This window comes from Streptococcus didelphis DSM 15616 (genome assembly GCF_000380005.1).
Lineage (GTDB): Bacteria > Bacillota > Bacilli > Lactobacillales > Streptococcaceae > Streptococcus > Streptococcus didelphis.
In genome coordinates, this window is sequence record NZ_KB904195.1 from 1 (window position 1) to 46366 (window position 46366).

The window sequence follows — 46366 nt, forward strand, 5'->3', positions numbered from 1 at the left end:
TAATTGATGAAATATTGGAAGCCTTTGGAATCACACGTTCGCTTAGTCAGGCTGGTTGTCCTTATGACAATGCCGTAGCTGAAAGTACGTATCGTGCTTTCAAAATTGAATTTGTTTATCAAGAAACTTTTCAATCGCTGGAAGAACTAGCTCTTAAGACTAAAGACTATGTTCATTGGTGGAATTACCACCGCATTCATGGTAGTCTCAACTATCAAACACCAATGACTAAAAGATTAATTGCCTAGAAAACACTTTATAAATGTTGTACAGAAAAGTGTTGCCTTTTCATTAATGACATTTGAGATATTAGAGTAGACAAGTTTATCAGAAATAAAGGGAAAGAAGACCTGTAGTAAACTTTCTTCCGAGAAGTCTAAATGGAAAATTTCAGAAAAATCTTGCTGGATACTCTTATTGTCCATGCTAATTAAGAAATCAATGATATGCCTATGGCTATCAAATTCTGTTGGACTAATACTATAGCCTTGTTGATACCTAATCCAGTTAATTAAACTCAGAGTGGTCAATTGGAAGGATTCAATCTGGTCTTCATAACCTGTCAGATAAAGGTAAAACTGATTAATGTAATTAAAAATGGTCTTTCGAACACAATAATCACCAAAGTCCCAAGTCTCCTTAGGAGAACTATCATAAAACAGCCTAAGAAAGAAGAGTCTGATTTGTTTTTCAGATCCAGTAAAATTGAGCTGTTGTTTATCAATGGTAATGTGGTAGTTTTCTTTGAGGACAAGGTTTATCTGCTCAATTAACATCCCCAATGCACTACGTGAGATAAACAATTTACTGCACAAATCTTCTCGATTTGTAAAGTTTTGAAAAAAGAGGACTTTTAATAATCTAAAAGCAAGTGATTCCGAAATGAAATAATAGTAGATAGCCTCCATGCTAGCATCCTTTTTAAATTCTAGCTTAACTCCGGCGTTATTACTTGAAATCAAAAATACTTTTTCGAGATCTTTAAATTTTTGAAAATCTTCATGAATAATTCTAGTTGAACATCCAATCGCACAAGCAATCTTACTGATAGGAATGTTATCATTTTGTTGCTTTAAGTATTCAATAATTTCAATTTGTCGTTGATGCTGTTTTGACAAAAGTTTTCTCATAACATTCTCCAAAATTATTTATTGCTTAATTATATAATATAATATAATTAAAAATAGTAAAAAGGCAAGAGTACTTAATTTTACAGTCTATAAGAAAAAATAGAGCAACATCATTGTTAGATTAATGATATATTTGACAATGTAACCTGATATAAAGGATTCACAAATTCTAATAATTTTTTAACCAAAATTTCTAGACCATATGAAAAGTTTCCTATCTCTCCACACAATAAATACGATTGTATGATCACAATTTTAGTTTGTAAGAAATTATTAGTTAAGTTTGTTAAGAATCTGATATGAGGTTATAAGTCTAAACGTACGTCAATAGACGAGGAAACACTAATCCTTAGGGTTAGTGTTTTTTGATGAAAAGTCATAAGTGACAGCATAAGCTTAGACTAAAAAGTATTGTCTACTTTTGTGCATAGAGTATGCATAAATAAATAGTATGACACTATCAGTATGAGTTTATTTCCTCATCTAGCAAGAGAACCACAAGCTTTTCTAGCATTGACAAAATACGTCTACGGATGTAAACTATAATTAAGAACTTAGCTTGTAGATAAAGGCTAAGAAACTAAGTAAGCTATTTTAAAAATACTCTTTATGTCTTATTATAGTGGAAGGAATTTACTATGGAAAAAATAGGCGTTGCACTTCTTGGTTTGGGGCTTATTGCCTTTATTGTTTGGTGGTTTTTTGTCAATCATCATAAAGTAAGTGAAAAGTCAGTCATCAGAGGTAAGGTACAAGAAATAGAAATAGAAGTAAATGGTGGTTATAGCCCTGAAACTATCATCTTGAAGAAGGGTCTGCCTGCCAAGCTCACTTTTTATCGCAAGGATCCATCAAGCTGTCTGGATCAGATTGTCTTGGCTGATTTTGGTATCCACAAGGATCTTCCTCTAAAAGAAAAGACACTTGTTACTATCCATCCTGATAAGGAAGGTGAATATGGCTTTGCCTGTGGCATGAATATGTTTAAGGGAAAACTTATCGTAGAATAGTAGAATACTATAATAGTAGACTAATCACAAAACTAAGGAGAAGCATATGTCCTTAAAAAGACGCTTTTGGATATCATTTGTTTTAGCACTTCCCATGCTCTATTTTATGATAGAGATGCTCTTTACTGGTATGAAAGCATATCATAGTTGGCTAAGCTTTATATTAACCACTATTATCATGTCCCTAAGTGCCTGGCCTTTTATTAAGAGTGCCTGGGCTTCCTTTAAGAAGCACCACTCCAATATGGATACCTTAATTGCGGTAGGAACTTCTCTTGCCTATTTTTACAGTGTTTTTGCCCTTATCAAAGGTCAAGCTGTCTATTTTGAGAGTGCGGCCTACATTATTGTTTTTGTCTTGTTGGGTCAGGTGTTTGAAGAAAAGATGCGCAAAAAGGCCTCGAGTGCTGTTGAAAAATTATTAGATTTGCAGGCCAAAGATGCAGAAGTCATCAGAGATGGTAAACCTATAAAGATTCCTATTGCTAGTGTTCAAGTTGGAGACTTAGTGCGGGTTAAACCAGGAGAGAAAATAGCAGTGGACGGGCAAATTGTAGAGGGTCATTCAAGTATTGATGAGTCGATGGTTACGGGTGAAAGCATGCCTCTAAGCAAATCAGTGGGAGACAAGGTCATTGGTTCTACTATTAATACCAATGGAAGTCTTATTTTTCGAGCTGAAAAAGTGGGTAGTGATACTATGCTAGCTCAAATTGTGGACTTTGTTAAAAAGGCACAGACAAGTCATGCTCCCATCCAAAAGCTTACAGATAGAATATCTGATATCTTTGTCCCACTTATTTTAATAGTCTCCATTCTGACCTTTATGGTCTGGTATCTCTTTTTAGATGCTAGCTTGGTTTCAGCTCTTTTGTATGCTGTATCAGTAATGGTTATTGCTTGTCCTTGTGCTCTAGGTTTGGCAACTCCGACAGCTTTAATGGTGGGGACAGCCAGAAGTGCCAGATTAGGAATATTGATTAAAAATGCTGGCGTTTTAGAAGAAGTTGAAAAGATAAGCACCATTGTATTTGATAAAACAGGAACGATCACTGAAGGAAAGCCTAGGGTAACAGATTTAGTGGGCCAAAAAGATAAGGTTTTAGAAATTGCAGCTGCCCTAGAAGCGTCTTCTGAGCATCCCCTAGCTAGTGCTGTACTTGATTTTGCCAAGGAAAAAGGAGCGGTTACAGAGGCTATTTCTGACTTTAAGGCTATTGAGGGAAAAGGAATTAGTGGCTTTTATAAGGGAAAGCAGGTTCTTGCTGGTAATGTGAAACTGATGGCAGAAATGACCCTTTCTAAGAATTTAGAAAGGCAAATGGTAGAGCTGCAAGAACAAGCCAAAACAGCTCTCCTAGTAGCTGAAGGCCAGGAAGTTTTAGGGCTGATAGCTATTCAGGATCAGGCTAAACAAGAGGCTCAAGCAGCCATCACAGCCTTGAAAAAGCGTGGTTTACAGACCATTATGTTGACGGGTGATAATCAAAAAGTGGCCAAGGTCATAGCTGATCAAGTTGGCATTGATCACGTGATTGCAGAGGTCTTACCAGAAGAAAAGGCCCACAAAATACAAGAATTACAGTCTCAACATAAGGTTGCCTTTGTAGGAGATGGGATTAATGACGCGCCAGCCTTATCGGTAGCTGATGTCGGGATTGCAATGGGATCCGCAACAGATATTGCTATCGAGTCTGGAGAAATTGTCCTCATTAAAAATGATTTAAGGGATGTAGTTAAGGCTATCCAAATCAGTACAAAAACCTTTAGACGGATCAAAACCAATCTCTTTTGGGCCTTGATTTATAATCTTATTGGGATTCCGGTTGCAGCTGGTTGTTTTATAGGCTTGGGCGTTAGAATGACTCCTGAACTAGCAGGTCTAGCAATGGCTTTTAGTTCTTTATCAGTAGTTTTTAACTCCTTATTATTAAACTATGTTAGTCTATCAGATTAAAAATGTAGTAAGAACAATCTTTTACTTACTTGTTTATACTTTTCGTGTTGCTTTATCTCTGTTTCAAGTAAGAAATGGCTGGGAACTGTTTAAAGCAAGATAAGGGATTAAAAGTCTAATAGATGTAAGAAACGATAAAAGCCTTCATTAGATAAGCATAAATAAAGAATAGTAAAAAAGCCTCCCTTGTAATAGGGTGGCTTTAAGGTTGTTAGGGTAAGGCTATATTAGTTTAACTTGATTTTTTTCTTAACTAAGGCAATAGTTAAAAGAATAAATACTAAAGCACAGATAATAGATGCTTCAATCCCATAACCTCCTCCTGTTAAAAGAGTTGATTTTGAAGTCATTATATAGTTAAATGGCACTTGGTAATCCTTTGCATGTAAACTAACTGGGAAAACGGATGTATCAATCGTATTCCAAACGCAGTGAATAAGCACCCCAGTCCAAATGCTATTAGTATTTTGAGCAACTAGAGCAAAGAAAACTCCGGAACACATAATACCTATAATAGCTAGAACTGTATCTAATAGTGGGAGCCCAGCAGTAAGTACATGTACTGCTCCAAAAGCAAATGCAGAAATTATTGCAGCTGTTATCTTACTTGAATAATTTTCCAATGTACGTAAGATTAGACCACGAAATAATATTTCTTCTACAATAGCTGCTACAATACCGGTTTCAAGAAAACCTGTAAATAAAGTTATCCAGCCATTGCCGTTGATTTTTTCCACCACTAAGTTTCCAGGAACTAATAAAGTAAAAAGTAATATAACAACAATTGGTAAGAGAAAGGCTAGAAAGACTCCTTCTTTTCTTATTTTAAAGTTACTTATACGATATTCAGAAAGGTTACTTTTTAAGATTTTATTGCAGATAAACCACACACTGGTAATGGTAACAAGAGCATATAGGATAGGGATTAACACATCTGCGATATTTTGAGGTGTTCTATATCCTAATTGGGCTAAGCCAATAAAAGGTAGGGATGCTATTAATTGAGCTACAATTAGAAGAAGTATTGCAGCAATTACTATTACAATAGTTTTTAATAAGCTTTGTTTTTTGACTAAAGAGTCGTTGTTCATATTTAGAACTCCTTCATAAATTTAATTTTACTTTTTGATTATACCAGACACTAAGGTCCCTGTCACTATTATTTTTTTATGTTATTAAAAAAATAGGAAAGAAATTTAAGAAAAAAGATTGACATAGCAGTTTTTTAGGCATATAATTAACCAGTAAATTAAACGGTTAAGGAGTTTGTGAGTGAAAGTAAACAAATGGTTAAAGAGTGTAGTTTTATTGCTACTGCCTTTAGTATTCTTGTCGGCATGCCAAGCCAAACCCCAGCAAGCTAAGGGTCTAAAAATTGTTACCAGTTTTTATCCTATCTATGCTATGGTTAAGGAAGTATCTGGCGATATTAATGATGTTCGTATGATTCAATCAGGTTCAGGGATTCATTCCTTTGAACCATCAGTATCTGATGTTAAGGCTATTCATGATGCTGATGTCTTTGTTTATCATTCTCATACGTTAGAAAGCTGGGCTGGGGATTTAGATGCTAATCTAAAAAAATCTAAGGTTAAGGTCATTGAAGCCTCAAAAGGAATGGACTTAGACAGAGTAAGAGGTTTAGAAGATGTTGAAGTGACTCAAGGTGTTGATGAAGCAACTCTTTATGATCCTCATACCTGGAATGATCCTGTTAAGGTTGCTGAAGAAGCTCAATTAATTGCCAAGGCCTTGTCAAAAGTAGATCAAAAAAATGCAGATAGCTATCAAAAAAATGCAGACAAGCTCAGCAAAGAAGCTAATACCTTGGTTGAAAAATATAAACCTAAATTTAAGAAGGTCCCTTCTAAATATTTTGTAACCCAACATACAGCCTTTTCATATCTAGCTAAGCGTTTTGGTCTTCAGCAATTAGGAATAGCAGGTATCTCTCCTGATCAAGAACCAACATCACGTCAGCTAGCTGAAATTCAAAAATTTGTTAAACAATATAAGGTGAAGACGATTTTTATTGAAAAAAATACCTCTTCAAAAATTGCAGAGACAGTAGCTAAAAGTACAGGAGCTAAGGTTAAAACCTTAAGCCCATTAGAAGCTGATCCTAATAATAATTTAAGCTACTTGGAAAATGTAGAAGAAAACTTAAAAATTCTACTCAAATCACTAAAATAAGGAGAAAGAATGAAACAGAAAAAAGTAATCCTTGGTATTGGTGGTGCGGCAGCAGCTGCGCTAGCCATTGGTGTCTCTGGTTACCAACTTGGCATGCATCAAGCTAAGTCAGCCAAAGACAATAACCGTATCGCTTATGTTGATAGCAAAAAATCAAAACATGTTGATACTAAAAAAGAAAACTTAACACCAGATGAAATCAGCGCAAAAGAAGGTATCTCAGCTGAACAGATTGTTATTAAAATAACAGATGATGGCTATGTAACCTCTCATGGAGACCATTACCATTACTATAATGGGAAAATTCCTTTTGACGCTATTATCAGTGAAGAACTTGTCATGAAGGATCCTAATTATAAGCTAAACAAAGCAGATATCATTAGTGATCACCGTGATGGTTATATTATTAAAGTAAATGGTAACTATTACCTCTATCTCAAAGACCCAGCCCACGCTAAGAATGTTCGTACTAAAGCAGAAGTTGAAGAACAAAGAAAATCCAATGGTAAAGCTGGACATCATGGCTCTTCAAATGGTGCAACAACAGTTTCTCGTGATAGATCTGGTCGTTATACAACAGATGATGGTTATGTTTTCACTGTTGAAAGTATCATTCAAGATACAGGGGATGCCTTTATTGTTTCACATGGTAATCACTTCCATTATGTGCCTAAGGCTGATTTAGCTCCTTGGGAATTGCAAGCTGCTAATGAGTATCTCCATGGAAAGAGTCCAAGTAAGCAAATCGCAGAACCTATTGTTCACTCAAGAGACAACAAGCCATTTATTTTCCCAACTGTTCATCATCAGCCTTTAGGAAATAGCCATTATCAACCAGGCAATGGTCCTATTCCAGGGGGAACATCTCATAATGGTGGGCATGCTGCTGATGCTTTAGCAGCATGGGATAGAATGCCAGAAAATCAACGTCATAGAGAAGCTGATGGACTTGTATTTAATCCTCGACAAGTAACTAAACGTAATAGCTTTGGCTACGTTATTCCTCATGGTGATCATTTCCATATCATTCCCTTTAATCAGTTGAATAGTATTGAAATTGAAGCAGCAGAAGCCTTCCTAAATGGAGGGAATATTCCTAGTGTAACACCAAGTAAGCCAAGTCAAACTGAAAAACCAATTATCATTAATGGTGTAGAAATTAAACAATCTGGCCTAGGTAAAGATGGTAAACCTTATACTACAGATGATGGCTATGTCTTTAGCCCAGAATCTATCCGTAAGGTAGATGGTGACGGTGTGGTAGCAGAGCATGTGGTAAATGGACATTCACACATGCATTATCTTCCACTTGTTGACTTAGAACGTAGTGAACTAGAGGCAGTGCAAGAATTCCTTAATAAACAAGCTAATAACAAGGATAAAAAAGACATTTCTAAAGATAATTCCTTTGCTAACATTAAAGCTGAAGTAAGGGTTAAGCCAGAAGAAATGCCTAAGTCGCTTGTTCCACTTCTATATGCTTCTAAAATAGCAAATGGAAGCTTTGTTGTTCCTCACCATAATCACTTCCATTATTATGATTATAAATGGTTAACAGAATGGGCATCAGATAGGGGGAAAAATTTTACTAAATATAGTACGGAAGACTTTATAGCAACAGCACTTTACTATATGGAGCATAAAGAAGAACGTAACAACTTGCCATTTGATTGGCTTAATAAGCAAGATAATGAAGTTGATACTACAGAGCCTTATTTAAAAGTTATTAAGGAAGCAGCCAAGCAATATAAAATTGATAGTCAAGAACTATTAGGAGAGGCTGTTCGTTATGCGAAACAATATAAGATACCTACATCAACTATTTCATTTTTACCAAATAGAAAAATTAGTTTTAAGGATTCAAATGGAAATAGTATAGTAAAGGATATTGAAACTATTGAAACAATAGATATCTATAGAGTTAATGATAAAGAGTATAAAGATTGGTTTTATAAGAAGTATCATTTCAATATGGATACAAAATATTTAATCGGAAATGACGGAGATGATTATCTATTCAGGGTAAATGGAGAGGATGAGATTGTTTTATCTAAAGACCTGACACTATTAACGATGGTTGAGTTTGATGAATATTTAGAGAATAATAAAAATAATTTAGCAGCAAAAGAGGTTCTTGCTAGCACTCCCGTTAAAGTTAGCTTCTTTGATAAATACAAATTTGAATTTGATGCCTTAAAAGTTACAGAAAAAACAGGAAAAGGCTATATACAATTAGTTAATGATAAAAAGATTGAGGTCTTAAGTTCAGATTTAACTGCTGATCAAGTTGCTGCAGCTGAGCAACAAGTAGCAAAACTAAGTGCTGCTTCTGACAAAGTAAAAGTCCAAGAGCAAGCAGAACCTGTAACTCCAAAAGCAAACCCAGTCGTTCCAAGTGAACCAGCAAGAGCCTCTAGTGCTCCTGCAGCGGATAAAGCAAGTTCTCAAGAAGCACCAAGTGCGACTCTTCCAGCAAATACTTCAAGTGACAAGGATGTAAAACCTGCAGCTAGTAGCGTAGCTAGTGCGTCTCCAAAAAGTGATAACACTGAAGACTAAAGAGAACATTTAATACTGCCCCTGTTCATAGGCGTCAGTATGTAACAAACAAACACCCCAGAAGTTAGTTTTTATCTGACTTCTGGGGTGTTTGTCATATGTTAAATTATAAAGATAAAGTAATAATAAGCTACGAAGGATTATCTGTTTTCTAATCGAGTCTCACTTATATTATAAGAAAATTACTTAAACTCTTGTTAAGAAGTTCAAAGGGAAACTCCCTAAGGTAGAAGGATATGAGCTAAAAAGAATAATTAAAGGAGGATCTCAGCTAGTTTTATTACTTGAAATAGTATTTTATACAAGGGATTTGTAGTATTTAGAAATAATAAAATTAATAATTTAAGAGCTTAATAACTTAAGAAGTTTATAATTTGTAAATATAGGTTATTAATTTATTGAGGAACCTTTTACTTACAAGATAAATAGCATAATATTTTAATTGAATAATAGTAATTGACTAGTTTATTCTTTAAGTTTTAGAATTCTTTGAATTGTTCAGTAACATATTGTGAGTAAATAGGGTGGCTTGCAAGTAATTGCCTATGTGTCCCTGTACCGGTAATTTCACCTTTTTCAATAAAATAAATACAGTTGCTGTTAATAATAGTGGATAAACGATGGGCAATAACCAAAGTTGTTCTATTTACCATTAATTTTTCCAAAGCTTTTTGAACTTTCATTTCAGATTCAGAGTCAAGGCTAGCCGTAGCTTCATCTAACATTAAAATTTTTGGGTTTCTTAAGAATGCACGTGCAATAGCAAGTCTTTGACGTTGCCCCCCAGAAATTTTGGTTCCTCGTTCTCCCACTTCAGTATCTAATTGTTTTGCCATATTTTTGACAAATTCCTTGGCATAAGCTAATTCTAAAACTTCCCATAGTTGCTCATCTGTAAAGTGTTCTTCTAAACCGTAGGTTAAATTATATCTAATGGTTCCTGATAAAATAGCCGAATCTTGCGACACAAACCCAATTTGACTACGATAATTAGTTAGTTGAATATCTTGTATTTTAACATTCTCAAAGGAAATACTACCTGATTGAGGTTGGTAGAAGCGTTCAATCAAGCTAAAGATAGTTGATTTCCCTCCACCTGAAGGGCCAGCAAAAGCAATAATTTGGTTTGGTTTAGCTTCAAAAGAAATATCTTTTAAGATCTTTTCTTCAGGTTTATCTTCATAAGCAAAGTTAATATGATCAACATCCAAGACCTTACCTGCTAAATCAAGAGTCTGGCCTGATGTAAAGTCTTCGATATCTTCTTTTAAAAGTTCGTCAACTCTCCTAGTTGCCCCTGCTGCCTTAGCTAATTCTGTCATTAGATTACCGATAATAGGTAGAGCACCTACTAGATTGAAGAGGTACATTAAAAAGCTCATCAAAGTGCTAATAGCCATTTCACCGATAGCAATACGGTGAATCCCGTAAGCTAGGAGTCCAAATATCATAGACATCATGAGCATCATCATAAGGGGTTGCATAGTAGCATCAAAAATAGCTTCTTTACGTCCTACCTGATAAAGAGTATCTATCTCTTGATTGGCTACTTTTTGAGCTTGTTTTTCTGCGTTAGACAGCTTAACTAAACGTATTTCTGAAAGGGTTTCTGTAATAATACCTGTAAAGCGACTCATAATATCTTGTCTGCGATGACTAACTTTGGTCCCAAAAGACATAATAGGAATTATGACTATTACAACCAAGGGAACTACAAAAATCATAGCTAGACTCATATGCCAGTCCATTATAATCATCATATAAATAGTTCCAATCACCGTAACTATGCTTGCGATTGTTTGGGGAAAAGTGACTGTAAGTAGCTGTTTTACTTGAGAGGTATCATTGGTTATACGACTAGTCAATTCACCTGATTTTACAGTATCAAAATATGGAATTTTCAAAATAATTAACTTTTGCCAGACTTGTTGACGTAAGTTTTTAATAACATTTTCCCCAAAGATACCTAGAATACTTCCTCCAATAGCCGCTAGAATAGCCGATAAAACAAATAAGCCCACAACAAAAATTAATGTTTTTATATCAATTCCTGTTTTAAATTGATTTACCAAGTTAGAAGCCATTTTTGGAACATATACCTGAATAGAAGATGAAAGAACTAAAAATAATAATCCAATATAAAATAGAGTCAAACTTGGATTTGCCTTTTTAATTAAGCGACTAAAAATCTTAAATTGAAATTTTGTATCCTCTACTCGAATTCCTGCACCATATGATTTTCTCTCACTGTTGTGTTCGGTCATCTTACTTCTCTCCTTTAAAATCTTTTTCAAAGGAATCAAAGATATCACGGCTAAAGTCTCTATAATTAAATTTTTCTTGATTCAATCTGTCACTAAATTGATACTTTTGGGGAGATTCATGAGTAAATAATTTCTCACGTATTTTATTAAATTGTGCTCCTCTACTTGAAAAGGTAGACCAATTATTTTCTAGTTCAAATATATCTTGAATATTTTCTAAAAAGTCAGGACTGGTTAAATTATTACCCAGTTTATCCAAATAAACTTGAAAGGCTTGTAACTCTTCTTCTGTAAAGTTATCAAACATTATGTCAATTAAACTTTTGGTTGCTTTATCCTGAAAATATAGGGAATTTTCACCTTTTTCTGTCAGTATAATCAAGGTTACACGGGCGTCTTTTTGGGATTTTTCCCTCCTAATCATACCCAGAGCTTCTAGTTTTTTGATAATCTGTGTTACACTTGATGGTCTAATATCTAGAGCTTCTGAAATATATCCAGCTGTTACCTTTTTTTCTTTTGCAATTATTTTTAGGGCTTCAAGACTGTTATCCAGCTTTTTATTATAAGTACTTAGAAAAACTAAGAATGATTCTCTTGAAATCATAATAATTTGTTTTAAAATATCTTCTTTTAACATAGTTCACCTCTTTTATTTAGTTCATACTTAATCAAGTAAACTAAATATAAACTTATTTAGTTTGTTTGTCAATAAATTAACTAATTTTTTTGAAAAATATTTCCCTTCCTTTTGGAGAGTTATTATGATTGAAAAATAGTATTTCAAATATCTATAAGTTAAATAGGGTATTAGTTTCTTCTTTAGTACAATTTAATTATCATAGATACTCTTACTAAAAATAATAGTGTATACTTATCTATTAACTCTATAATAAGTTGTCTATGCTTTTTTATATGATATTTCATATTATTTTTCAGTGGAAACTGTGATTTCCACTACAGAAATTATTGAGTTTAGTTACTATACTTAAACTAATTTAAAATTTAGCTTTGGTTTTAGGGGATTAGCTCTCAAAAAGCTCTTAATATGCAAGTCAAAGTCACTTTCTGAAGAAAATTTCTAAAAATAAAAAATAGAAAAAAGTGTTAATTCTTAGTCATAACATGGTAATATATTAAGTGAAATAGTATATTTTCACATATTATTCTAAACTTTTGCACATTATTACTAGAATGGAGGAAAGAAAAATAAAAACTTACCTTAAAAAAAATAATTTATTGTTATTAGGGAGAATACTTTGGCTTTATACAAAGTATCAAATCATCTCAAAACTAATCATATTCCTCGTTGTTTTCCCCATTTTTACAGGGATAAGCAATTACTTGATCCATAGTAGTGGTAGGACTAATCTCTCCAGTGGAGATATTTTCCCCTTCCTATTAAGTTTTCAAGGTATATCGGTTTTATCCTTAGCCCTTGTCTTGATAATTATTATTATCGCAATAGATATTAATGCCTTTGTTGTTATGTCAGCGCTCATAAAAGAAGGCTATCTCAATTTGAAAATTAAGGATATTCTCTTAATTGGCTTAAGGTCTATTCGAAACTTCTTTACTCCAGCAGGGATTCTTCTAGCTTGCTACATCGCTATTATGCTTCCTTTAGCAGAGATTGGAATTGGAATACCCGCTTTTCAAAATTTTGCAATTCCTAACTTTATTAAATCTGTTATTCTTGATAACTCTTTTTACTCAGTAGTCTATTCCTTGTTTATGCTGGGCCTCTTAATTATTAGTTTTACTTATATTTTTACTCTACATTTTCTAATTCTTAAAGAAAACAAAATTATAGAAGCTCTTAAAAATTCACGAAAGCTCATGCAAAAACATTGGCGGGCTTTCTTAAAAGATTACTTTTTATCTCTTATTATACTAATTAGTTTATGTACACTTCTTTTGCTCGTTACTTTAGTAGGAATTTGGATTTTAAGTATAATACCTCCGCTTAGTTCTATTAGAAAAGAGACTTGGATACTCTTTTCTCTTGTTACTATCTGGGAATTAATTACTTATTTTGTGTTCTTATCAGTTCCTTTCTTAATAGGTATTTTAACTAAGCTTTTTTATAAATATCATCAAGAAGATGGGGGAATTATTATCCTTTCGTTTACTGATAAAATCTCACACTTAAGCAGAGAAGAAAAATATTTAAAAGTAAAAAAGAAAACAAAAATAATAGGATTACTCTTGTTTATTAGTCTTTTAATTATTAATGCTTTACTAATCTTTGTCTATTCTACTTATTTTAAAGAGTTTACAACAAGCCCTAATCGTATACAAATTATTGCACATAGAGCAGGTGGAGATCTAGGAGCTGAAAATACAGTAGAAGGTATTAAAGAGGCTATCAAGGAAAAAGCCAATTGGGTAGAAATTGATATTCAAAGAACCAAGGATGATAAGTATATCATTAACCATGATGCTAACTTTGCAAGGGTTGCTGGTGTCTCCAAAAAACCACAAGAGATGACCCTTAAAGAGATTAGAAAGTTAAGGGTTACCAATCTCTTTGATTCTAGTAAGAAATCACAACCCGTTGCCACTTTTGATGATATTTTAGATGTTTCCAAAGGAAAGATAGGCGTTTTTGCAGAGTTAAAGGGAGCTACAGCAGATCAAAAAATGGTTGATGATGTTATCAAAAAAGTCAAAAAGAAAGGGATGACCAAGCAGGTAGTCCTTTTATCTCTAGATTATTCTTTGATTCAATATATTAGCCGTAACTATCCAGACATGAAAACAGGATATCTCTATTATTTTGCGACTGGAGAATTGAAGAACCTTAAAGGTGATTATTTGATTATGGAAGAAAGAGAAGCCAGCCCTGAAAAGATAGATGAAATTCATGCTGCTCATAAAAAAGCCATTGTTTGGACGGTCAATACTCCAGAATCTATTGAAAGCTTTTCTCATTCTAAAGTGGATGGTGTCATTACAGATCATGTGAAAGACGTCAAAACTACTTTTAAGAAAAATATGAGTCAATCACAAATTGATACTCTTATTAATAACTTATTTAATAATCAGTTCTAGATTAAAAGTAGGAATTTTATATAAATGACTGAAAAGAGGTTAGAGTAAAAAGATTAAGCCAAATGAAAATGCACAGTTAGAATTCTAACTGTGCATTTTCATTTGAATTTCGACTCTTTTTAGTTAATCCTCATTTTTCTTGTTCTTCTAAGCTAAGATTGGATACAGGAAAAATTTTAATTTTTTATGCTAACATTATTGCTAAAAAAATCCAAAACCATACTGATTTAAAGGTGTCCGAAAAATTTTTCTTCTCCTCTTTATTTTCCCAAATATAGTTTTTAATTTCTGAACGGAGATTAAATAACCAGTATAGTACAAAGATAGAAGTAATTATAATACATAGGCCAAATATTTTCCCCCCTAAACTATTTGAAAATGGAGTATTAAAAATTTCAGTAGTAATATTCAAGAAGAAATTACTAAAAATATGTAATATAACAGTCCAACCTAAAGAATATTCGAGTGCAATATAGCCTAAAATCAGACCAATTAAAATAGCTAGAAAAGATTGTAGGAGATTGCCCTGAAGAATCCCAAACAAAATTGCTGTTACAATAATTGTATAGGTCTTACCATACTTTTTAAAGTATTGTAAGCCTGCAAATCGGAAAATAAGCTCTTCAGACAAGGGGCCCAATAAACCAGCATATAATAGCATTAGCCAATCTCCATTATTGCCAGCCTGGACAGCTTCAATTGATGGGAACAAGCTTAGATGAAAGATATTAAAGGATTTTGCCATTAAAGGGGTAGTAGCCTGTGCGATAGCCTCTATTGACAAAAGATAAGCAATGGCAAATAAAAAAATTTGTGGAGTCATTTTCTTTTTGTGGTGGATTAGTTCATAATAGACTTTTTTTCTATTTTTGAATATACCAAAACAAGCCAAAGAAATAGGAATACCTAATAGATAGCCAATTCCACTACCTTCTACATTTGTAAGAGCTTGTTGTATATGGCCTCCACTTCTGAAAGTACTAAAAATGTTAACAAGGTACTGGCTAGCATACATACATAATATATAAATAGTTAAGAGAAGCAAGAAAGTCTCAAATGTCTTTTGTACATTATTTTTATTCATTTTATTTTACCTTTTTCTAATTTAATTTTTAAAATAATAACTGTACCATAATAGTATACTAATTAAACTAATAAAGGTCAACCTTCATTTAGTAACTAGGTTATAAGATGAAGCATTAGGAAAATTGACATCTTATAGAAACTAAAGTATAGTGAGGGCATTATAAGTAAGAGTTGCATTTTAGATAGTTTACTTGTAGAAGAAGGGAGAAAAATGATGTGGCATATTAAAGGCTATAAAGAACTAAGCAGAGATGACTTATTTGCTATCTATAAATTGAGGGTGTCAGTATTTGTTGTGGAGCAAAATTGCCCTTATCAAGAGGTAGATGAGGATGATTTGAACTGCTTGCATGCCATGAATTGGGAGAATCAAAGACTAGTGGCATACTATCGCCTTATTCCTGAGCAGGAAAAAAATCTGGTTCATCTAGGAAGAGTAATCGTAGCAAAGGATTTTCGCGGAACTGGTATGGGTAGGGACTTACTTTCTCATGCTATCACAAGTAGTAAGAAAAGGTATCCTCAAGCTAAATTACATGCTCAGGCCCAAGCCTATCTACAGGAGTTTTATGAGACCTTTGGTTTTAAGGCTGTTTCAGATATTTATTTAGAAGATGATATTGCTCATCTGGATATGATCTTACAAGATTAGAAATAACTAAAAATTATCTTTAAAATGTCCTTTGTTAATATCTGGTTACCCAAAATTAGACAATTGTTTCAAGTTTTTTATCTTGTTTTATAAAAGAAAAAATAATGTAAAAATAGCATAAAATCAGCAATTTTCATGGCTATTAGCTGAAAAAACTTGCAATGAGTCCATCTTTTACATTAAAAATTTAATATTATTATTTTTTAATAAAAGTCGGTCAAAACATTAGAAAAGGTGTATGATAGTACTATAAATTCTCGTTAGGTTAGCCTTGTTGCTTTACTCATATCATAAGGGGAGGAGGTATAACTGATTAAACTTGAATTGAAAGGAGGCTATTTTGGTCGGTTCGCTTATTGTTTTAACTGTCGTTTTTATTTTAAAGAGGTAAGAAATATGAAAGAAACAATTACAAAGCATTTTTCGCGTAAAGCACTTAAACTCTCCCTTCTCACATTATTAATTCCTTTTAGTTTACTAACGTTACCATCAAGTTGGCAAGCTTCTCATCTAAATGATGGCATTACAAGTACTGTTCAGGCTGATCAGGTTTCTGGCAAACATGCAAATGCTTATCTCCAAGAAGCTCTTGATTGGACCTTTGAAGCTAATCCAAATTATTATAAGGTTTTAGGAGAAAGTGATATTAATCCAGCTGATTTCCCAGAAGTAGGGAAAATTGTCTATAGCAACTTGGATGAATTAGGACGGACACAAACAGCTAAAGGAACACTAACCTATCAAAATGTCGCAGCTAGCTATAATATCAGACAAAAATTTGGTCCAAATGAAAACCCTTCTGGTTGGACTGGAAATGCTAAGAATAAAAAATACAGAATTGATTGGCTAAATGGCTTATCATATCAAGGAGATTTTTGGAATAGAAGCCATTTAATTGCAGATAGCTTAGGTGGAGATGCCCTCCGTGTTAATGCTATTACAGGAACCCGTACACAAAATGTAGGTGGTAGGGATCAACGAGGTGGCATGCGTTACACTGAACAAAAAGCCCAAACTTGGCTTGAAAATAATCAAGATGGCCAACTTTACTACGAAGCAAGCCCAATTTACAATGGTGATGAACTTCTTCCACGTGCCGTACTTGTTTCTGTTTTATCTTCAGACAATACAATAAATGAAAAAGTTTTAGTCTATAATACAGCAAACGGTTATACTATTAATTACCTTAATGGAACATTTACAAAAAATAATTAATTAAAACTATAATAAAGTGATAGACTGACCCCTTAAACCTTGCTCTGTCAAGTAAGGTTTGTAGAGGTCAGTTTTTTTAATCTTTTATTTTTTAAAATAGCGCTTGCAAAATGGCCTTTAAACTGATATGATTATTCTCCGTCCCTTTTGGACTAGGTATTAAGCTTAGGAGGCTTTATGATTGAGGTAAACCATATTTCCAAAGAATTTAAGATTGCTAAAAGAGAGGCAGGTTTTATAAGTACAGGTAAAAGTTTATTTAAGAAAAACTATGAGACTATAAGGGCTTTAAATGATATCTCTTTTCAGATCAAAGAAGGGGAGATTGTAGGTTATATTGGTCCTAATGGAGCAGGGAAAAGTACAAGTATTAAGATCATGAGTGGTATTTTGGTACCTGATAAAGGGCATTGTGAGATTAATGGCCTAGTTCCCTGGAAGGATCGTAAGGCCTTTGTTAGATCAATTGGTGTCGTTTTTGGACAAAGATCTCAGCTTTGGTGGGAGGTTCCTGTTGCGGACTCTTTTCAGCCCATAAAAGATATTTATGATGTTGATGACAAGGTTTATAAAAGGCAAATTGACTTACTTTCAGAAAAACTAAGTATAGGAGACCTTCTCAAAGTACCAGTACGTCAATTAAGTTTAGGCCAAAGGATGAGGTGTGAAATTGCAGCTTCCTTAATACATAAACCATCCGTCCTATTTTTGGATGAACCAACAATTGGTTTGGACGCCATTTCTAAATTAGCTGTTAGGCAATTTATTAAAGAAATTAATCAAGAACAAAAAACAACAGTTATCTTAACCACTCATGATATGCAAGATATCGAAGCCTTGTCTTCTAGGATAATTTTAATTGGTAAAGGTAGCATCCTGTTAGATGGTTCAATGGAGACACTTAAAGAAAAATATAGTGATCTTAATCGGCTAATCGTTCATTACAGGTCTGGGGAATTACCTCTTATTGAGGGGGTAAGCATCGTTTCTGATTAGGCAATGTGTAAAACCATCGTCTATGATGACACTATCATCAGTAAGTCTCAAGTTATTTCAAAACTTTCTTCTTATTTAGATGTGGAATCAATTGCACTATCCAGACCAACAGCAGATGAACTAGTTGTAAATCTTTATGAGGAGTTTGATATATGAGGACTTATTTGGGGATATTTAAGATTAGATTTATCTCGACCATTCATTATCGGACAGCAGCCCTAGCAGGGATTATGACCCAATTTGCTTGGGGAAGTCTTCTTATACTAATGTTTAAAACTCTTTATAAGCATAACAGCTCTGCTTTTCCTATGACCATGAAAGAGCTGAGTGATTATATATGGATTCAGCAGGCTCTCTTAAATCTTTTTGCTATCTGGATTTATGACAATAGTATTTTTGAGGATATTATTAGCGGACAAGTGGCTTATCAGTTTGCAAGACCTATAGATCTCTATAATAATTGGTTTGCAAATAATCTTGCTATGCGATTAGCACGAACCTTATTAAGGTGTTTTCTTCTATTTATTATTCCATTTTTTATTCCAGAACCTTATGGGCTCAATTTTCCTCAAAAACCAATTTTATTTCTTATAACTTTGGTCTTAGCAGCGTTATTGATTATTGCCTTTTTAATCTTGGTCTATATCTCTGTTTTTTATCTTTTATCAGCTACGGGGATAAGGGTTTTGGTAACAACGCTTGGGGAATTTTTAACAGGAGCTATTATTCCTCTTCCTTTTTTGCCTCATTGGCTGCAAAAATTAATTCAGTTGACGCCCTTTGCTTACATGCAAAATATCCCTCTTAGGGTCTATAGTGGACATATTCAGGAGTGGACGATTATTATTCCTCAACTATTTTGGTTGCTTATATTAATTCTTATAGGAAGAGTTTTTCTTAGTCGTGCTATCGGACAGGTCGTTATCCAGGGAGGGTGAGATGAATTTATATTATTCTTTTTTCAAGATACAGTTAAAGAGCCAACTTCAACATATATCTTCCTTTTTGTTTCTGATTTTAGGTCAGTTTTTAACGACTTTTATGACTATTTTTGGTATCTTTTTCTTGTTATCACGTTTTCAGGGGATTGGGGGATTTAGTTTATATGAAGTTTTGTTAAATGCAGCTATTATGAATCTTTCTTTTGCTTTATCAGAGTTATTTGCTAGAGGCTTTGACAATTTTTCTTATATGATTGGTAATGGGCAGTTTGACCGTATTTTGTTAAGGCCAAAATCCATTGTTTTGCAGGTGCTTGCTTCTCAAATAGAATTTTCCCGAATAGGCAGGGTGGTGCAAGCTCTTTTAGTTTTTGCCTATATTTTACCGCGTTTACCTATTACTTGGGATTTATGGCATTTATTTACCCTGTTGGTGATGATTCTAGCAACAGTTGGTATGTTTTGTAATCTTTTTTTCTTAGTAGCAAGCTTATCCTTTTTTACCTTAGAAGGCTTAGAAGTTATGAATATTTTAACTGATGGTGGACGTGAATTTGGGCAATATCCCTTTTCAATTTATGGAAAAAAAGTTTTAAAAATGCTAACCTATTGTATACCCTTAGCTCTTGTTCAGTATTATCCCTTTCTTTATTTAATAGGCAAGTCTTCAGATAAGCGACTCCTTATCTTGCCAATACTCGCACAGTTATTTGTCCTACCAGTCTATCTTGTTTGGAAAATCGGCTTAAACAATTATCAATCAACAGGATCATAATAAGCACTAGAAGAACTCATTTTTTTACTAGTTTATACTTATAGGAGGAAAGTAAAATGAGATTATGGCATGAAACTCTAATTCCCCTGCTACCTCGTAATCAGCTTTTAGGCCAGCACCGTGAGTGCTGTGCCTTACGGGGCAAGGGGTGGGGGAAAAAGCATAGTACTGTAGACTATGTCTTTGAACACTCTCCTTATTATCTCTATAAATATCATTTGAAAATCATGGAAGAAATGTCTCAAAGAGGCTATCAGGTTTCACCAGAATGGTTGGATAAGAACTATCGGGGGAAAAATATGGTAGCTTATAAAGATTTAGAGCCTTTAGCGACATCTTTTCCAATTTATTTGGAACATGATGAGGCTTATTTGCAAGAATGCCTTGAAAACTTAGCTTCTAAGAATATCTATCTTACCCTTTAAAAACAAAAAACCTTAGGTTGACCTTTTATCTTCAAGTTGAATGTTAGATTCAAATTGAAGGCAGATCAAGCAAAGGTTTTTTACTATCTTTTTTATCTGATCAGTAATTGTTTAGTTCTCTTTTTTTGCTAAAAGGCTACTTGCAAAGTGGTCAAAAGAGTCTAGCACAAAACGTAGAAAGTCTTCAGTTTCAGGGAGGAGTTGGGCTTCTCCATCAAAAAGGGTATGTACTTCAGATAAGTAGACTTCAGGCTGTTGCATGAGTGGTGTGTCGAGGTAGACTAAACTTTGACGTAAGTGATGGTTGGCACCAAAGCCTCCTAATTTACCATTGGACTGGCTGATGATAAGGGAAGGCTTTTTGGCAAAAGCTACTTGTCCGTAAGGTCTGGAGCCGATTTCTAAGGCATTTTTTAAGGCTGCTGGAATAGTTCTGTTATATTCTGGAGTAATAAAGATGAGAGCATCTTGCTCCTTTACCTCTTTGCGGAAGTCCTCATAGGCTTGAGGGCGGTTATTATCTTTGTCATTATCAGGATTAAATAGAGGAAGATCCTTGATTTCAATGATGGTGATTTTATGGTCTTTGGGGGCTATTTTTTCGATAGCTTGCGCTAGCTTTCTTGAATAGGAAGTCTTTTTTAAGCTGCCTAGGATAATGCCAATCTTTCTTTGTGTCATATAGTTTCTTCTTTCTTTTATTATTTCAATAGCTAGCTATGATAATTGTGTTTTTAAGCTAGCTGATTTTTGGTTAGAACATGCTTTTCTTATCAACCCATTTTTCATATAAATATGGGGTTAAAAAGCTTGATATAATTACTGCAAAAGCTATTTGTCCAATACTCTGGATGATCTGTGCAGGGCTTATTTTTAAAAATTGACTGACAAAAGGAGGAATAGACATGGAAAAAGCTGCCACAGAGCTCATGGATAGGGCCATGCGTCCTGCTTGTTTATTCCAGATGTTGTCAAAAAGAGTCACCGATAAAACCATGGCTAGGTAGAATATGAGGGTCAATAATACTCCTGATAAACTTGATTGGAAAGCCACAATAAGGTTTATTTTAGCACCGAAGGTTACTGCTAAAAAAGGGATGAGAAGCATGGATAAGGGCCGAAATTGCTTCTTGGATTCTGGATACATCATACCGATTAAAATTCCTATACCAAAGGGAAGGAGGTTAGCTATTATGGGAGTTACAAGGTCAATATGACTTTCTCCGATGCTTAAAATAACTAGTGGTATGGCTGGGAGCATTAAGAGATTGATTACAGAAAAGGTGCTTTCTTCATTATCTGAAATAGACTTACCTAATAAAACTAGATACATTCCAGGATTACAACTCATTAAGACAGCGCAGATGATAACGGCATTAATCCCTAATAAGATTTGTCCAGGAAAAAGTCTTTTCCAAATTAATGTCAAAAGAGTAGCGATAGCAATTTTAACTAATAAGACAGGACCGATACTTTTTAAGACACCAGCATATTTTTTGACGTCAGTTTTAATCCCTGAAACCAGTAACAAGACAGCAATAATAAAGAAGGTTGCTTGAGTGGTAAAAAGTCCACTGAAGGGAAAGCCAAGCTTTAAGACAGCTGGGAGAAAGGTGGCTAGTATAGCAGTTAAAAACATTGGAATTAAGAAATTGCTTCCTTTGAAGCGAGTTAGTTTGTTAATTAGTGTCATTGTTCCTCCTTATCATTTGGGATTTCTAAGGCTTTGCGCAGTAGAATCCTTAAAATCTCTTGTTCTTCACTAGAGAGACGACTAACAAGACCTGCTTCTAGGTCATGAGCAACACTTTTAAAAATCTCTTGATGCGTTAAAGCCTTATCTGTTAGGATTAATATATTTTGTCGGCTATCCTTGGGAGAAGGACGTCTTTCAAGCCAGCCGTGTAGTTCCAGCTTTTTCAGGACATTGGTTACGGTCGGATTGGATAGTTGAAAATAGTCTTCAATATCTTTTTGAATAGTTACCTGACCAGTTCGTATATAAAGGTATTTAATAATTTTAAATTGGGTATGACTTAATTTAAAGGGGTTTAAAATCTGACTGGAGTGTTTTTCAAACTTTAAATCTAAAAGTTTGAGAAGGTAGATTAAATTCTTGTAGCGCATAGAGACTCCTTTTTAATGATAGGTAGCTATGTATATAGTTTACAAGATTTTCTTTGACTTGACAAGCTTTAGATCTGGAAAGAAGTAAGGATTTTTTCCAGCTCTTATTAAGGTAGTGTTTTCTAGAAAAATAAGAAATAAAAACTATATATAAGGAACTTTTGAGGGTGGCTAACATACCTGAAAAAATTGTCTAGTTAATGGGGAAACATTATTGTTTTTTAATCTTTTTTATTGTATTATAACTTTATTCATTCAAGTATAATAATGAAGGAGAAGTAACTCTGATGGCTAAAAAGATTTTAGATTTACCCACATCTCGTTACCAAAAGCTACCTGCTTGGCTAACTATTTTATTATGTTGTCTTGCGATTGCAGTTTTTATTGCTTTAGAGATTTTTATTACTTGGATTCTCTTAGCTTTCTTCTTTATGGGTCAAACTTTTCTTAATGGAGAACATATTAGTAGTATTGATCCTTTCTTGAAGTATTTTCCCAACCTACACTTGGAATTAGGCCTCTTTGTGATAACAATTTTACTTAGTTTTGCCTGGGTTAAGTGGTATGAAAAACGTTCAATTACTAGCCTTGGTTTTTTTAAAAAGAATTGGTTTAAGGAGCTTCTCAAGGGTGGGGGTCTAGGGACTTTTCTCTTAATTATATCTGTAGGTATCGTTTATCTTTTTGGAGGTTTAGAGTTTGAAAGGCTTGATTTTTCGCTGTCAACAATTTTTTATGTCCTATCCTTACTTCCTTTTTGGTTTATTCAAGGCTTAGCAGAGGAAGTGCTTTTACGCGCTTGGCTTTTACCTATTATTAATAAACGTAGTAATTTGGTTATGGCTATTGCAATTTCAAGCAGTCTGCTGAGTTTCTTGCACTGGGGGGATGATCTTATGACAGTCTTTACCTTGGTTGGCCTTATTTTATCTGGTATCTTAATAGCTCTCTATATGCTTAAGACAGATAATATCTGGGGAGCGGCTGGACTTCATGGGGCCTGGAATTTTGCACAGGGCAATATCTTTGGAATAGCCGTGAGTGGTACCTATACAGGAGCATCTTTTCTTTCTTTTAAAACTGTAGTTGGTGCTCCAGAATGGGTTTCAGGGGGTGCTTTTGGAATTGAAGGGAGTTTTTTAACGAGTTTTATCTTACTTATTGCTATTAGTATTTTGGCATGGCAGTTAATAAGAGAAAAAACAGATGAAAAAGCTATTACTGACAATCAAGAAAGTTTTGATATTAAGCAAATGTGGTTTAGCTAGGGCTTAAATAGATTAAGAAGCTTATGTTAGGATAAGCTTTTTTTGTGTATAGTAGGAAAAAGATAGGAATAATTTCGATAAAAAAAGGAAAACACTTGACTTCATAAAAACCGAATATTATAATATAAGCATCATAATAATTTAATAAACTAAAATTCGGAGGGTGTTCTGTGTCTCAACTAACTTTAAAAGAACTACGACAATTACGTAAAATGACGCAAGAAGAACTTGCTGTTCAGACCGGTATTTCGATTCGTACAATTTCGAGATATGAAAAGGATGTTAAGGTACTTAGACGCGCTAAGTATGAAAAATTAAGAGAGATAGCTAATATTTTGTCTGTGTCAGTAGACGATATTTTTTTAGATAATGATTCGGATTTTATGAAATAGTTATCTCTTTAGTTAAGGTTACGCATTTAGAGTCATGAGATTATCCGTTTTTTAGGGGACGTGAGAAGAAAAAGAGAGTCAGCTTGTAAGAACTGGCTCTCTTTGATTGTGTAGAGGATTATTTGCTTAACATTGTCTCGTCAAGAGGGAGTATAAGTCTGGACTTATCTAGGTCAATGCTTAAGTGATACTCACTATTATCACGGATGGTGTGTTCAAAGTCGGTTGTATAAAGAATGAGACGCAAGTGATCTCCTTTTTCCAGCTGGTAAATGCTTGGCTGTAAAGTTAAGGTAAAGGTCATCCATTGGTGGGCTTCAATTGTTTCAATAGTAAGTAAGTCATTTCTATTTTGAAGGTTGATAAAGCCTTTTGTAATAAGGCGATGATCAGACAGCTTATAAGGAAGTTCCTTAAGATCCTCACGGGAAAAGTTTTGCCCATTGTCAATTGTTTTCAAGTCAAGAGTAGCAGGAGTGTCTGCAAAACGTTTTTTCTTTTTGTAGTCTAATAGCTGAGCAGACAAGATGCCCTTATTTGTAGATGATTTTAAGCAAAGCTCAAGCTTAATTTGTCCATTGATTGGTAAATGCTTGTCAAGTGTCATATCAAGGTGAATTTGAGGTGTCTTGGCTTGGTAGAGGTCAGTTTTAAAAAGATTAAAATCTTGGTTGTAGGCTTGGAAATCTTGGGCACTGTAGTGATTGTCAATGGTTTTTTGGCCACTACCAAGGGCTAAATTGAGCTCTTTTTGGCTACCAAAGTAATCTAATACTTTCCAATTTTGTTCTACTTGGTTATCTTGCCATATAATAGAAGGAAGTTGGTATCCATTAGCTTGTCCTAATAATTTTTGGCAGAGAAGGGCATTCATGGATTCCCTAAAATCAATGGACTGCCAGTTGTGCATGTAGACATGTTGTCCATGGTGCAAAAAGGCATGGGTTTGAAGACTATCAGGTAAGGCTTTAAGGATCTTATAGACATGATTTGGTTTAACATTCCAATCTTGTAGACCATGGGTAAAGACCAGTTGACATTTGACCTTGTCGGCATGGGGAAGATAGTTGCGGTCATGCCAGTATTGGTTATAGTCGCCACTATTGCGGTCAATATCCTGAGATTGTTGGTCTAATAAGGAATGATACTTGTCTTTTTGTCTTAGATAATCTCCAGCAAGCAGGGAGCGAGAATAGGTTAGTTCTGTTAAGACGTCTAGGTCCTCGCCAGGATAGCCACCAGGGCTACAGATTAGACCGTTTTCACGGTAGTAGTCGTACCATGATGAGATAGCAGCTTCTGCGATGATGACTTCTAAGCCCTCAACACCAGTAGTAGCTAGACCAGTTGACATGGTACCTAGATAAGATTTTCCTGTTGTAGCTACTAAACCATTGGACCAATCAGCTTTGACATAGGCCTCTCTTTTATGACTTGTAAAGGCTAGGGCTCTGCCATTCAACCAATCAATAACTGCCTTGAAGCTTTCGATTTGCAGGTAATCACCAGAGGTCATAAAGCCATCTGAACCTGCTGTCCCCACACCTGATACATAGATATTAGCAAAACCGCGTGCTAGGAAGTAGTCGTTTAGGGTGTAGGAAGGAATGTAAGAAAAGCTTTCTTGACTAGGAAGTGTAGCGAGGTCTTTGGGTTTACTTTCTAATCTTGTTATTTTCTTGGTTTCCACCTTGATATGTCTGGATGCCTTTACTTTTAAGCTTTGCTTCATATCATGAAGTTTCTTGTCATTAGCAACTTCATTGACACCTTGATGATAGGGGCTAGCTGTCATCATGGTTGGAATTTTGTGAATTGTATGAGGTCTGATGATATTAACTTTTATTAAGTCTAGCTGGCCATCTTGGTCGGTATCTACAGGAGCTTGGACATAGACAACTTCTCGGATTAAATTATTAGTATCAAAGGTAGCTAGAGCTTTTCCATTGAAGTAGTGATAGTCATTATCTATAGGTAATAGGCCTTGAGATACTAGTTTATCAATCAGGGTATTTCCTGTTTTGGTACGACTTGCTAGGAGTTGGTGTAGGTTTTGAAAAATATTGCCATAGGTAATAGGAAAAGCGATATTTTCAAGGAATTCTTTGGGATTACTAAAGTCAACCTGTGGAACAAATTCTAGGACTTGTAGAGCTAATAAGTAAAAAATTTCCTCTGTTAAAGGAAGGTCTGATTGAAAGAAGCTTAGGGCATCTCTGTCTTGACTAGCAAGCCAAAGGCTAAGGGGATAAGCTGTATCGGGATGGTTTTTAAGGATCTGGCCTAGAAAGGTGTGGAGGTTAGCTTTTTCTGACAAATCAAGCGATAAGGGAAAACCAAGTGTTTGTAATTCTTCTAGGGCTTTTTTTGGACTTGTTGGGATATAACTGAATTGATTGTAGCGCATAGGAGCCTCTTTCTAATGATTAGGAAATACTATATAGGAATTAAGCAGACTATTTTGCTTAATAAAGATAGTCTGTAGCTACTTTTTGATACTAGTATGTCTATTATACCATTGAAGGAACTTATATTCTATTTTCATTAAAAGCAGAAGTTTTTTATGACTTTTGTTTGGTGATTAGCTTTACAATACTTATCATCCTTGATAGAATGGTAGCTAGTACAATTAAAAATACTTGGAGGAAATGAGGACACATGGAAATAACATGGGCTGTGAAGTACATCACAGAATTTATTGCAACTGCCTTTTTAATTATTTTAGGAAATGGTGCTGTTGCTAACGTTGATTTAAAGGGAACAAAGGGTAATAATTCAGGCTGGATTATTATTGCAATTGGATATGGTTTAGGAGTTATGATGCCAGCTTTAATGTTTGGTAATGTATCTGGTAACCATATCAATCCAGCATTTACATTAGGTTTGGCAGTGTCAGGGCTCTTTCCTTGGGCACATGTTTTACAATATATTCTTGCACAGTTTTTAGGAGCAATGTTTGGACAGCTTATTGTGGTAGGAGTTTACCAACCATACTTTGCTAAAACAGAAAATCCAAATCATATTTTGGGATCATTTTCAACAATATCAGCTCTTGACAATGGTACAAAAGAAAGTCGCAAGGCTTCCTACATCAACGGTTTCTTAAATGAATTTGTTGGTTCATTTGTTTTATTCTTTGGCGCATTAGCTTTAACAAAGAATTATTTTGGGGTAGAACTTGTTGGGCAACTAATTAAGGCAGGTTATGACCAAACAACGGCTGCAACTCAGATCGCCCCCTTTGTAACAGGTTCAATTGCTGTGGCTCACTTAGGAATCGGTTTTCTTGTAATGGCACTGGTGGCTTCACTTGGAGGTCCTACTGGTCCTGGTCTCAATCCAGCGCGTGACCTTGGTCCTCGCTTGGTGCATCACTTACTTCCAAAATCAGTTCTTGGTTCAGCTAAGAGTGATTCAAAATGGTGGTATGCTTGGGTACCAGTTGTTAGCCCAATAGTTGCTGCTATTGTTGCAGTTGCATTGTTTAAGTTTATTTATTTATAAAAAGAAGGCTTTAGGGCCTTTTTTGCTTTGATTGGGGAAGGTGGGTACCTTTTTGTAGAGATTGGTGGGGATAGATAGGGTTAGTGTATACTTAGAAAAATCACTTTTGGAACCTATAATTTCTTGTCAAATCCTGTAATTTTGTCTATAATAACAGAGAATTAGGAGGAAAACATGACTTTATTAAAAGATGCGGTCTTTGGTACCCCAGTATTGCGTGTTAATAATCGTCAACTGAATATTGACTTTTATCAAAAAAGTTTAGGGTTTAAACTGGTCTATGAAGAAAATGCTATTGCTGTTTTTACTTCATGTGAAGCCAAAAAAGAACGTTTTGTCATTGAAGAATCACCAGCTACTAGAACACGCGCCGTTGAAGGACCTAAAAAAGTAAACACTATCATAGTCAAAACAAGCAGTCCCTGGGCTATTGAACAATTACTGGCTCATGGAGCGCAAGCAGACACAGTATTTATTGGTAAAAAGGGTTATGCTTATCAAGTGACCTCGCCAGAAGGCGATTGTTTCTTATTACACGCTGAGGATGACGTAGCACAATTAGAAGTTACTGATTTACCAGAACTAGAAGCTGAAGCTGATTTTTTAGGCTTGCCAGATTTTACTTTTGAAAAAATAAGCTTAAATGTTTCAGATCAAGATAAGGCTAGAAATTTTTACCAAGATTTATTTGACAAGGAATTTCCTCTTGAGCTGGATTTTATTCAAGCACAAGGACCTGACTTAGCTATAGCTCCTCATATGACTTGGGACCTTGAAATCCTTGAAGTGCTTGTACCAAAAGATTATGATTTGGCAGAGTTAAAGGTGAGGCTTGAAGAAAAAGGGCAGGAAATTTACCTAGATAAAAAGGAAACAATCTTGGTTCTTTCTGATTTGAGTAATATAGAAATCTGGTTTATGAAATGATGTCTAGCATCTTTGACTTGATTCACCAACAGCTTGAAAAAGGCTTATACCACGGGGCTAGCTTAGCCCTTTTTCAGTCTGGTAAATGGCAAGAGTATTATCTGGGTACTATTGATGGTACTCAACCTGTTAGAGAGGGCTTGGTCTATGATTTAGCCAGTGTGTCTAAGGTGCTTGGTGTGGGGACGCTGTGTATTTTTTTGGTAAATAGCGGAGCTTTAGAGCTGGATATGCCATTGACCCATTACTACCCTAGCTTTAAAGACAGGTATGTTACTGTGCGGCAGCTTTTAACGCACACTAGTGGCATTGATCCCTTTATCCCAGATAGAAATAGCTTAGGTGCTCAGCAATTAAAAGAAGCTATGAATCATTTAAGGGTTGAAGAGGATAAGTCTTTTAAGTACACTGATGTTAATTTTATCTTATTGGGTTTTATGTTGGAAGAGATGTTTGGTCAGTCGTTAGATCTTTTGTTTGAAGATGTTATTTTTACACCTTTTGGGATGAGGGAGACTTCCTACGGGCCAAGAAAGGGTGCTGTTCCCACGCTTAGGGGCCTTTTGGATGGTCTGGTTCATGATCCCAAGGCTCGGGTTCTTAAGGAACATACAGGGTCAGCGGGGCTTTTTTCTACCCTTAAGGATTTGGAGCTTTTTGTAGATCATTATCTCAAGAATGACTTTTCAGATAATCTTTTTCAGAACTACAGTCAAATCGACAAGGAGCGCTCGCTTGCTTGGGATTTGAAAGGAGACTGGATTGACCATACTGGCTATACAGGTCCTTTTATAATGCTTAATAAAAAGGCTCAAAAGGCTGCTATATTCCTTACTAATCGTACCTATGAAAGGGATGAGAGGAGTTTGTGGATTTCAGAGCGCAGCCAGTTGACAAATCTTATAGGTCAGGTATTAGAAGAAAGTTAAGTAAAAAAGCTATAGAAATCTTTCTATAGCCCAGATTGGAGAAAGGTCTATTTGGGACACTTTTCTTCAATCTTTTCTTTTTGTTTAAAAATAAAAAATCCCTAAAAACGTTATAATCATAAGGTTTTTAAGAGTTTAATTATTATTTTTCCTACAAAATTTCTCAAGTATTAAATGTTTAAGGGTTTTCTATTTTTTAGGAATTTTACTTTAGAGGGCTTTTTCCATAGTGATATGGTCAATACCAGCCTCGGAAAATATTTGGCCATGGGGTAGAAAGCCAAGTTTGGCATAGAAGCTTTGGGCACTGAGTTGCGCGTGGAGTTGAATTTTTTGAACCCCCTGAAGGCCTGCATAGTCCATAACATATCCTATAAGGGTCTGTCCAATCTTGTCTCCACGATAGGCTTCAAGAACGGCCATCCGCTGCAAGGTGGCTGATTGGTTGTCCTTGCTAAAAAGAAGTCGGCAAGTAGCACAGGGATTTCCTATATCATCGTAGACTGTAAAATATAGACAGTGTGCCTCATCCTTATCAATTTCTAATGAGGAGGGAACTCCCTGTTCTTTTACAAATACAGTTTGCCGAATTTTAAGAGCATCTAGATAGGTTTTAGCTAAGGTATTACGGGTCTGTTTGATAATCATAAATCTATTTTAACCAAAAAAGAAACATTGTCAATGGACAATGTTTCTTTTAGAGGCATTATTTGTTTGAAACGGCTTGTGCAGCGTCATCCATAGAAAGAACTTCGTGGAAGACACGTTGTGTTAATTCTTGTTTTTGTTCTGGTGTAAGGTATTTAGTATTTACACAGTAACCAGAGATACGAACGATAACGTCTTCGCCTGACATAATCTTGTCATAGACGTCATTAAGGTCCATAACGTTTAAGTTAACGTGTTGGCCACCATTTTCAAAGTAACCATCAAGGACTGTTACTAGGTTATTGACTTGTTCATCAAATGTTTTACCAAGCGCACGAGGTGATACTTGGGTTGTTAATGAAATACCGTCGTTAGCATGTGAGAATTCAAGTTTTGCAAGTGAGTTAAGGTTTTGTAACCAACCACCTTTAGCTTTGTTAGATGGGTTAGCACCTGGTGAGAAGAATTCTACTTGGCTAGTATTTACAGAGCCATCTTCGTTAAGGAATACGCCACGGTGAACTGGAGAGTTACCAGTTTGTTTAGAGTAAGCAACGTTTGATGTAATAGTAAGAAGTGATACTGAAGCTTCTGCATCCTTGTAAAGTTTGTGGCTTGCAAGACGAGTGTGGTAAGCTTCCATCAACCATTTAGCAATATTATCAACACGGTCATCATCTTCACCATAACGAGGGAAATCACCACTTACTTCATAGTCATAGATGTAGCCATTTTCATCACGGATAGTTTTAACAGTAGCATATTTAATAGCTGATAGGGTGTCGACAGTATTTGCGAAACCACAGATACCAAATCCCATGTTAGCCCGTTGGTGACTTGGAAGGAAGGCCATTTGAACTGCTTCGTAGTTATATTTATCAGTCATGTAGTGGATGATATTAAGGGCATCTACATAAGTGTCAGTCAACCAGTCAAGTGATTTTTCAAAGTTAGCCATAACTTCATCATAGTCAAGGATTTCTGAAGTGATTGGTTCAACAACGTTGAATACTTTGTAGTCTCTGTGAACATCATCATAACCACCATTAAGTCCTGTAAGTAATGCTTTAAGGACGTTAACACGGGCACCAAAGTATTGGATGTTGTGACGTTTGTCTTCGTTTTCTGGATCAAGTGGTGATACACAGCAAGAAATACATGACATTTCGCCATAGCCTTCTTTTGCCATTGTCGTTACACCTTCATATTGGATTGAAGAGTGTTTGTGGCTCATTGTCATACAGTAACGGCGGAAAGCATCAGGAAGTTTATCAGTCCAAAGAACAGTTAGGTTTGGTTCTGGAGAGTTACCGATATTGTCAAGTGTGTTTAAGAAGCGGTAATCCATTTTAGTAACACGGTGACGTCCATCATTACCCATACCTGCCATTGATGTTGTAATAAAGGTAGGATCTCCTGAGTAAAGAGCGTCATAAGCTTTTGTACGACCAAATTTAACAGTACGAAGTTTTAAGACGAAGTCATCAACAAATTCTTGGATTTCTGATTCAGTGAAGGTTCCGCGAGCGAGGTCACGTTCAGCGAAAATATCAAGAACAATTGGGACACGACCTAAAGAAGTAGCAGCACCATTGATAACACGACATACAGCCATGAAAGCAATATTTACCCATTGGATAGCTTCTTTAACGTTTTCTGCTGGACGACGTACATCAAGACCGTAAAGATCACCAAGTTTAGCAACTTCACCAAGTGCTTGGTATTGAAGGTTAATTTCTTCACGAAGACGGATTGATTCTTCGTCAATTTCAGTGATAGCATTCCAGTCGTTTACTTTTTCTTGCATGAGGTAGTCAGCCCCATAAAGAGCAAGACGAGCATAAACACCAATGATACGTCCACGTGAATAAGCATCTGGCAGACCAGTTACAGTGTGGGCGTGACGAGCACGACGGATATTTGATGTGTAGGCACGGAAGATACCATCGTTAACAGTTGTTACATATTTTGTGAAGATTTCGTGTACTGCTGGGTCTGGTTCATAGCCATTTTCTTTAAGGGTAGTTTCTGCCATGCGGATACCGCCTTTTGGCATGAAGTTTAATTTGAACAACTCATCGTTTTGAATACCATAAATGAGTTCGTTTTCCTTGTCAATGTATCCAGCAGGGATACCGGCAATTGATGTTGGACGAGTATCGAATGGGAAACGAGTAGCTTCATATTCAGCTTTTGTATCTTCAATGATTTTTTTAATTTTTAAAGAACGTTCCGTAGCTCCAGCTAAGAAGCTTTCATCGCCATCATATGGTGTGTAGTTAGCTTGAACAAAGCGTGATACACTAGCTTTTTCTTTCCAATCGGTTCCTTTAAAGCCTTCCCAAGCTTTTTCAAAAACATCTGTGTTAGTTTTTACAGTTGCCATAATTATCTCCTTAAAATTCTAGTAACAGGGTGCTCTGTTACATTTACAATATTAAGTTTACCACACAGGAAACGTTTTCCCAAGCAAATTTCTTGACAAATAACAGATTCTTTTATAATACAGTTTGTTGAAACAGTCACAAACTGTATCAGAATATGTTTACTTGGTTTTGATAGCCTTAAAGAGTATAATAAGTATGGGGGTACTTATGCTTATTTTTCCATTGCTTAATGATACATCACGCAAGATTATTCATATTGATATGGATGCTTTTTTTGCTGCTGTGGAAGTACGTGATAACCCTAAATTAAAAGGTAAGCCAGTCATTATTGCCAAAGATCCCAGAGAAAGTGGTGGTCGAGGGGTGGTTTCTACCTGTAGTTATGAAGCAAGAGAATTTGGTGTGCATTCGGCAATGAGTGCCAAGGAAGCCTATGAAAGATGCCCCCAAGCTATCTTTATTTCGGGTAATTATCAAAAGTATCGCCAAGTCGGCCAGGAGGTTAGGCAGATTTTTAAGCGTTATACCGATATTCTTGAACCCATGTCGATAGATGAGGCCTATTTAGATGTTACTGAGAATAAATTAGGCATAAAATCAGCTATAAAAATTGCTAAATTAATCCAACATGATATATGGAAGGAATTACATCTCACCTGTTCAGCAGGGGTTTCCTATAATAAATTTCTAGCAAAACTAGCCAGTGATTTCGAAAAACCATATGGCTTGACGCTAGTATTGCCAGAAGATGCCCTGTCATTTTTATCTAACCTCCCTATCGAAAAATTCCACGGAGTGGGGAAAAAATCTGTCGAAAAATTACATGACATGGGTGTCTACAAGGGAGAGGATCTCTTGAAAGTACCTGAGATGACCTTGATAGATCATTTTGGACGTTTTGGTTTTGACTTATATCGTAAAGCCAGAGGCGTCAGTCATTCCAAAGTAAAGCCCAATCGTATTCGTAAATCAATAGGAAGTGAGAGAACCTACGCTAAGCTACTTTATACGGATGAAGATATTAAGGCCGAAATTGCTAAGAATGCAAAACGGGTTTCAGAGATAATGGCCCAAAATGACAAGCTGGGTAAAATCGTTATTTTGAAGGTCAGGTATTCAGACTTTACCACCCTAACTAAGAGAATTAGCTTAGATTATGATACTCGTGATTTTGAAAGAATTAATCAGGTAGCCTGTGATATCTATGATAGCTTAGAGGAAAATCCAGCAGGGATTAGATTGTTGGGAGTCACTATGACAGGCTTGAATGGGGAAAATCAGAATATTATTTTGGATATATAACAAGCTGCCCAAGGTTAATTGGACAGCTTGTTTAGTTTTATGCTTCAAATTCAGTTTCTTCTTCTTTTTCATTCAAGGTTTTGGCTTTTTTGAAGGCGAAGAAGTAGAGTGCAACAAAGGCTAACTGAATTAGGATATTAAGGATTGATGGTGCTACTAGGAGTTGAGAAATAATGTTAAGAGCTACAACTCCAAAGCCTAGGTAATAAGGTAGGTAGCTGATTTCTGCATTTTGACGAATATTTTTTTGATTAATGAAAACAAAGACTAGTATTGCAGCAGTCATTAATAAGGCAATGATTGTCATAAAGAGTGAGAAGGGTGTCAAGGCCTTTTCAATAGCAGCGTATGCTTCAGGTGTCATGGTTGCTTTAAGATTTTCGTTATCACGAACTAAAAAGAGTGAAACGAGACCGATTAGACCAAAGACCACTGTTATAGCGTTTAAAACAATAATAACAATGTTGAGTGTTTTAAGTGACTGACGCACTTTTTCGTATGAAATCATAAGAACCTCCCTGGAACCTTGTATTTTTAGTTTAGTACAAGGATATTGTAACATAAAATTATCTGACATTGTAGACTTATTTGATGACTTTCTTAAAAAACTTTAGCAGGTCCTCTTCCTGAATACCAATCATGGGATCAATGGTCAGAAGATTTTTAGAAGTCAGGCGATAAGAAGAATGGCTAGTGTCCTCAGAAATTTGTGAGGGGGTATTTTTTGACGGGCTATCTTTTGTGAAATCAGGGGCTGATTTATTAGAGAAGTCGCTTTCTTTGGTCGCTGCTTGGTCTTTCTGGAAGCGTTGTAACAGATAGGTCTTACGATTGTCTCCTTCATTATTTATAGCGAATTCAAAGGCAGGGTATTGCCCTAAGAGGATAAGTTTACTCTTGGAGCGGGTAATAGCTGTATAGATGAGATTGCGTTGTAAAAGCCTGCCACTTTGACGTGTTATAGGTAGAATAACTACTTGAAATTCACTTCCTTGTGATTTATGGATACTCATAGCATAAGCTAGACTAATTTTTGACCATTCATTTCGAGGGTAAATCACCTCACTACCTTCAAAATCCATACAGATTTCATCTTGTTTAGATTCAGTGTATTTTGCAGGAATAAGGTCTGTAATATAGCCGATATCTCCGTTAAAAACATTGAGCTGGGGATCATTAACGAGATGTAAGACCTTGTCGCCAGACCGAAAATGCAGATCATTAAAGACAAATTCATTGCCATCAGATAAGGGATTTAAGAGTTCTTGCATGAGTTGATTAAGGCTATTGATACCTGCAGGTCCCTTATACATAGGAGCAAGTATCTGGATTTCCTCTTGTGCGATACCACTTTTAATAGCACTGCTAACAATTTTTTTAACCATATCAGGAATCTGTTGGGGCAAGGCCTCAAAATAAGAACGATCTGCCTTTTTATCCCTAAAATCAACAGGTAAAATCCCTTGTTTCATTTGATTGGCCAAATCCACAATGGTCGAGTCAGCAGATTGTCTAAAAATTTTTTTAAGGGCAATATGAGGAATCTGATCAACCCTTAGCAGGTCAGCTAAAACCTGTCCTGGTCCTACAGAAGGGAGCTGATCACTATCTCCGACAATAATTAGTTGAGTAGTTGAAGGTAAGGAGCTTAATAACTGATTAGCTAACCAGGTGTCTACCATGGAAAACTCATCGACAATGAGTAAATCACAGTCTAGATAATCTTCAAGAGCTTGATAGTCGTTATCCCCATTTAAACCTAAGTGACGATGAATAGTAGCGCTAGCTAGTCCTGTTAATTCATTCATCCGGCGGGCAGCACGGCCTGTCGGTGCTGCAAGAATAATAGGGATGTCTCTTTTGGTTAAGTCAATCTTGTGAAGCTTGGCATAGGCCTGTAAAATCCCTCTGATAACAGTTGTTTTCCCTGTTCCAGGTCCCCCAGTCAGGATAAAGACCTTGCTGGTTAGAGCTTTTAGGATAGCTTGTTTTTGAATCTTATCATAAGTCATGCCAAGCTCTTCTTGGATGGCTTGGATTTCTTGATTAAGGTTTTCATCTGTAAAAGAATGGGCTAATGGCGTATCTAGAAAGCGCAGGATATTTTTTTGAATGCCGTCTTCAGCTTGGTATAAACTGCTATCAAAGATTTTGGTATCAACATTATAGACTTTTCCTTGACTGATTAATTGGTCTAGTTCATTAGCCACCTGACTAGGGTCGCATGCTGTAGGCCTAGCTTCCTCTAATAAGGTGATGGCAGCTTCTAGCAGGTCTCGAGCCTCAATATAGGTATCGCCTTGGCTAATAGATTGTTCCAATAAAGAATGTAAAATCGCAGCTCGAAACCTTTCCGGAGCGTGGCTTTCAATTCCAACTTCTTGGGCCAGACTATCAGCTATCTTAAAGCCAATTCCTTGAATATCTTCAACTAACTGGTAGGGGTTGGACTCAATAATGTCTAAGGAATCTTCCTTATAGGTATCAACAATCTGAAAAGCAAAGCGATTGGAGATTCCTAGGGCTACTAATTTAGCAATAATTTGTTCAGTACCATAATTAAGTTTGAGGCGACTTACAAAAGCCTGTCGGTTACTTTCAGAAAAGCCAGTGATGCTAGCTAGCTTGCTAGGGTCTTCTAATATTTTATCAATGGTATTGTCGCCATAAAGTTTGATAATTTTTTCAGCTGTTTTTTTCCCGATTCCCTTAAAGTGGTCACTGGAAAAATACTTGATCAGTCCTTCTGAACTTGGTTTTAAACGTTGGTAACGACTGAGTTTTAATTGCTGGCCATACTTAGGGTGTTTGGTTAATTGCCCCCAGAAAGTATAGTCTTCTCCTTCAATCACTTCAGCCATGGTTCCTGTGACAATAATTTCCGCCTCATCAATGTCACTGTCAGTATCATCAATTAGGACTAAAAGAATCTTGAAAAAATTGCTGGCATTTTCGAAAATAATCCGATCAATGGTCCCTGTGAAATAATATTCCATCTCTTGTCCCCCTCTCCTCTCCTATAGCTAGCTTAAAACCTGCCGGAGGCAGGTTTTTTACTCAAAATGAATGAATCTTTTTTATTGGCCAAAAACGGAATTTCACTTCTCCGATGATGTCAGCTCGCTTAAAGGGGCCAACTTCGCGACTGTCTCGAGAGACAATCCGGTCATCACCAAGTAGGAAGTACTCTCCTTTAGGAACCTTGACAGTGAATTCTACTTGACCGTTAGTGTCTGTTGTAAAGGCATTTACACTCTTAGCCAGCTCTTGGAAGAGGCTATTATAGGAATATGTCTCTTCTAATCTATCCTTTTTAAAGGCTGCTATGTATTTTTGTAAATAGGCTTCCTTGGTTAACTTGCCATTAATATAGAGTTGGTCATTTTTATAGGTTAAGGTATCGCCTGGTAGGCCAACGACACGTTTAACAATCTCTTTACGATGACCAGCTTCTTCTTCCTGAGCAACTACAATATCAAAACGATTGATAGCAGTATGTTTTAAAGTAATCAGTCGTTCGCCATGAGCTAATGTGGGATCCATGGAGTGTCCGTCTACTCTGACTGCAGTCCAGATAAATAGTCTAGATAAACCAATAAGAGCCATAATCAGGATAAATAATCCCCACTCTTTAATAAATTGTTTCATAATGCTCCTTTATTTTTTTGAATTAAGTAAGGTTTGTGCTTTTTGGGTATTGGCAAAATGTAACTTGGCGCTGTAGTCCAAGCTAGATATGCCATAAGCTGCTAATAAGTGGCTGGCTACCTTGTCAGATGCCTGACCAGCTCCACTTGGTAGTGTGTAGCCTAATTCTTCTCCCAAATTTTTGAGGTTTTCAAGAAAAAGATTACGGGCAATGATTGAACTTACTGCAACAGCAAGATACTGTCCTTCAGCCTTTTCAACAAAGGTCAAGGGATTTGGAAAATGATTTTTTTCCTTAATCAGATGTTTTTCGTAATTACCTTGACTGGTAAAGGCATCGATGACAATTTTTTCAGGCTCAACCCCTGTTTGCAGAAGCAGAAAAATAGCTTGATTATGCAGGGCTACCTTTATGGAAACAGCATTATAAGCTTTGTTTTTCCCGACCATCTCATTGTATTTTTGGGGGGACAATAGCAGAGCCTTATGTTTGATAGCTTTCTCTAAAATGGGGGCAAGTTCCTTAATTTTGGTGTCAGTAAGGGTTTTTGAGTCACCAACACCTAGTTTTCGTAAGAAATCATGGTCTTTAGGCTCTACATAGCTAGCAACAACAGCAATGCCACCAAAATAAGAACCATTTCCTACCTCGTCACTTCCTATCAGAGGGAGTGCTTGGGACTTTGTTTGAGGGGCTGAATTCTCAGAAGGGGAATAATGTCCTAGTTCCTGAGCTACTTGTGAAGCTTTGCCACCTTGGAAAACAAGCTTTCCAGAGCTGTAAAGGCTGATAGTTGTCCCTTGATATTTGGCCACAAATTCCAGATAAGGATTTTTAGGGGCAAGTTGATATGTTTTTAACTTGCTTATAAGTTCTTTTTTGAGTTTGGGATTATTTTTAACAACAATGGTTTCCATAGAAAGTATTTTAACATAAAAATTCTAGCTATGGCAAAAGATGGTCGTCTTATTTCTTGAAATTTTGTTATTTTACGAATATCTGAAATTAAGGTATAATGCTAACTGAGGTGAACCTATGAAAAGTAATAATCGTTATAAATTTACCTTTGGTGACAAAACGTTAACATTGACAACCGACAAAGATAATCTTTTTATGGAAGAAATCGAGCAGGTAGCAAGAGAAAAGTACAATGCCATCAAAGACAAGTTGCCAGAAGCTGATAATGAAACAGTTGCTATTTTAATGGCAATCAATACCTTATCAACACAATTAAGTCGAGAAATAGCAGTTGAAAAACTAGAAGCAGAAATTAGTGAACTCAGGATGAAAACCTTAGTAGGTATTCAAGAAAAAGCTATTAATGCTGATGCTGATAATGACGGAGAATAATGATGATTTCACTCATACTTATCCTTCTTTTCTTATGGCATTTTTATATTGGTTACCATAGGGGCATTATTCTTCAGGTCTTTTATTCACTGGGGGCACTTGTGTCTTTTTTGATTGCCAAGCAATTTTATCAAAATGTAGCCCATAAAATATCCCTGTGGGTTCCTTATGCTAATCCCCCAGAAGGGGCTAATATGGCCTTTTTCAAGGAGGTCAGCCTTTTTGATCTTAGTCAGGTTTTTTATGCAGGAATAGCTTTCTTTGCTATTTTTAGTTTAGCCTATTTAGCTTTTCGACTACTAGGGGTCTTGGTTCACTTATTGCCTATTAACTACTTTAACACACTAGTCTATAACCTTATTAGTGGTTTTTTAGCACTTACTGTTTTATTAGTATTTTTATCAATGGGTCTAAGCATATTAGCTACGATTCCTTTGCCAGTTATTCAAAATCAACTGCAGGATCATTTTTTACTAAGGACCTTGATTGAGCATTGTCCACCAGTAACGACTCTTATTCGCCAATTATGGGTTAAACCTATTGTCTAGATCAGATCATGCTATCTGATCTTTTGTTTTCTTCTTTTTTTCCTTATTTAGGGTATAATAAAACTATGAATAATAAGATTTTAGAACAGTTAGAATTTAAAAAGGTTAAGGATCAGTTTGTCCCTTATCTACAAACTGAGCAGGGAAGACAAGAACTTCAACTGCTAGAACCAACTGACAATTGTAAAAAAATAAGTCACTATTTTTCTGAGATAGAAGAAATGGCTTCTATTTTTGTGGAAAGGCATCAGTTTGCTATTGGAAGTTTAAAGGATGTTTCAGAGAGCTTGCGACGGTTAGAGTTAGAAGCTGATTTGAATATTAGTGAGCTCCTTGATATTAAGAAGCTTCTGAGGGTTTCTACAGAGGTTGGTTATTTTTATGAGGACTTGGAAAATGTTCATTTAGATGCTTTAAGACCCTTATTTGAAAATATAGAGACTTTTCCTAAACTTCAAGGCAGTCTTCAAGCTATTAATGATGCTGGTTTTATTGAGAGTTTTGCGAGTTCAAGCTTAGAGAGCATTCGGCGTCAGATTTCCATTAGTGAAAATCAAGTGCGGAAGATTTTACAGGATATTCTCAAAAAAAATAGTGATTATCTTGTAGAAAATCTGGTTGCCAGTCGTAATGGCCGTAGTGTCTTGCCTGTTAAAAATACCTTTCGTAATCGGGTGCCAGGGGTGGTTCATGATATCTCAACTTCTGGAACAACGGTTTATATTGAACCTAGAGCTTTGGTTCAAATTAATGAAGAAATCACACAGCTACAGGCAGATGAACGTCATGAGCTTAGTCGAATCTTAAAAGAATTATCTCAGATAATCAAGCCTCATAGCCGTGCACTTGCTAATAATGCTTGGCTTTTAGGGCATTTAGATTTTGTTAGGGCCAAGTATTTGTACCAGCAAGATAGACAAGCCTCTTTGCCGAAAATGAGTCAGGACAGAAGTCTTCATTTGTTAAATGTAAGGCATCCCTTGTTAGAAAAGCCAGTTCCAAATGATTTGTATTTCAATGAAGACTTAACAATTATTGTTATTACAGGTCCTAATACGGGTGGAAAGACTATCATGCTGAAGACACTTGGTTTGGCACAATTAATGGGGCAATCAGGGTTGCCGATTTTAGCTGATAAGGGCTCTAAACTAGCTGTATTTAGTCAGATTTTTGCTGATATTGGAGATGAACAATCCATTGAGCAGAGTCTGTCAACCTTTTCTAGTCATATGACCCATATTATTAATATTTTAGCCAAATCCGATAGCCAAAGCTTAGTCTTATTTGATGAGCTAGGTGCAGGGACTGACCCTCAAGAAGGGGCTAGTCTAGCTATGGCTATCTTGGAACACTTGCGATTGACAGATATTAAAACCATGGCGACAACACATTATCCTGAGCTAAAGGCCTATGGTATTGAAACAGCATTTGTTGAAAATGCTAGTATGGAATTTGATAATAAGAGTTTACAGCCTACCTATCGCTTTATGCAGGGCGTTCCTGGTCGCTCAAATGCCTTTGAGATTGCAAAACGTTTGGGCTTAGCAGAAGTAATTGTTAAACAGGCCCAAGAGATGACAGATACAGATAGTGATGTTAACCGTATTATTGAAGAGTTAGAAGTTCAAACCCTAGAAGGTAGAAGGCGTTTAGAGCATATTAAAGAGGTTGAGCAGGATAACCTGAAATTTAATCGTGCTGTCAAAAAACTTTATAATGAATTTTCACAAGCTAAGGATAAGGAAATAGAAAAGGCCAGTCTTGAAGCTCAAGAAATTGTAGATTTAGCCCTAGCTGAAAGTGAAGTCATCTTAAGTAAACTTCATGAGAAGGCAGAATTAAAACCTCATGAAATTATCCAAGCTAAAACCAATTTGAAAAAGTTAGTTCCAGAAAAAGATCTGTCTCAAAACAAGGTGCTTAAGAAGTCTAAAAAGATGCGAGCAGCGCGTGAGGGTGATGATATTATTGTCACAGCCTATGGCCAGCGTGGAACCTTACTGAAACAAATCAAAGGCAATAAGTGGGAAGCCCAGGTTGGTCTGATTAAAATGACCTTAGCTGAAGATGAGTTTAGCTTGGTTAAGCTTGTTGAAGAAAATCAAAAGCCCAAAAAGCAAACGGCTCACCTTGTTAAGAAACTATCTAAGGCTAATGGACCTCGCGCCCGTCTGGATTTACGAGGCAAACGTTATGAAGAAGCCATGCAAGAATTAGATGCCTTTATTGATCAGGCCTTGGTTAACAATATGAGTCAAGTAGATATTATCCATGGTATCGGAACTGGCGTTATCCGAGAAGCTGTAGGAAAATACCTTAGAAAACATAAGCATGTTAAAAGCTTTGGCTATGCCCCTCAAAATGCTGGTGGTTCAGGCTGTACGATTGCTAACTTAGGTTAAAAATAGGGCTTTACAGATTATGCCTTTAGTTATAGAAAGCCGTAGCAGATTCTTGCTTTATCAGAGCTTTTCCCCTAAAATAAACTTAACAATTAGAAGAAATGGAGAAATAGTATGGCACATAATGTTACAGACGCAACATTTGAAGAAGAAACAAAAGAAGGTCTTGTCTTGGTTGACTTTTGGGCAACTTGGTGTGGTCCATGTCTGATGCAGGCACCTATCTTAGACCAGATTTCAGAAGATTTAAGTGAAGATGATTTGAAAATTGTTAAACTTGATGTCGATGAAAATCCAGAGACAGCACAAAAATTTGGTATCATGTCTATTCCAACTCTTTTATTCAAAAAAGATGGACAGGTTGTTAAACAACTAGCAGGAGTACATACCAAGGATCAAATCAAGGCTATCGTTGCCGAATTATCATAATAAAGATGAGCCCTCTTACTCTGAGGACTCATTTTTTTCTATTGGCATAGGCTTCTAGCATCTTTTTTTGTGGTGTGGCCATTGGATAGTTATCTAAATCAGCTTCACTAACCCAGGCGAGCTCCCTTTCAGAGGTAAATTTACTTTCTCTAACAAGGCCTTCTTTTAAGGAGATTGTCCATTTTTGATGGCTAAAGGTATGTTTGACAGGAGCTATGTAGCTATCAATCCAAGTCGGCTTTATCTGATAGACTTGCTGGAATAAATCAGACTTAGAAATAGTTTCCATAACGAGGTCTTCTTCCTGAAAAAGGTCAAGTTGCTGGCTGATAAAATCAGTTTCCATGATAGGAAAGGACCAAAAACCACCCAGCAAACGGCCTTGATTATTTTTTTCCAATAAAAAACGACCAGCCTGATCTCTAATGACAAAGGCTTGAATTTGAATCGGGCGCGGTTTTTTCTTTGGTAACTTAATAGGATATTTATGATAGGTTCCATGGAGATAAGCTGCGCAAAAAAAGCGGATTGGAGATTGCTCAGGTTTAGGATTCTTAGCAGATTCGATATCAGTGCCCAGATCCATAAGTGCTTGGTTGAAATCCCCAGGCCGATCTGGGTCAATCAGTTCCTCCATAAGTGCCTGAAAAATGTTACGGTTCTTAGGGTCAGCAATATCATAATCAACTTCAAAAAGACGTGCCATGACCCGCATGACGTTCCCATCAACAGCAGGTTCAGGTAAATCAAAAGCAATGCTAGCGATAGCGCCAGCTGTATAAGGGCCGATTCCCTTTAATTTAGAGATATCTTGATGGGATGATGGGAAACTCCCATCAAACTCTGTCATGATTTGAAGCGCAGCCTTTTGCATATTTCGTACGCGGGAATAGTAACCTAGTCCTTCCCATGCTTTGAGCAGGCGCTCCTCGTCAGCGTAAGCTAATTCTTGAATAGAGGGAAACCATTCTAAAAATCGGTGATAGTAGGGGATAACGGTTTGGACCTGGGTTTGTTGGAGCATGATTTCAGAGACCCAGATATGATAGGGGTTCTTGCTTCGTCTCCAAGGGAGATCGCGTTTTTCTTGGTCATACCAGTTGAGTAAGGTGCGACGGAAATCTTGAATCTTGTTTTGGTCCCACATGTCGATACCAAATGTTTTAAAGTCAGTCATGCTACTATTGTAGCAAATAATATATTATTGGAAAAATAAAAGTCTCTAAAAGGTTTCTTTTGGTATAGGAATAGGTTTTAGGAAGACTGTTTGAAATTTCAACTTTCTTTTTTTAAAGACCTTGAGCTATGAGACTTGAAAAATAAAGTATTCCATATTATGATAAAAAAGTAATAAAGTTAGAAAAATAAAAAAATACGATTTGGCTATAGCCTATTTTTTTTATTATTAATAATAGAGAAACAGTAGGTGCAGCTGCTTGGCTAACAGATAGATGATTAGAAATTTAGTGAAATTGCTTAGGTTTTTGATGTAACATGGTTTGAAAGGTAGAAATAACATGACGATATCGGCTCTTATGATTAGTTACATAGCTCTTATTTTACTCTTATATAAGACGTATTTTGACAAAATATGGGTCTTTTGTGAGTTTGTCTTTTTTAGTCTCCTGGCTTTTATTTATACCCTTTATTTTCCTGTTTTTACCAATGAAGTGCATGTGAGTTTTTACTTACTTTTTTATCTTCCTTTTGTTAGTATTAGTTATCGTGCTTTATGGTACCATGGCTATTTAACACAGATTAAAGAAGGAATTGCTCTGGCCTTTCTCCATATTCCAGTGGCTTATTTCTGGAAAATATTTTTAGCGGCCTATTTTTTGGGTTTATTATAGTCAAAAGTGTCAGGTGGAAGCTTGGGCTTTTTCTTTCAAAAAGAGCTTTGTCTTTTTAGGCTTAATTGTAAAAGATAGAGGAAATATGCTTGCTTTTACTCTTTTTTTAGGGTATAATGAAGTTCTGTGAGCATACCTCACTTACCTAAGCCTCATGGTTTAGGTCATTAGACCAAAAGGAGGAAAATATCAATGGCTAAATACGAAATTCTTTATATCATTCGTCCAAACATTGAAGAAGAAGCTAAAAATGCTTTGGTATCACGCTTTGACTCTATCTTAACTGACAACGGTGCTACAATCGTTGAATCAAAAGATTGGGAAAAACGTCGTCTTGCGTACGAAATCAATGATTTCCGCGAAGGACTATACCGTATCGTTACTCTTGAAGCTGAAGATGCAGTTGCTCTTAACGAGTTTGACCGTCTTTCAAAAATCAACAGTGACATTCTTCGTCACATGATCGTCAAACTTGACGCTTAATCAGACTTAGAAGAAGGTAGTTTATGATTAATAATGTAGTACTAGTTGGTCGTATGACCAAAGATGCAGAACTTCGTTACACACCAAGTCAAGTAGCAGTGGCTACTTTTACACTTGCTGTTAACCGTACCTTTAAAAGCCAGAATGGTGAACGCGAAGCCGATTTCATTAACTGTGTTATCTGGCGTCAGCCTGCTGAAAATTTAGCTAACTGGGCTAAAAAAGGTGCTTTGGTTGGGATTACAGGTCGTATTCAGACCCGTAATTATGAAAATCAGCAAGGACAACGTGTTTATGTAACGGAAGTGGTTGCGGACAATTTCCAAATGTTGGAAAGCCGTGCTACACGTGAAGGTGGCTCTTCTAACTCATATAATGGCGGTGGATTTAACAATCCATCAGCTAACAATAGTTATTCAGCTCCTTCACAACAAACACCTAATTTTGGTCGTGAAGAAAGCCCGTTTGGGAACTCAAACCCAATGGATATCTCAGATGATGATCTACCATTCTAAGGAATGGGAATTGGACTTAAGGAAATGAATAAATTTACTAAAAGCTTACGAAATCAGGATTTTCTTGAATCTTCTCATTTCTTTTTACTTAAGATTGGTAAATTTATATCTTGAATACTATAAAGGAGATTAAACATGGCTCAACAACGTCGTGGCGGATTCAAACGCCGTAAAAAAGTTGACTTCATCGCAGCTAATAAAATTGAATATGTTGATTACAAAGACACTGAACTTTTAAGCCGTTTTGTTTCAGAACGTGGGAAAATCCTTCCTCGTCGTGTAACTGGAACTTCAGCTAAAAACCAACGTAAAGTAACAACAGCAATTAAACGTGCTCGCGTTATGGCTCTTATGCCTTACGTAAACGAAGACTAATATCAAGGCAGTCCCTAGGGCTGCTTTTTACTACCCTAAAAAGTTACTAGGGATGAAAAAGAGCCACTATTTGATGTAGTGGCTTACTATATTTTATTGGCGTGCTGTAAGTGCGTTTTTAACATTATATTTCTTTTGGAGATAATAACGAAGTAAGAGAGCTCCGCCACCAAGGATACTTAGGACAAAAGGTGGTAGTTGAGGATTTAAGGCTGCTGGTAAAAAGGCTGTGGCAGAATAGTAAAGCGCCATCCAAAATACCATAACAAGTGATAAAACGAGGATAGATTTTAACCAACTTGGTTTTTGACTCTTGTCAGCTCCCATATGGCGATAGATGTAATAATAGGTTGCGTACATTGAAGCGCCACCACCAAAACCTAGAGCTAGAATTGAGGTAAGGCCGGTTACAGGTGCATTTGTATTGAAGAAGGCCATCATTGCAGTCATGAGAGCTACTAGTCCGATAAATAATAGTGATGTATCAAGCCACATTAACCAGGGATTGGTATTTTTTTCCTTATCAGGGGCTTTAGCATTCTTATTTTTTTCAGAAAAGGAAGCTGCCCATAGAGTTGGAGCGCCTAAAAAAGAACGTGCAGGAATACCTTGAGCTTGTTTTTCTAAAATACTAGGAAGATATTCTTCCAGAATAGCCCTGATTTCAGAATCACTTTTACCATCTTGAATAAGACGATTGGTTGCGATGTGAACAAATTCCTGATTTTTTTTAGTAAGATTTTGAAAGTCCATTATATCTCCTTTGAAATAGTGGTTTTAAGAGAAAAAATAAAAACTCTTAAAACTAGATGCATTAATGATATGATTACGGTTAATAAAATAGGTAAACAATTAAGATTTGAAAAAGTCAAGTCACTAATCCTTTACTTTCCAGCTAGTAAGTGAGTTAGGCAGTCTATATAAAGACTGCCGTAGAATGATGAGTTGCTTTAGCTCCCAAGGAAATTAGGACCTGAAAAAGTCAAGTCACTAATCCTTTACTTTCCAGCTAGTAAGTGAGTTA

General features: G+C 35.9%; 44 protein-coding genes. 27 read left to right on the forward strand and 17 right to left on the reverse strand.

The window, feature by feature from the left end; all coding sequences use genetic code 11:
• Positions 1-248, forward strand: a 248-nt coding sequence (locus A3GU_RS0105375; protein ID WP_018366509.1) for an integrase core domain-containing protein, incomplete at its 5' end; no start/stop codon positions are given.
• On the opposite strand, the gene A3GU_RS0105380 is transcribed toward A3GU_RS0105375, so the two are convergent.
• Complete coding sequence (locus tag A3GU_RS0105380; protein WP_018366513.1) at positions 237-1130, reverse strand: AcpB/EbpR/MafR family transcriptional regulator; 894 nt, start codon at positions 1128-1130, stop codon at positions 237-239. The two genes, A3GU_RS0105375 and A3GU_RS0105380, sit on opposite strands and share 12 nt — an antisense overlap.
• Before the next feature lie 638 nt (positions 1131-1768).
• Here A3GU_RS0105380 and A3GU_RS0105385 point away from each other — a divergent pair.
• Together A3GU_RS0105385 and A3GU_RS0105390 are read left to right on the forward strand one after the other, a co-directional pair.
• Entirely contained in the window at positions 1769-2140 is a 372-nt protein-coding gene (locus A3GU_RS0105385; protein ID WP_018366514.1) for a cupredoxin domain-containing protein, read from the forward strand.
• A 46-nt stretch (positions 2141-2186) separates the two neighbouring features.
• Positions 2187-4097, forward strand: coding sequence for a copper-translocating P-type ATPase (locus tag A3GU_RS0105390; RefSeq protein WP_018366515.1), 1911 nt, complete (start codon positions 2187-2189; stop codon positions 4095-4097).
• Positions 4098-4324: 227 nt separating this feature from the next.
• On the opposite strand, the gene A3GU_RS0105395 is transcribed toward A3GU_RS0105390, so the two are convergent.
• Positions 4325-5188, reverse strand: coding sequence for a CPBP family intramembrane glutamic endopeptidase (locus tag A3GU_RS0105395; protein WP_018366516.1), 864 nt, complete (start codon positions 5186-5188; stop codon positions 4325-4327).
• Positions 5189-5369: 181 nt separating this feature from the next.
• Here A3GU_RS0105395 and A3GU_RS0105400 point away from each other — a divergent pair, with 181 nt between their 5' ends.
• Together A3GU_RS0105400 and A3GU_RS09930 are read left to right on the forward strand one after the other, a co-directional pair.
• Complete coding sequence (locus A3GU_RS0105400) at positions 5370-6290, forward strand: metal ABC transporter solute-binding protein, Zn/Mn family (RefSeq protein WP_018366517.1); 921 nt, start codon at positions 5370-5372, stop codon at positions 6288-6290.
• Between the two features lie 9 nt (positions 6291-6299).
• Positions 6300-8849, forward strand: a complete 2550-nt coding sequence (locus A3GU_RS09930; RefSeq protein ID WP_018366518.1) for a pneumococcal-type histidine triad protein — start codon at positions 6300-6302, stop codon at positions 8847-8849.
• A 479-nt stretch (positions 8850-9328) separates the two neighbouring features.
• Here A3GU_RS09930 and A3GU_RS0105410 read toward each other — a convergent pair whose 3' ends face one another.
• Together A3GU_RS0105410 and A3GU_RS09600 are read right to left on the reverse strand one after the other, a co-directional pair.
• Entirely contained in the window at positions 9329-11113 is a 1785-nt protein-coding gene (locus A3GU_RS0105410) for an ABC transporter ATP-binding protein (RefSeq protein ID WP_018366519.1), read from the reverse strand.
• A gap of 1 nt (position 11114) precedes the next feature.
• Complete coding sequence (locus A3GU_RS09600; RefSeq protein ID WP_018366520.1) at positions 11115-11753, reverse strand: MarR family winged helix-turn-helix transcriptional regulator; 639 nt, start codon at positions 11751-11753, stop codon at positions 11115-11117.
• Between the two features lie 554 nt (positions 11754-12307).
• On the opposite strand from A3GU_RS09600, the gene A3GU_RS0105420 reads away from it, so the two are divergent.
• Positions 12308-14167, forward strand: coding sequence for a glycerophosphodiester phosphodiesterase family protein (locus A3GU_RS0105420; RefSeq protein ID WP_040805569.1), 1860 nt, complete (start codon positions 12308-12310; stop codon positions 14165-14167).
• Positions 14168-14351: 184 nt separating this feature from the next.
• On the opposite strand, the gene A3GU_RS0105425 is transcribed toward A3GU_RS0105420, so the two are convergent.
• Positions 14352-15251, reverse strand: coding sequence for a CPBP family intramembrane glutamic endopeptidase (locus tag A3GU_RS0105425; protein WP_018366522.1), 900 nt, complete (start codon positions 15249-15251; stop codon positions 14352-14354).
• Positions 15252-15467: 216 nt separating this feature from the next.
• On the opposite strand from A3GU_RS0105425, the gene A3GU_RS0105430 reads away from it, so the two are divergent.
• The 7 genes from A3GU_RS0105430 (at position 15468) to A3GU_RS0105455 (ending at position 20257) form a co-directional block, all read left to right on the forward strand.
• On the forward strand, positions 15468-15905 hold the full coding sequence (locus A3GU_RS0105430) for a GNAT family N-acetyltransferase (RefSeq protein ID WP_018366523.1): 438 nt from the start codon (positions 15468-15470) through the stop codon (positions 15903-15905).
• 396 nt (positions 15906-16301) lie between these two features.
• Positions 16302-17120, forward strand: a complete 819-nt coding sequence (locus A3GU_RS0105435; RefSeq protein ID WP_018366524.1) for a DNA/RNA non-specific endonuclease — start codon at positions 16302-16304, stop codon at positions 17118-17120.
• Positions 17121-17297: 177 nt separating this feature from the next.
• Positions 17298-18116 (forward strand): ABC transporter ATP-binding protein, encoded by an 819-nt coding sequence (locus A3GU_RS09605; RefSeq protein ID WP_018366525.1) that lies wholly within the window; start codon positions 17298-17300, stop codon positions 18114-18116.
• Positions 18117-18119: 3 nt separating this feature from the next.
• Positions 18120-18272 carry a hypothetical protein gene (locus A3GU_RS10460; RefSeq protein WP_018366526.1) on the forward strand — a complete coding sequence of 51 codons (153 nt, stop codon included), beginning with the start codon at positions 18120-18122 and terminating at the stop codon, positions 18270-18272.
• Positions 18269-19054, forward strand: a complete 786-nt coding sequence (locus tag A3GU_RS0105445; protein WP_018366527.1) for an ABC transporter permease — start codon at positions 18269-18271, stop codon at positions 19052-19054. The genes A3GU_RS10460 and A3GU_RS0105445 overlap by 4 nt, the downstream gene beginning before the upstream one ends.
• 1 nt (position 19055) lies before the next feature.
• A complete protein-coding gene (locus A3GU_RS0105450) occupies positions 19056-19832 on the forward strand; it encodes an ABC transporter permease (protein ID WP_018366528.1) in 777 nt (258 codons plus the stop codon).
• A gap of 56 nt (positions 19833-19888) precedes the next feature.
• The gene (locus tag A3GU_RS0105455) at positions 19889-20257 is read left to right on the forward strand and encodes a TIGR02328 family protein (protein ID WP_018366529.1); all 369 of its coding nucleotides are present in this window, start codon (positions 19889-19891) and stop codon (positions 20255-20257) included.
• Positions 20258-20368: 111 nt separating this feature from the next.
• Here A3GU_RS0105455 and A3GU_RS0105460 read toward each other — a convergent pair whose 3' ends face one another.
• From A3GU_RS0105460 to A3GU_RS0105470, 3 genes are all read right to left on the reverse strand, one after another.
• Positions 20369-20938: an NADPH-dependent FMN reductase gene (locus A3GU_RS0105460; protein WP_018366530.1), complete on the reverse strand. Its 570-nt coding sequence runs from the start codon at positions 20936-20938 to the stop codon at positions 20369-20371.
• Between the two features lie 73 nt (positions 20939-21011).
• The gene (locus tag A3GU_RS09610) at positions 21012-21950 is read right to left on the reverse strand and encodes a 2-keto-3-deoxygluconate permease (protein WP_018366531.1); all 939 of its coding nucleotides are present in this window, start codon (positions 21948-21950) and stop codon (positions 21012-21014) included.
• Positions 21947-22384, reverse strand: a complete 438-nt coding sequence (locus A3GU_RS0105470) for a MarR family winged helix-turn-helix transcriptional regulator (protein ID WP_018366532.1) — start codon at positions 22382-22384, stop codon at positions 21947-21949. Before A3GU_RS0105470 ends, A3GU_RS09610 begins: the two co-directional genes overlap by 4 nt.
• A 284-nt stretch (positions 22385-22668) precedes the next feature.
• Here A3GU_RS0105470 and A3GU_RS0105475 point away from each other — a divergent pair, with 284 nt between their 5' ends.
• Positions 22669-23652: a CPBP family intramembrane glutamic endopeptidase gene (locus tag A3GU_RS0105475; RefSeq protein ID WP_211205192.1), complete on the forward strand. Its 984-nt coding sequence runs from the start codon at positions 22669-22671 to the stop codon at positions 23650-23652.
• A 170-nt stretch (positions 23653-23822) separates the two neighbouring features.
• Positions 23823-24044, forward strand: coding sequence for a helix-turn-helix domain-containing protein (locus tag A3GU_RS0105480; protein WP_018366534.1), 222 nt, complete (start codon positions 23823-23825; stop codon positions 24042-24044).
• 118 nt (positions 24045-24162) lie between these two features.
• Here the strand turns inward: A3GU_RS0105480 and A3GU_RS0105485 are convergent, their stop codons facing one another.
• Positions 24163-26451, reverse strand: coding sequence for a Xaa-Pro dipeptidyl-peptidase (locus A3GU_RS0105485; protein WP_018366535.1), 2289 nt, complete (start codon positions 26449-26451; stop codon positions 24163-24165).
• 251 nt (positions 26452-26702) lie between these two features.
• Between A3GU_RS0105485 and gla the strand changes: the two genes are divergently transcribed.
• The 3 genes from gla (at position 26703) to A3GU_RS0105500 (ending at position 29404) form a co-directional block, all read left to right on the forward strand.
• Positions 26703-27548: an aquaglyceroporin Gla gene (gene gla, locus A3GU_RS0105490; protein WP_018366536.1), complete on the forward strand. Its 846-nt coding sequence runs from the start codon at positions 26703-26705 to the stop codon at positions 27546-27548.
• A gap of 174 nt (positions 27549-27722) precedes the next feature.
• Positions 27723-28475, forward strand: a complete 753-nt coding sequence (locus A3GU_RS0105495; RefSeq protein ID WP_018366537.1) for a CppA family protein — start codon at positions 27723-27725, stop codon at positions 28473-28475.
• A complete protein-coding gene (locus A3GU_RS0105500; protein WP_018366538.1) occupies positions 28472-29404 on the forward strand; it encodes a serine hydrolase domain-containing protein in 933 nt (310 codons plus the stop codon). The genes A3GU_RS0105495 and A3GU_RS0105500 overlap by 4 nt, the downstream gene beginning before the upstream one ends.
• Positions 29405-29614: 210 nt before the next feature.
• Here the strand turns inward: A3GU_RS0105500 and A3GU_RS0105505 are convergent, their stop codons facing one another.
• Complete coding sequence (locus tag A3GU_RS0105505) at positions 29615-30052, reverse strand: GNAT family N-acetyltransferase (RefSeq protein ID WP_018366539.1); 438 nt, start codon at positions 30050-30052, stop codon at positions 29615-29617.
• A gap of 58 nt (positions 30053-30110) precedes the next feature.
• The gene (gene pflB, locus A3GU_RS0105510) at positions 30111-32438 is read right to left on the reverse strand and encodes a formate C-acetyltransferase (RefSeq protein ID WP_018366540.1); all 2328 of its coding nucleotides are present in this window, start codon (positions 32436-32438) and stop codon (positions 30111-30113) included.
• A gap of 208 nt (positions 32439-32646) precedes the next feature.
• On the opposite strand from pflB, the gene dinB reads away from it, so the two are divergent.
• On the forward strand, positions 32647-33741 hold the full coding sequence (gene dinB / locus A3GU_RS0105515) for a DNA polymerase IV (protein ID WP_026216456.1): 1095 nt from the start codon (positions 32647-32649) through the stop codon (positions 33739-33741).
• 37 nt (positions 33742-33778) lie between these two features.
• Here dinB and A3GU_RS0105520 read toward each other — a convergent pair whose 3' ends face one another.
• From A3GU_RS0105520 to rnhC, 4 genes are all read right to left on the reverse strand, one after another.
• Entirely contained in the window at positions 33779-34249 is a 471-nt protein-coding gene (locus A3GU_RS0105520) for a hypothetical protein (protein WP_018366542.1), read from the reverse strand.
• Between the two features lie 76 nt (positions 34250-34325).
• Entirely contained in the window at positions 34326-36737 is a 2412-nt protein-coding gene (gene recD2 / locus A3GU_RS0105525; RefSeq protein ID WP_018366543.1) for an SF1B family DNA helicase RecD2, read from the reverse strand.
• 61 nt (positions 36738-36798) lie between these two features.
• Positions 36799-37389 (reverse strand): signal peptidase I, encoded by a 591-nt coding sequence (gene lepB / locus A3GU_RS10220; RefSeq protein WP_018366544.1) that lies wholly within the window; start codon positions 37387-37389, stop codon positions 36799-36801.
• Positions 37390-37398: 9 nt separating this feature from the next.
• Complete coding sequence (rnhC, locus tag A3GU_RS10225) at positions 37399-38307, reverse strand: ribonuclease HIII (RefSeq protein WP_018366545.1); 909 nt, start codon at positions 38305-38307, stop codon at positions 37399-37401.
• A 118-nt stretch (positions 38308-38425) separates the two neighbouring features.
• On the opposite strand from rnhC, the gene A3GU_RS0105540 reads away from it, so the two are divergent.
• The 4 genes from A3GU_RS0105540 (at position 38426) to trxA (ending at position 42119) form a co-directional block, all read left to right on the forward strand.
• A complete protein-coding gene (locus A3GU_RS0105540; RefSeq protein ID WP_018366546.1) occupies positions 38426-38740 on the forward strand; it encodes a cell division protein ZapA in 315 nt (104 codons plus the stop codon).
• A gap of 2 nt (positions 38741-38742) precedes the next feature.
• Positions 38743-39288, forward strand: coding sequence for a CvpA family protein (locus tag A3GU_RS0105545; RefSeq protein WP_026216457.1), 546 nt, complete (start codon positions 38743-38745; stop codon positions 39286-39288).
• 65 nt (positions 39289-39353) lie between these two features.
• The gene (locus A3GU_RS0105550; RefSeq protein ID WP_026216458.1) at positions 39354-41690 is read left to right on the forward strand and encodes an endonuclease MutS2; all 2337 of its coding nucleotides are present in this window, start codon (positions 39354-39356) and stop codon (positions 41688-41690) included.
• A gap of 114 nt (positions 41691-41804) precedes the next feature.
• Positions 41805-42119, forward strand: coding sequence for a thioredoxin (gene trxA / locus A3GU_RS0105555; protein ID WP_018366549.1), 315 nt, complete (start codon positions 41805-41807; stop codon positions 42117-42119).
• Positions 42120-42147: 28 nt separating this feature from the next.
• On the opposite strand, the gene mutY is transcribed toward trxA, so the two are convergent.
• Positions 42148-43296, reverse strand: a complete 1149-nt coding sequence (gene mutY / locus A3GU_RS0105560) for an A/G-specific adenine glycosylase (protein WP_026216459.1) — start codon at positions 43294-43296, stop codon at positions 42148-42150.
• A 340-nt stretch (positions 43297-43636) separates the two neighbouring features.
• Between mutY and A3GU_RS0105565 the strand changes: the two genes are divergently transcribed.
• The 4 genes from A3GU_RS0105565 to rpsR all read left to right on the forward strand — a co-directional run bounded on the left by A3GU_RS0105565 (position 43637) and on the right by rpsR (position 45342).
• Positions 43637-43969, forward strand: a complete 333-nt coding sequence (locus A3GU_RS0105565; RefSeq protein WP_018366551.1) for a hypothetical protein — start codon at positions 43637-43639, stop codon at positions 43967-43969.
• Between the two features lie 192 nt (positions 43970-44161).
• Positions 44162-44452 (forward strand): 30S ribosomal protein S6, encoded by a 291-nt coding sequence (gene rpsF / locus A3GU_RS0105575; RefSeq protein ID WP_018366553.1) that lies wholly within the window; start codon positions 44162-44164, stop codon positions 44450-44452.
• Positions 44453-44475: 23 nt separating this feature from the next.
• Positions 44476-44967, forward strand: a complete 492-nt coding sequence (locus A3GU_RS0105580; RefSeq protein WP_018366554.1) for a single-stranded DNA-binding protein — start codon at positions 44476-44478, stop codon at positions 44965-44967.
• A 135-nt stretch (positions 44968-45102) separates the two neighbouring features.
• Positions 45103-45342: a 30S ribosomal protein S18 gene (gene rpsR / locus A3GU_RS0105585; protein ID WP_002983142.1), complete on the forward strand. Its 240-nt coding sequence runs from the start codon at positions 45103-45105 to the stop codon at positions 45340-45342.
• Between the two features lie 93 nt (positions 45343-45435).
• Here the strand turns inward: rpsR and A3GU_RS0105590 are convergent, their stop codons facing one another.
• A complete protein-coding gene (locus A3GU_RS0105590) occupies positions 45436-46095 on the reverse strand; it encodes a DUF1129 domain-containing protein (RefSeq protein ID WP_018366555.1) in 660 nt (219 codons plus the stop codon).
• Between the last annotated feature and the right edge of the window lie 271 nt (positions 46096-46366).

Coding starts and splice junctions, on each gene's coding strand:
- A3GU_RS0105380 (WP_018366513.1), bottom strand. CDS start 1,130: ATGAGAAAACTTTTGTCAAAACAGCATCAACGACAAATTGAAATTATT.
- A3GU_RS0105385 (WP_018366514.1), top strand. CDS start 1,769: ATGGAAAAAATAGGCGTTGCACTTCTTGGTTTGGGGCTTATTGCCTTT.
- A3GU_RS0105390 (WP_018366515.1), top strand. CDS start 2,187: ATGTCCTTAAAAAGACGCTTTTGGATATCATTTGTTTTAGCACTTCCC.
- A3GU_RS0105395 (WP_018366516.1), bottom strand. CDS start 5,188: ATGAACAACGACTCTTTAGTCAAAAAACAAAGCTTATTAAAAACTATT.
- A3GU_RS09930 (WP_018366518.1), top strand. CDS start 6,300: ATGAAACAGAAAAAAGTAATCCTTGGTATTGGTGGTGCGGCAGCAGCT.
- A3GU_RS0105410 (WP_018366519.1), bottom strand. CDS start 11,113: ATGACCGAACACAACAGTGAGAGAAAATCATATGGTGCAGGAATTCGA.
- A3GU_RS09600 (WP_018366520.1), bottom strand. CDS start 11,753: ATGTTAAAAGAAGATATTTTAAAACAAATTATTATGATTTCAAGAGAA.
- A3GU_RS0105420 (WP_040805569.1), top strand. CDS start 12,308: ATGGAGGAAAGAAAAATAAAAACTTACCTTAAAAAAAATAATTTATTG.
- A3GU_RS0105425 (WP_018366522.1), bottom strand. CDS start 15,251: ATGAATAAAAATAATGTACAAAAGACATTTGAGACTTTCTTGCTTCTC.
- A3GU_RS0105430 (WP_018366523.1), top strand. CDS start 15,468: ATGTGGCATATTAAAGGCTATAAAGAACTAAGCAGAGATGACTTATTT.
- A3GU_RS0105435 (WP_018366524.1), top strand. CDS start 16,302: ATGAAAGAAACAATTACAAAGCATTTTTCGCGTAAAGCACTTAAACTC.
- A3GU_RS09605 (WP_018366525.1), top strand. CDS start 17,298: ATGATTGAGGTAAACCATATTTCCAAAGAATTTAAGATTGCTAAAAGA.
- A3GU_RS10460 (WP_018366526.1), top strand. CDS start 18,120: ATGTGTAAAACCATCGTCTATGATGACACTATCATCAGTAAGTCTCAA.
- A3GU_RS0105445 (WP_018366527.1), top strand. CDS start 18,269: ATGAGGACTTATTTGGGGATATTTAAGATTAGATTTATCTCGACCATT.
- A3GU_RS0105450 (WP_018366528.1), top strand. CDS start 19,056: ATGAATTTATATTATTCTTTTTTCAAGATACAGTTAAAGAGCCAACTT.
- A3GU_RS0105455 (WP_018366529.1), top strand. CDS start 19,889: ATGAGATTATGGCATGAAACTCTAATTCCCCTGCTACCTCGTAATCAG.
- A3GU_RS0105460 (WP_018366530.1), bottom strand. CDS start 20,938: ATGACACAAAGAAAGATTGGCATTATCCTAGGCAGCTTAAAAAAGACT.
- A3GU_RS09610 (WP_018366531.1), bottom strand. CDS start 21,950: ATGACACTAATTAACAAACTAACTCGCTTCAAAGGAAGCAATTTCTTA.
- A3GU_RS0105470 (WP_018366532.1), bottom strand. CDS start 22,384: ATGCGCTACAAGAATTTAATCTACCTTCTCAAACTTTTAGATTTAAAG.
- A3GU_RS0105485 (WP_018366535.1), bottom strand. CDS start 26,451: ATGCGCTACAATCAATTCAGTTATATCCCAACAAGTCCAAAAAAAGCC.
- gla (WP_018366536.1), top strand. CDS start 26,703: ATGGAAATAACATGGGCTGTGAAGTACATCACAGAATTTATTGCAACT.
- A3GU_RS0105495 (WP_018366537.1), top strand. CDS start 27,723: ATGACTTTATTAAAAGATGCGGTCTTTGGTACCCCAGTATTGCGTGTT.
- A3GU_RS0105500 (WP_018366538.1), top strand. CDS start 28,472: ATGATGTCTAGCATCTTTGACTTGATTCACCAACAGCTTGAAAAAGGC.
- A3GU_RS0105505 (WP_018366539.1), bottom strand. CDS start 30,052: ATGATTATCAAACAGACCCGTAATACCTTAGCTAAAACCTATCTAGAT.
- pflB (WP_018366540.1), bottom strand. CDS start 32,438: ATGGCAACTGTAAAAACTAACACAGATGTTTTTGAAAAAGCTTGGGAA.
- dinB (WP_026216456.1), top strand. CDS start 32,647: ATGCTTATTTTTCCATTGCTTAATGATACATCACGCAAGATTATTCAT.
- A3GU_RS0105520 (WP_018366542.1), bottom strand. CDS start 34,249: ATGATTTCATACGAAAAAGTGCGTCAGTCACTTAAAACACTCAACATT.
- recD2 (WP_018366543.1), bottom strand. CDS start 36,737: ATGGAATATTATTTCACAGGGACCATTGATCGGATTATTTTCGAAAAT.
- lepB (WP_018366544.1), bottom strand. CDS start 37,389: ATGAAACAATTTATTAAAGAGTGGGGATTATTTATCCTGATTATGGCT.
- rnhC (WP_018366545.1), bottom strand. CDS start 38,307: ATGGAAACCATTGTTGTTAAAAATAATCCCAAACTCAAAAAAGAACTT.
- A3GU_RS0105540 (WP_018366546.1), top strand. CDS start 38,426: ATGAAAAGTAATAATCGTTATAAATTTACCTTTGGTGACAAAACGTTA.
- A3GU_RS0105545 (WP_026216457.1), top strand. CDS start 38,743: ATGATTTCACTCATACTTATCCTTCTTTTCTTATGGCATTTTTATATT.
- A3GU_RS0105550 (WP_026216458.1), top strand. CDS start 39,354: ATGAATAATAAGATTTTAGAACAGTTAGAATTTAAAAAGGTTAAGGAT.
- trxA (WP_018366549.1), top strand. CDS start 41,805: ATGGCACATAATGTTACAGACGCAACATTTGAAGAAGAAACAAAAGAA.
- mutY (WP_026216459.1), bottom strand. CDS start 43,296: ATGACTGACTTTAAAACATTTGGTATCGACATGTGGGACCAAAACAAG.
- A3GU_RS0105565 (WP_018366551.1), top strand. CDS start 43,637: ATGACGATATCGGCTCTTATGATTAGTTACATAGCTCTTATTTTACTC.
- rpsF (WP_018366553.1), top strand. CDS start 44,162: ATGGCTAAATACGAAATTCTTTATATCATTCGTCCAAACATTGAAGAA.
- A3GU_RS0105580 (WP_018366554.1), top strand. CDS start 44,476: ATGATTAATAATGTAGTACTAGTTGGTCGTATGACCAAAGATGCAGAA.
- rpsR (WP_002983142.1), top strand. CDS start 45,103: ATGGCTCAACAACGTCGTGGCGGATTCAAACGCCGTAAAAAAGTTGAC.
- A3GU_RS0105590 (WP_018366555.1), bottom strand. CDS start 46,095: ATGGACTTTCAAAATCTTACTAAAAAAAATCAGGAATTTGTTCACATC.